We start from the raw sequence: 57671 nt of genomic DNA, 5'->3' as shown, positions 1-57671 counted from the left end.
CCTTTTCAGCGTCATGTTAATCCTGCTGGCAGGATCTTTCACAGTAGCATGGTGGGCGGAGTCGCAGCCTAATCCTGTTACGGCCAACCTCTTACCTCAGTTGGAAGGCAAGGAATTGCGATTCGGGGTCATGAACAGCGTTCTCTTTGCCGCCGCCACCACCGGCACCTCCTGTGGTGCCGTGAACTCCATGCACGACAGCTTCATGCCGCTCGCGGGCCTGATGCCGCTCTGGAATATGATGCTGGGAGGCATCGCCTTTGGCGGTGTCGGCGCCGGACTCTATGGCATGCTGATGCATGTGCTCATCGCCGTGTTCATTGCCGGACTGATGGTGGGACGCACACCGGAATACCTGGGCAAGAAAATCCAGGCCTGGGAAGCCGCCTGGGCGGCTGCAGCCATCCTTCTGCCCAACATCCTGATTCTCCTGGGTTCAGCCCTTGCGGCCAGCGTGTCGGCAGGACTGGCGGGTCCGGCTAATTCGGGACCGCATGGCCTCAGTGAAATCCTCTATGCCTACTCATCCTGCTCGGCCAACAACGGCAGTGCCTTCGCCGGCCTGAGTGGCAACACCGTATTCTACAACCTCACGCTCGGAGCGGCCATGTTCCTGGGCAGGTTCGGATGCATCTTTGCCGTGCTAGCCATCGCAGGGAGCCTGGTTGCGAAGAAGACCGTTCCCGCCTCGCCGGGAACATTTCCAACCAACGGCCTGACGTTCACTCTGGTTCTGCTGGGCATCATCGTGATCGTCGGGGCGTTGACCTTTTTCCCGGCCCTCTGCCTCGGGCCGATGGTCGAGCATGGATTGATGATGTCCGGGCGGGTATTCTAAAGGAGTCAGCACGATGAGCGCGAAAATTGAAATCAAATATCCGGAACTGGTCCGCCTCGCCATGATTGGTGCCTGCCTGAAACTGCATCCCCGTGAGGAGATCAAGAACCCTGTGATGTTGGTCGTCTGGATCGGCTCCATCCTGTCCACCGTGTTCTTGCTCCACCAGTTCTCGGGGTTCAACCTCCAGCTCGCCCTCTGGCTCTGGTTCACCTGCCTGTTTGCCAACTTCGCCGAAGCCCTAGCCGAGGGGCGCGGCAAGGCACATGCCGACGCGTTACGCAAAATGAGAACGACGACGCTGGCCCGTCGCATCGACCATGACACCGAAAACGCGGTGCCCGCCAATGAATTGAAAATAGGTGAATTCTTTGTCTGCGAGGCGGGGGATGTCATCCCTGCCGACGGCGAGATTGTGGAGGGGATTGCTACGGTGGATGAATCGGCCATTACCGGTGAATCCGCGCCAGTCATCCGGGAGAGCGGCGGTGACCGTAGCGCCGTTACCGGAGGTACGCGGGTCATCAGTGACCGCATTGTGGTACGGGTCACGGCGGAACCGGGCCATTCCTTCCTGGACCGGATGATCTCTATGATTGAAGGAGCGCGCCGGCAGAAGACCCCGAATGAAATCGCACTCAATATCGTCCTGATAAGCCTGACCGTCCTGTTCATTCTGGTCGTCCTGACACTGCCAACCTTCGCGGCCTTCAATGAACGCGCGGCCGGCCAGTCCGGCGTGGTTCTGACGTCATTGCCGGTCTTGATGGCCCTGATCGTCTGCCTGATCCCCACCACCATTGGCGGGTTGCTCAGCGCCATCGGAATTGCCGGCATCGACCGGCTCATGCGTCGTAATGTCCTGGCGACCAGCGGACGGGCAGTGGAAGCGGCAGGCGACGTGGATGTATTGCTTCTCGACAAGACGGGGACGATCACACTGGGCAACCGCATGGCCACGGAACTGGTCCCTGCACCCGGCGTCCGGCCCGGAGAACTGGCTGATGCCGCTCATTACGCCTCACTGGCCGACGAGACTCCGGAAGGCCGATCCATTGCCATCCTGGTCAAGGAACAATATGGAATGAGGGGACGGGAGTTAACCGAGGCGCATGGCCACTTCGTCCCCTTCAGCGCACAAACCCGCATGAGTGGCATGGACTTTCCTGACACGTTATCCGGCCATCCCCGCCAAATCCGCAAAGGGGCCGCCGAAGCCGTGAAACAGTTTGTCGAGGTTCAGGGCGGACTCTACCCGAAAGCCGTGGAGGATACGGTGACCGATATTGCCCGCTCGGGCGGCACGCCACTGGTGGTTGCTGACGGCAACCGCATACTGGGAGTGATCCGGCTCAAGGACATCGTCAAAGGAGGCATCCGTGAACGATTTGCCCAGCTCCGGAAGATGGGCGTACGGACCATCATGATCACCGGAGATAACCCCTTGACCGCCGCCGCCATTGCCGCCGAGGCCGGGGTGGACGATTTCATTGCACAGGCCAAACCCGAGGATAAATTACAGCGCATCCGCCAGGAGCAGTCCGATGGCCGCCTGATCGCCATGATCGGTGACGGCACCAATGATGCCCCGGCCCTTGCACAGGCTGACGTCGGGGTGGCCATGAACACCGGCACCCAAGCGGCGCGTGAAGCCGGGAACATGGTGGATCTGGATAGTAACCCGACCAAACTGATTGAGGTGGTTGAAATCGGCAAACAACTCCTTATGACCCGTGGGGCCCTGACCACCTTCAGCATCGCGAATGACGTCGCCAAATATTTCGCCATTCTGCCAGCCATGTTCGGCCTGCTCTATGCCGCACATCCTGGCGGTCACGGCCCTCTCGAAAAGCTGAATATCATGCATCTGCATTCCCCTGAAAGCGCCATTCTGAGTGCCATCATGTTCAACGCCCTGATCATTGTGGCCTTGATTCCGTTAGCCTTGCGCGGCGTCAAGTACGAGGCGATCGGCGCCGCCGCCATCCTCCGGAAGAATATGCTGATCTATGGACTTGGCGGGATCGTGGCGCCGTTCATCGGCATCAAACTGATCGATCGGCTTCTCGTTGCGATTCATTTTGTTTCATGAAAGGACTTACCCCATGACCAAGCTCATTATTCAATCATTAAGACTGACACTCATATTCACCGTGCTGACCGGTCTGGCCTTTCCGCTGCTGGTCACAGGAATCGCCCAGACGTTTTTCCGCGCCCAGGCAAACGGCAGCCTCCTGAGCCGGGGCGGTCAGATCGTGGGCAGCGCCTTGCTATCACAGAAATTCGAATCCGGGCGCTATTTCTGGCCCCGTCCTTCTGCATCGGACTTTGGAACCTTGCCATCCGGCGCCAGTAATCTGGGCCCTACGAGCCAGGTACTCCAGTCGAATGTAGCGGCCCGGCTTAAAGCCTTCCGGAGCGCGCATGCCCTGCCAGCAGATGCTCCTGTTCCTGCCGATATGGTGTTCCAGTCCGGCAGCGGGGTCGATCCTCACATCAGCCCCGAGGCGGCTTTCCTTCAGGTTCATCGGGTAGCCAGTGCCCGGAACCTGCCCGTATCTGTACTGGAGTCCCACGTCGTTCAGTTCACCGAATTACCCCGGTACGGGTTTCTGGGCGAGCCCCGGGTAAATGTTTTGCTGCTCAACCTGTCCCTGGATCAATAATTGAAATCGTCACCAAACAATGAGTTGGCTTTAGGTCCTGTTTGGAACTATCTTGGTGATGGCACCAATTCGTATAACGTTCATCCATTAGCCATTCAGGAGGGTAGCGATTATGATCGTTTCAACAGGGACCGCGAGGTGAGTGCGCCATAAGGGGGCCATCATATGCAGGATCCATCCAGGCCCAATCCAGACGTCCTTCTCGCCGCCATCAAACAGGAGGATGACCGGCACCGGCGCGGGCGGTTGACCGTCTTCCTCGGCATGTGTGCCGGCGTGGGGAAAACCTACGCCATGCTGAAAATGGCCCATCAACGGAAATCCGAGGGTACTGATTTGGTGGTCGCGGTGGTGGAGACGCATCGGCGCACCGAGACCCAAGCCCTCCTGGAGGGGCTCCCGGCCATTCCCCTCCGGTTGGTGGAGTACCGGGGCGCAACCCTCCCTGAAATGGATCTGGACGCCCTCCTTCAACGCCATCCCACCCTCGCGTTGGTCGATGAATTAGCCCATTCCAATGCTCCCACCAGTCGCCATCCCAAACGCTATCAGGATGTCCTGGAACTGCTGGATGCAGGGATTGATGTGTATTCAACCCTGAACATCCAGCACATCGAAAGCCGGGTGGATCTCGTCCGCCAAATCACCGGGGTGACCATCCGGGAAACGGTGCCGGACACGGTTTTGGATCAGGCCACCGACATTCAACTGGTGGATCTGACCCCGGACTCCCTTCGCGAGCGCCTGGCGGAGGGAAAGGTCTACCTGGGCACCATGGCGCAGACCGCCGCATCTAATTTTTTCAAGGAGGAGAATCTTACGGCATTGAGGGAACTTGCCCTTCGCGCTACCGCAGAACATGTCAACCAGGAACTCCGGGATGTCATGACCACCCGGCAGATCACCGGCGCGTGGAAAACCAACGCCAAACTGATGGTGGCCATCGGGCCAAGCCCATATTCCGCGGAACTCATCCGCTGGACACGTCGTGCGGTGTCGGTCATGGGCGCCCAATGGGTTGCCGTCTATGTCGAATCATTACTCCCCCTCTCTGAAGAGGAAACTGCCCGCCTGGCGAAAACCCTTTCACTTGCCCGTCAACTCGGGGCGCAGGTGGTGGCCACGACCGGCGACGATCTGGTGAAAACCCTGCTACGGGTCGCCAGGGAAGAGCGCGTCACCCAACTAGTGATCGGAAAGACGCTCGACTCACCCTTGCGCGAATTTTTCAAGGGAGGATCGCTGGTGGACCGCCTGATCCGGGAAAGCGGCGACCTTGATGTGTGTGTGGTCCAAACCGGTCAATCTCAGGGTCCCCACCTCACTCCCCCGGGGAAGCCATTTGACTTCACCCCCTGGTCGCACGACATCACGCTGGGAACCGTTTCGATCGCCCTTGTTACCGCCATCTGCTGGCTGATTCGCGATGTCACCGGCTATTGGGCCATCGCGCTCGTTTACCTGTTCCTCATCATCCTCCTGGCCACCCAACTGCAACGACGGGCCATCCTGATTACCGCCGCCGCCAGCGCCTTGTTATGGGATTTCCTGTTCATCCCGCCCGTCTTCACCCTGCACATCAATCAGGTCCATGATATCCTCATGTTTGTCATGTACTTCATTGTCGCCCTGGTCATCGGAAACCTGACCGCCCGCCTCCGCCTCCGGGAATGGTCCGAACGGAAGCGCGAACAACGTACGGCCGCGTTATACCGGCTGGCTCAAGGGGTCGCTGAAAGCACCACTCTGGAGGAGGGACTTCGCCGGGCCATCCAGGAGATTCAAAATGTTTCAGGAACCCAATGTGCCGTACTACTGGTCGGACAGGATGGGCGATTGAGTCAGACTCAACATCCCGCCGGAATGTGGACCCTAACCGAGAAAGAACGGGGTGTGGCCTTGTGGTCCCTGGAACATCGCGAACCAGCGGGACGGCATACAGACACCTTGCCTGAGTCCGATTGCCTGCATCTTCCTTTGAAAACGGCGAACAATAAGGTGGGCGTCCTTGCCCTTCATTTCCCGGATCGTAAACCCCTGCTCCTTGATGAACGCGAATTACTGGAAACTTTTGCAGACCAGATCGCCGTGATGATCGAGCGGTACTGGCTCATTCAGGAGGCCGGCCGTACCCAATTGGCGGAGGAATCAGAAAAACTCTACAAAACACTCTTCGATTGCGTCTCTCACGAGATCAAGACGCCACTTGCCGTCATTCAGGCCGCCACCGGGGAATTGGGGTTGGTCTTTGACCTGATCAAGGAAGCAAAAGGGGCGCAACCCTTTCTTAAAGAAATCGAGACCGCCTCCCGGCGACTGGGACGCATCGTGGATAACCTGATCAGCATGACCCGGATTGAGTCCGGACGCTACACCCTTGCACCGGCCTGGTGTGACGTGGACGAGATTATCTCATCCGCACAACAACAGGTGGGTGACCTGTTGTCCCGGCACCAGGTACATGTCCTGATTCCCAGTGACTTTCCCTCCGTCAAAGTGGATTCCGGATTTGTCGAGCAATCCCTGGCAAATCTTACCGCTAATGCAGCCTTATATACTGAACCTGGCTCTGAAATCACGATTTCGGCACAGGTCGATGAGTCCCATCTCGTGCTCAGGGTATCCGATCAGGGGCCCGGCCTCCCGCCGGGCGGAGAAACCCGTGTTTTTGAGAAATTCTTCCGGGGCCCTCAAGCGCCGTCCGGTGGAATCGGACTGGGCTTGTCCATTGTCAAGGGCCTGATGAACGCACTTCAGGGAACGGTGTCCGCCGTAAACAATCCTGATCGGGGCGCCACCTTCACCTTGCGGATTCCCGTTGAAATGAAGAGAATACCGGAAAGTATATGACTGACGCTGCCTCCCAACCTGTCGCTTTGATCATTGACGACGAAGTTCAGATTCGGCGGTTCCTGAAACTTGCCCTGGAGGCAGAAGAATACCGGGTATTCGAGGCCGAGACGGGACAGGAGGGATTGACTGCCGCAGTGTATCGCCGCCCTGACGTCATCATCCTCGACCTCGGCCTGCCCGACATGGACGGATTAGAAGTCCTGAGGCGTTTGCGCGAATGGAGCAAAACCCCGGTTCTGGTATTGTCCGTCCGCCAGGAACTTGAACAGAAAGTGGCAGCACTTGATGCCGGGGCGGACGATTATCTCACCAAGCCGTTTTATGCGGCCGAACTTGCCGCCCGACTGCGCGCCATACGCCGGCATTCTTCAACCGGACCCGCCGAATCCATTTACCAGACAGGGTTTCTTCAGGTGGATTTCAACACCCGTCGGGTCACGAAAAAGGGGGTAGAGATCCACCTTACGGCCACTGAATATGCCCTGCTCCGGATTCTGGCGCTGAATCATGGAAAGGTGGTTACCCACCGGCAGTTATTACGGGACGTGTGGGGACCCCAAGCGGAAGAGCAATCCCAATACCTGCGCGTTTACATGAACCATCTCCGGAAGAAAATCGAGACTACATTGGAATCCTCCAAACTGATTCAAACCGAACCTGGAATCGGGTACCGGTTGATGGAGCAGACAATAACAAAGTCGCCTCATTCTCCGACGTCTGAGTGAAGTACAGAACCACAAAATGGTCGTTTGCACAGTGCGAACGGACCTCTTTCCAGGACGCCCAGCGCAGCCCCCTATTCATTCATTGACAACCGCCATCAAAAAGAGGACACACTTGCCCTCCAAAGGGTTAAGAAGTTCATGGCGACGTTACGTTTTATCCTACTCCCGGTTTGCATGGTCACAACCTTCGGGCTGACGCTGCTCCTTGCCGGTTGCGGGACCCTGGGCACCCCTGATGCCGCCGTGCATGAAGTGATCCGTGATCAAGCCTTCCTGACCCTGCCCCAGGCCAGCAACGCCCTAAAGGCCGCCACGGCTGAAATCGGCGATACCCACAAAGCCCCCTCCTCGCTGGATCTGGATCTGAATGCCGCCCTGCGCCTCGCCACCCAATACAGCCGTGCCCTGCAAACCCGGCGGGAGGAGCTTTATTTAAGCGGACTGGATGTCCTGGCCGCCGTGCGCGAGTTTGAACCCCAGTGCGCCGGCACCCTCGACTATGTGATGGCGGAGAAGAAAACGGGGTCGGACAAAAGCCTGGGGGGCCTCGAACTGTCAACCTCCGTGCCCCTCCCCTTCGGCGGCTCCCTGGCGGCCAAAGGGACCAGCCTGGCCGCCTCTTCCAATGGCCTCAACTCGGCCAACTATGACACGGCCGCCGCGATCGAGGTGCGCCAACCCCTGCTGGCGGGCGCAGGATACGAGAACAGCCATGATGCGCTCATCCAGGCCAACCGGAACCTCGTTTATTCCCTGCGGTCATTCGCCCTCGACCGGCAGGACTTCGCCATCGGCGTGATCCAGAAGTATTACGGCCTCGTGATCCAGAAAGCCGTTCTCGAGAACACCCGCATGAATGTTCAACAATCCACCTACCTGCGCCAGCGCTCGGAAGCCCTCTTTAAAATCCGCCGAGCCCCGTCCATCGATGTCCTGCGCTCCCAGCAACAGGAACTCACCGCCCGCAACACCTTGAGCCTGAACGAATCCGCACTCCAGATCGGACTGAGCCGGTTCCTGGTGGAAGCCGGCCTCCCCGTCGATATTCCCCTGAAAACCGGCGCCGATATCCCCGCCAAAAAACCCTTATCACTTGATCAGACCTCATGCATCCAGCTCGCCCTGACCCAACGGCTTGATTTAAAAACCATGGCGGAAAAACGGGATGATTCCCAGCGCCGCCTGCGGTTGGCCCGCAATCTCCTGCTCCCGGAACTGGACCTCTATGGGAAAGCGGGCACCCGGGCCAAGGACGCCGACTCGCCGGCCTCCGGGGAGTTCACCCCTGACTATGTCGCCGGCGTGACCCTGGAACTCCCCCTCGACAAGCGGGCTGAACGGGATGCCATCCGCCGGTCAACCTTCGAGTGCGACGCCGCCGAGCGCGCGGTTGCGGAAAAAGAGGACCTCATCCGGGTCGAAATCAGCGACAGTTTCAGCAAACTGCTGGCCCTCTCTGAAACCGTGGAGATCAATAAACGGAACATTGAGATCACCAAAAAACGGTCGGATTTCGCAACGTACCGCTTCAAGAATGGCGATCTCTCCAACCGCGATGTCGTGGAAGCTCAAAATGATCTGCTGAGCGCCCGCAACGCCCATGTCCGGGCACTCGCCCAATACGAACAACAACGGCTCCAACTGCTTCGGGATGTCGGCCTCCTGGATGTGGACGCGGATGGGACCCTGATTGAACTACCGCCGCCGGTATTGGAAAATCACAAAGCAACCGCCCGATCGAATTAGCGCACGCTGACAACTCAAGGAGATCTCATGACGATGAAGTACATACCCGTGATACTGGGCCTGATCGTTTCGATCACCCTCTCGAACGGCTGCCGGCAGAAAACGGAAGAGACCCTTCCCCTGACGGCCACGGCCAAACAGGGTCCGCTGGTCATCTCCATCCAGGGCTCCGGGGATATCCGGGCCATGAATGCCGTCAAAATCAGCCCGGAGATCAAACGCCCCTCCGCCATTTCGTCCCTCATCCCGGACGGCTCCCTCGTCAAATCCAATGACGTGATCGCCCTCTTCAACACAGATGATATCGACCAGCGCATCAAGGACCTTGAGGTGGCCCTCAGCGAGGCGGAAACCAAATTGGTATCCGCCAAAACAGGCCTGGACATCCAGTTGATGGATAACAAAAGTTTCCTGACGATCGCGGAACAAGGGGTCGCCTCCTCCACGCTGGAACTTCAAAAATTCCTCAAGGGGGATGAACCCATGGACCGGCGTAACGCCGAGGTCAAAGCCAAGACCGCTGAAAGTGAATACATGCGGAAAAAGCGCGGGTATGAGGAACTGCAGGGGCTCTTGAAAGATGGCTTTGTGACCGAGGATGAGATCGACGAGGAACGGGTTAAACTGGAAACCACCAAGCTCTCCATGGAAACCGCCATCATCGAGAAAAAACTGTTGGAAGACTACACCATTCCGCTCAATAATGCAGCGGCGGAGGCGGCCCTGGCCAAGGCCAAAACCGAACTTGAAAAAGCGCGGAAACAAACGGAAGCCTTCCTGCTCGCCAAGACCCAGGCGGTTGAATCCTCCCAACGGGCCCAGGAACGGGCCGTCAACGACCTGAACGCCAAAATGGAGGAACGGCGCGCCTTCGAGGTCCGTGCCCCCCTCGACGGCATCATCATGTATGGCAATCCCGATGAGGCCTGGCGGAGCAGTGAAATCCAGGTGGGGGCCACCTTCCAGCCTGGACGGGTCCTGATGACCATTCCCAACCGCGCGATCATGGAAGCGGTCATCAATATCCCCGAGGCCGACATCCAGAGCGTCAAGGTGGGGCAACCTGTGGCGGTCACCGTCGAGGCCCTCGCGAACCGGACCTTCCGCGGCGAGGTCTTCAAAGTGGCCGAAGTGGCGAATTCCGGCGGCTGGTGGGCCGGTGATCTCAAGGAATTCAAAGTGGAAATCACCCTGAAATACACCAAGGAATTACGCCCCGGTTTCTCCTGTGATGCGGAAATTATTGTCGACACCATTCCCCGGACCGTCACCCTCCCCGTTCAGGCGGTGTTCAGGGATGGGGACAAGTTTTTTGTATACCCGGCCAGCGGCCTGCAGGGCAAACGCCAGGAAGTCAAAATCGGCAAAGCGTCCGTCCAGTTTGTCGAAATCCTGGACGGGCTCAAGGCGGGTGAAAAGGTGTTACTGAATCCTCCCGAGAAACCGTCTACCCCGTCCCCCTCATGATCGAACTGATTAATGTCTCGAAAATCTTCCCCGCCGGTGCCGGGGTTCGCGCCCTCCAGGAGGTTAACCTCAAGGTGGCCGAGGGGGAATATGTGGGCATCCTGGGGCCGTCCGGCTCGGGCAAATCCACCCTTCTGAATCTGCTGGGGTTGCTGGATGCCCCCACTTCCGGCATCCTGAATTACGGGGGACGCGACACCACCACGTTCACGGACCAGGAACTTTCCAAATTCAGAGGGCAATTCATCGGGTTTGTGTTCCAATCGTTCCACCTCATCAACCACCTGTCGATCATTGAAAACGTTGAGCTTCCTCTTTTCTACCAGGGGGTCCCCGCCCATGAACGACGGCAACGGGCCACGGCCCAACTGGAAGCCGTGAACCTCGGACATCGGCTCACCCATCGTCCCCGGCAACTCTCGGGCGGCGAATGCCAGCGCGTGGCCATTTCCCGGGCCCTGGTCACCAATCCCCCCATGATCCTGGCCGACGAACCCACCGGGAATCTGGACTCCAAAAGCGGCCAGGAAATCCTCGCGATATTCGATAGCCTGCACCGGCAGGGAAAGACCCTGATCGTGATCACCCATGATCTCCATGTCGCCCAACGAATCCCCCGGATTGTCCGGATTGCCGACGGCATCCTGACCGAAGGGGCAGGCACATGAGAAGACGCCCGACCTGGATCCTGGAACTGGGCCTGGATGGGGCCCGGAATTTGTTCCGCCACAAACTCCGCTCCCTCCTGACCCTGCTGGGCGTCATGTTCGGGGTCGGCGCGGTCGTCACGATGATGGCCATCGGGGAAGGTGCCCAACGCACCGTGCTCAAGGAAATCCAAGGCCTCGGCCTGAACAATATCATCATGGATTCCGTACCCGCCACCAGTGCCTCACAGAAGTCCCCGCCCCCCACCTCCAACCAGGGTCTGGCCCTGTATCATTATGGGCTGACGTTCCGGGATGTGCTGCGCATCCAAGCCCTCTTTCCTGACGCCTCGATCACGATGGCACACCTGGTAAAACGGAATGTGTATCAGGAAAGCCAGCGGATCGACACCCGCGTGCTGGGGGTGACCCCGGATTATTTCACCCTGTTCCAGACGACCCTAGTAAAGGGACGGCTGATTTCGGAGATCGACAACCTGCAGGGTCATGCCGTGGCGGTGGTGACGGAGCCGGTCGCCGGTGCCCTCACCGGTTTCGGGGAAGCGGTCGGGAAAAGCGTCCGGATCGGGGGCAAATACGTTAAAATCATCGGAGTGGTCCGGCTCCCGTCCCGTCTGGGCTCCGTCGGGATCTTCATGCCCTACGTCACGGCCCGCCGGCTGTACGGCACCACCAGTGTCAAGCGTGAGAGCGGCAGCGTGGAACTCACCCGCACCGAGGTGGGCCAGGTGGTCATCAACCTGACGGATGAAAAAATTATCATGGATGCCGCCCAGGTCGTTCAGCGCATGATCTCCCAAACCCATTCCTCGTCCGATGTGCTGGTCACTGTTCCACTGGACCTGCTCCTGAGCAAACAACGAACCCAGCGGGTGCTCAACATGGTGCTGCTGGCGATTGCCGGCATCTCCCTCCTGGTCGGCGGCATCGGGATCATGAACATCATGCTGGCGGTGGTCACGGAACGGATCCCTGAAATCGGGGTACGGCGCGCCATCGGGGCCTCCCAACGCGACATCCTGTGGCAATTTCTCGCGGAGACCGTGGTGTTATCCACGACCGGCGGCCTCATCGGCTGCCTGCTTGGCTTTGTGGCCGTGCCGGTGGCCGCCCAATTCACCGGCTGGCCGGGCGTATTCACTCCGGGCGCGGTCCTCACCGCCCTGGGCGTATCCTGGCTGGTTGGGGTCGTATTCGGCCTGGCCCCCGCCGCTCAGGCCGCCAAACTCCGCCCCGTCGAATGCCTGCGGCATGGCTAAGCGTCTGCCTTACCCAAATTTCTTTACAGCCGTCTTCATCCCGCTAGACTCTCTTTCATGAGTAAGCCTGACTTTGGGAAATCAGAGGCCGCGATCGCCCGACAGCTCGGAGGAGAGTACCTTTGGCACGACAACATCTCCATCGGCATGGCGATCCTATCCTCAAAGAAGAACGTGTTTCTTCGGGTCAACCGCGCCCTCTGTCAATTTCTGGGATATTCAAAGAAGGAACTGCTCGGACAGACGGTTCGCGACATCACCCATCCCGACGATTTGGCGACGACGATGATAAAGATCCGCCAGTTACATTCGGGAGGACGCCCCTATAGCCGCTTCGAGAAACGTTACCTTCATAAAAACGGGAAAATCGTGTGGGGCGAGGTCAATTCGTCGCTGGTTGATGATGGCAGTCAGCCGCCCCAATATCGGATCACCCAAGTCGTCGACATCACCCGGCGCAAGGAAACGGAAGAAGCCCTGCAGTTGAGCAACGAGTCGCTACGGATAAGCAATGATCGGTTCCGAATTGCCCTGTCAGGCTCACCCACCGTGGTATTCACCCAGGATCGGGAACTGCGTTACACGTGGATTTGTAATATTGCACCCCATTTCAAGGTTGAGGACTTCCTGGGTAAGCGGGACAGCGATATCTTCACGCCTTCTGAAGCCAGGCGCTTCATGCAGGTCAAAAGGAAGGTGATGAAGACGGGGGTGGGTCATCGTGAAGAGGTCACCATCGATATGCCTGCAGGCAAGACGTTTCATGATACGATCACCGAGCCCTTGCGGGACGGGAGCGGGAAGATCACCGGAGTCATCTGCGCCACGATTGAAGTCACCGCCCGCAAACGTCTGGAAGAAAGACTCAAACAGACAAATGACAGCCTCGAACAGAAGGTGAAGGACCGCACGCTCCGGCTCAGGCAACTGGCCGAGAAATTGACGAGGGCTGAACATACCGAACGCCGGCGGGTCGCCGATATCCTGCACGAACAACTTCAGCAACATCTCTGCGGAATGAAGTTCCGCGTCTCTCACCTCAAGGAGGAAAGCTCGACCCCCACCCTGATCAGCTGGGCGGATCAGCTGGTGAAAGATCTTGATGAATCCATTCAGTTGACCCGCACATTGACCACGGATTTACATCCTCCGGTTCTGAGTCATTTGGGAATCAAAAATGCGCTTGAATGGCTGGCCGCAGACGTCAGAAAGAAGACGGGGTTGTCCGTGATCGTCAGAACCCCAAAACGTGTTCCGCCGATTTCGGGCGAGTTGAAAACATTCGCCTTCGAAGCGGTTCGGGAGTTGCTGCTGAATGTGGTCAAACACACCCAGGCGAAAACGGCTGAACTGAGATTGGGCTCCACACAGAACGATCTGATCAGGATTGAGGTCAAAGATACAGGGGTCGGTTTTGATCCAAAACAAAGCAACGAGGAAGGGAGCCGTTTCGGTCTTTTCAGGATCCAGGAACGGGCAGAATCGTTTGGCGGACGCCTTGAAGTGGCAAGTCAGCCCAAAAAAGGCACTTGCGTCACGTTAATATTGCCTATTTACCGCTAAGGACCGTGTTAACTTTTGCGATAAAGTCTTCCTTGGTGAATGGTTTTTGGATGAGATGAACCCCTCCCGACAATATACCGTGTTGGGCAATCATGCTTGCGGTATAGCCTGACATAAAAAGGTGCTTGAGGCGGGGATTGAGGGCTTTCAGTTGCTCGACCAACTCACTGCCATTCATTTCAGGCATCACCACATCAGTTACAATAAGGTCTATCTTGTCGCCTAATTCCTTGGCCTGGACTAAGGCTCGGCCCGGGGTATCTGCGGCAAACACAAGATGTCCCTGCTGTTCGAGCATCGCTTTGATCAACTTCAGGAGACCCGCCTCATCCTCAACTAACAAAATGGTCTTTGAAAGGGAAAGGGATGGTTTTGTAAAAATTATTGTGTTTTCCTGTCCGTCTTCCCCACCCGTATAACGAGGCAGATAGAGGTCAAAGGTTGAGCCTTTCCCAAGCGTGCTCTCTACATTAATGAACCCGTTATTCTGCTGTAAGGCGCCATATACCATAGCCAGCCCAAGGCCAGTGCCCCTGCCGATTTCCTTGGTCGTATAGAAGGGCTCAAATATACGGGAAAGCGTCTCCTGATCCATACCACATCCGTTATCACTCACGGAAATACGCACAAACTCTCCCTGCACAAAATGCGGATGATGCGCGCAGTAATCTCGGTCAAAGGAGCAATTTTCCGTCTTAATGACAATATTGCCGACATCCGTAATGGCATCCCTCGCGTTGACACACATATTTGCCAGAACGTGTTCCAGTTGGGACGGATCTATCTTGATTTTCCACAAATCAGCAGCGGGCTTCATAATATAGCTGACATTCTCACCAGTGAGCCGCTGCAACATCTTGGCTGCACCCGCCAAAATCAGATTCACGTCGATGGCTTTCGGGGCGATGACCTGCTTGCGGGCAAAGGTCAACAATTGACGGGTAAGATCGGCCGATCGCTGGGCCGCCTTAACAATTTCCCTCAAGTCGTCACAGATCGGCATGGATGGATCGATTTGCTCCATAGCCATTTCAGCATGACCGAGTATCACGCCCAGCATGTTATTGAAATCATGAGCCACCCCCCCGGCCAACCGCCCGACGGCCTCCATCTTGCTGGCTTGCCGGAGTTGGATTTCGAGTGTATTCCGCTCCTCCTCCACCTTCATACGCACGATGGCCGCCCCGATATTTGCCGCAATTCCCTCAATAATCTCTACGATTTCCAGGGTCAAAGAGCCTTTTTGTCGTCGATTTAACTGAAGAAGACCGACTATCCCATCCTTAGTGCGGATGGGCACAAGAACAACGGTGGCATAGCCTTCATGAATACATAGATTACGGGGATGATGCCGTGGATCAGCATCAGAGGGGATCTCCAGGAGTGGAACTGAATTGTTAACCCAGAAACCACCTCCTGGAGTAAAGAATGGCAGGGTCGGGTCGGTTTTCCCGGAAATGACCAAACCACAAGTACACTCTAAAGCGACATTCCCGCTTTTATCCCTACATACACAGCCATTGGCATCACGCTCTACTAACGAATTTTCCGTCAGCAGGAACTCTGCTGAAAACCCATTTTGATCAAAATAGGTGAAGTCATCGTTATGTTTCAGGCGTATTCCCACCGCATCGAATCCTGTTCGCGCTTTCAATACAGATATGGCCCGATGAATACTTTCTTTGACATCGACCGATGCATTAAGTGTTTGCAGAACGTCCCGCCCCGTTTCCCGATAGAGGTCCGCCTTCTTCCGTTCGGTAATATCCTGAATGGTTCCCAACATTTTAAGGGGTCGTTTTTGGGCATCATACTCCACCTTACCGGTTCCGTGAACCCAGCGTGGTGCCTGATCATTCTGCCGAATAATCCGGTATTCCTTATCGAAAGAGTATCCTTTCCCCAACACCTCATTTTGAAAATAATCCCCCATCATCGTGCGGTCATCGGGATGAACCAAGTTGATCCACCCCTCGACAGACCGTTCGTAGGCCTGATCGATCCCAAACACCCGGTCCATAACTACCGAACTTTTCCACATGCCAATAGGAATATTCAGGACATAACTTCCCAAATTGGCAATATCCTGTGACTCCCGGAGCAGTTCTTCGCTCTCACGCAGGAGTTGTCCGGCTTTTTTGCGGTCGGTGATGTCCCGAAGAAAAGCCACCATCTGCCCGCCTGCGATATCCCGATACTGAACGGTGACTTCAACATCGAAAATAGTTCCGTCTTTACGTCGTTGCTGGGACTCGAAACGATCGGCCCCCTGAGACATGATTTTCCGGATGTGCCCGACGGTGTCCGTGGCTATTTCGGCGGCTTCAAGATCGGAAATGCTCATGGCGAGCAGTTCCTGCTTGCTGTATCCAGTCATCAGGCAGTAAGTCTCATTGACTTCCAATAGATGTCCCCGCATATCTAACAGGACGAAGCCATCCATAGCGGTCTGGATGATTGCGGTATACCGCTCATTATTCTCATAACGGATCGTTTCGGTCCGCCTCAGCTCCTCGGCCGCCTTGTCGGCAGCGGCAAGCACTATATCAGCCGCTTGAGTGGTGGCCGCCAATACGACTTCAGCCGCTTTGATAGCGGATTCCTTTGCATTCGTCTGAGCTTTATCGCTGGTTAGCGGGATGTCGGCAAGAACCCTGGCGGCGGCTTCTTGGGCATTGGCAAGGACCTTCGCGGCGGCCTCTTTGGCGTTGGCAAGGACCTTGTCGGCTGCTTGATTTCTCAATTTCAGGTGTCCAGCGTCACTCATTTTTAAGCCCCGTCTATGGTGCCATTCATACGCATCTCTAAAATTGCTTTCCTTTTAGTTTGATCTCCTTGATTCCCGATAGCAAGACTTTGGGTGAAGCGTAGGTGAAATGATCGATCACATTCGCTCACATCCAAAGCCGATTCATACAAGCCTTCGTATCCATAATCATGCCCATAAGAATCCATAAATCCGACATTGACGCTGACGGGTATTTGGATATATATGGATAACAATATGGATACACCTTCATTCACGATCAGCCCTGAAGTCCTACGAATTATCGCAAGTATCGACGAATTCAAGGGGGCGTGGCGAGCGTTTCGGAACATTGCACCGGATAGGCTGAACCTTCTTCGGAAGGTGGCGACGGTTGAGTCTGTCGGATCGTCTACCCGCATTGAAGGGGTAAAGCTGACGGACACTGAGATCGAACGCCTGCTGTCTGGCGTTGGGCTAAAGCACTTCCATTCGAGGGATGAACAGGAGGTGGCGGGATATGCGGACGCCATGAATCTGATTTTTGAGTCCTATGACGATATTCCGGTTACTGAAAACCACATCAAGCAACTGCACCAGATACTGCTGAAGCACTCGACCAAGGATGTGCGGCATCGGGGCGAGTATAAGAAGCTGTCGAACAACGTAGAGGCATTTGACAGTGAAGGGAAGAGTGTAGGCATCATCTTCCAGACTGCCACACCCTTTGACACTCCTCGGAAAATGAGGGAACTCGTTGAGTGGGTTAACACGGAGACCACAGCCAACCGCCACCACAACCTAATTCTCACGGCCATCTTCATTGTAAATTTCCTCGCCATCCATCCCTTTCAGGACGGCAATGGGCGACTCTCCCGAGTCTTGACGACGCTGTTCCTGCTGAAGGCCGGATATCTTTATGTCCCTTACAGCTCACTGGAGCGGATAATCGAGGAGAATAAAGACCGCTATTACCTCGCCCTGCGGCGGGCTCAGGCAAACCTCTACACCGACAATGCCCAACTGGGTGACTGGATCATGTTTTTCCTGCAATCGCTGAAGAAGCAGGTGGACATTCTGGCAAAGAAACTTGAGAGGGAGAAGGAACTGCTGGCAACGCCAAAACTTACTCAAGATATACTCGTCGCCGCCCGTGAGCAGGGGCGTGTGACCGTGCGTGAGCTTCAAAAGATAACAGGGGCAAGTCGCAACACCATCAAGTCCCACCTGAAAAGCCTTGTCGAAAAGCGACTGCTGACACAAGAGGGCAAAGGAAAAGGCACATGGTATCACCCCTGAGTACTTTTGTCTTATAGAAGGGTCGGGTTGTCGCCCCGTTTGACGTCTCCGGAATCCCACCGACGAAGCCGGTGCGGAGGAAAGGCGTGCGTCTGGAGGTCCTGAAGGGTCTGATGCGGCATTCGGACATCAAACAGACGTTGATCTATGCCCCTTATGATATGTCGGAAGGGCGACAGGCGATTGCCCTTCTGGAAGCCGGAATGCCGAGCGGCCAGCAAGCGGGCAAGTCAAAAAAGTGGAGCCGAAAGAACCCGGGATACTTCCATGGCGATGCCTAGAGGTTGGAACCAATTATTTGTCAGTTTGTTTTCTCATAGTGCGGAATTGAACCATGCCACAATCCTGCGCAATGGTGCCACATTTCATGGCCAAGAAATCGGAAATCAGGAAGTGGTTGGTTGTTTATATCAAACTCTCCTGACCATGGGACATATATTGTCTCTGTCTTCCGGACATAATAGGCAGCATAATGTGGCGCCAACGGCAAACCCTCCACTTCTCTTCTGAGAGTATCTGACATTTTAGATCTATCAACGCACACAATTGTTAATCCATCCTCTACTTTGAATCTTTCCGTCTTGGTTGCTGTCAAACACCCAGAGACATATGACATCACGAATACCGATAAGATCAATCTCCATGCTTTCATAAAAGCCTCCTGAATCATGGTGTGATCCCCTACAACGTGTTGCTACGCCTTAATGTGAAATTAAAAGGAAATTTGGATCAGAGGTCAGATTCTGAAAAGGTCACAGGTTTTATCAAAATGAAAGATCAGAAATTACCGCCTTTTAATTAATTTCGCGAAGTAGCATCACTCAAGGAGGGGACTGATTGGTCAAGTAACATCGGGGAACCTGATTCCCCACAACGAGGACAACAATAGTTTTCCAAATTTGGCTTTTTGTCCTTCTCCGTCAACATCATCCCGCACTTACAATTGCCTTTGTGAGGAAGCAGAACAAGCGTTTGAGCTAACTCACGTGCAAGCTCCTTCATCCCTTGCTTGAGATCAGCCTCCCGACGACGAAGAATAGTTTCCTGATTAGTCATAAGACTCCGATTCTGTAATGGTTAAAGATTTGCCCAGACTGACTGGATATCACAAACAAGAGGAACGGGGCGGGTGGTAAACGTCTCTATGAGGTCGGCTGAACCGCACCCCCCAGCTCATGTAATCGTTGGACTAGACCAATAATATATTGTTGAAGGAACCCTCGCCATCAGGAGTCAGGCTGAGGTTAACGGGGTCAATTTGCCAGATTCCATCAACGACGAACTTGTATTCATGAGAACCCGATGGAAGATTCAAAGTTGCGACATATGCTCCAGTCTTACTGTGCGGCTTTAATGACTGCTGGACGGGATTCCAACCATTGAAGCTACCGGCCACGAAAACCTCACGCCCCGGATGTGTTACCAGTTCAAACCGCACTTTTTTACCCGCTGTCTTTATCACTGTCTTTGTAGCTGTTACTGCCTTCTTCATAAGTTATGTCCTCTTCCTATGCATTCGTGAATATTACGGTCATTTCGTTTTTCAACTTAACCGTATGATGGAAACAGAGACATCGCAACGGCGTAGAACCTGAAAATGGAGTAAGGGATACCCTGAGAGGCAGATGGGAAACATTCGGAAGGAAAGGTGACTACACCTCATTGACCCGATACCCCTTACAGCAAAGACACGGGGGCAGTTATAGGATTTGGAGGCTTCAAGAATGAGTTGATCAGAATTATCGCCAAGGGAAAGGATAAGGCTGATTGCCAACGCTTCCCCTCCCCCATGTTTCCAATGCAGGTCATCAATGTCGGATAAAAATAATGCCTCACTTATCGAGAACTATCTTTATCTCATTGCTCCATCCCCGATTCTCTGCCTTGATGTTTCTATGGTCAGCCTGATACTCAAATTTAAATATGACGCTTCCACTGTGTGCACCATCTTCCTGTATGCGGTAATTCTGAATGATACCGCCAAAGAATGAGGGTTCCTTTAGTTTTTTATGGAAGAAGATTGAGCCATTTATGAGTTTTTGGGCATTGGATTCAGAAATCACCCAAAAGCCGCTTTCCCATACCTGACCATCAACCTTTGTAATTCCGGCATCACGCTCTATCAGATGGATACGAATATTATTTATAGTCATGGTCGGCATTCCCCTTCAAAGTCACGTTTACATTTCGGACAGGTATTCATTCCAACAAGATCTGACTCTAAAATCCGCTCACTGAAAGACCAATGCCCCGCAGAGTTCATGGAATCGTCTACCTAACAGATACAATATCAATTATCGGATTCATTTTTTCATGAATATCGTACCCCAAAAGGTTGGCAATTTCGGCATGACAACCATCCCAAACTTTCCCAAAGATTCGGTTTTCTTCCTCTGTAATTGGATTTATACCCGTCTTGTGAAAGTCTTTAATTTTCCGAATAACCTTTACGGCTTTGGCATCATTGAAGGCAATAGTTACATTCAGTTGAATTTCATCTGCAGTAAGACTCCATTCAATTTCGTTAATATTTTTAGGACAAACTTTAGAGATTACCCGCTTCACCTCAAATGAATGATTGTTTGCGGCTTTCTTAGCCGTCTTTTTATTGGTCGCCTTTTTCATTATCAATTTACCTTTTCTGTTTTCGGAACTTTATATTTCAAACATTACCGCCAAACTCTTTATGGACGGGGTAATTCTCTATAGGGGTCTACTGTGCCAGCCTCTTTCAAATTTCTTATATTATTATCAGAGAAATAAACATAATAACGACTGAGGGCTGGATCAGATAAACACAAGGAATGCGGGTTCTTAGATTTTAGTGGGTAACATCCTGCGATAAATCGGCAGATAATCTGTCAAAACCCGTTGCTCAACTTTAACAAGCCAATCATAAAAGTTCTCAAAAGCACGGGATTTTATAAAATATCGTACTCCATATTTCACCACTCGCAATATGTCCGCTTCAGGAATTGCTGTCTCTGAAACTATAGCGAGATGACTACAACGACATCCATTTACCAGTAGCGCCATTCTAATAGTTCCGCCCCATTTACCCCCTTCATACTGTAGTTAGAAATTATGAGGTCTGGGCACCCTTCTTCGTTCATGGAGCAGGGACAACTCTTGCGAATATACATTGGCGACTGTACGGGATCATCATAGGTTTTTACGTCATAACCCCTGCGTTCTAAAATGTGCCTCATCACGTTTAAGGCATTTTGGTCATTATCAATAACCACGGCTTTCAGGGATATTGCAGATTCTTTCCCGTTCTTCTTCGTTGTCGTCGTCTTCTTCGTCTTAGCAGGGTGAATTATGTTCATTTTACTTCACTTACGATTCCCTATGATTTGTAGGGGAACATATGGCTTTCAAAAGAATCTGCCAGCCAGAAATCGTCCACAACTTTTCTCAGGAGGGATTGACTTAGCATATTGTTCACTTGTGATTCTCTCTCTATCTGCTTCCGTTCCGACTGCTTGCGATCTACCTGCTTAATCCCTGTCATTTTGTGGTCGTGATCAACATCATCAACGGCTATGGATATTGGGTTCAAATGGCACAAATAGTTCAAGAGTTTCACAATCATCATGGTCACCTCCCTACATAATCCGTTTTTGGAACAATGGGGAGTTATCACAACAATAGATATAGGGGGAACCCTGATTCTCGTATCAGGGTTCCCCCTATCGGTACATGCCATTAACAGGGTGTACATTCCTAATATTACTATGCGGCGATCATGCCCTCTTCTGATAGAGATTGGAGTCGGGGATGACAAGGGCCGGGGTACCACTCCGTCAGTGAACGATTGAGTGTTCTCCGTTTCGACTCCGTAGGAGCCACGGAACGGTTTTCTCCCCATCTACTGGGAAAAATTGAGATGGGAAATACTGTGCCACTCAACTCTGGACGGACTCTGATTACTGCCAAAATTACTGCCGGGTAGCTCAGTTGGTAGAGCAGCGGTTTGTGTAACTTATTGAATGAGAATGGATTAATGATGGTGGCGAGGGTCGGAATCGAACCGACGACACGCGGATTTTCAGTCCGCTGCTCTACCAACTGAGCTACCACGCCATTTTAACCTCAACCTACTTATTGCAAGCAAGTTATGACTTACTGAAAAGTCAATATTCTCTGCCTGAAAAACGTCCCGTGACGCACCCATGACGCCACAGGGGCAATCTTGGTATCAGAAAGAGAGGGGACAGAATACATTACGCCCCTTCAGAATCAACCTTTTTCTCAAGTTAATCCTGACGTATTTATGTCCAGTGGGGTTCATCTACATTCATCTCCCCGGTCATGGGATTGGTTTGGGATGGGTTTGGGATGGGTTCCTGCACACCCTTACAACGTCTTCCCCTCAGGATAGTATTTCCAAAGAACCTGTGAAAACCTGTTGGAGTTGGATGAGCAATAGCGTTTCACATACTCCCACGGCTCAGGCTCTTCCTTTTCAACCAGCTGGGCATTCAAACTCGCTCTTGCCGCCTTGAGGGTTGGCAGATTGATTGCTCGCTCTTCGTTGATCAGGATTTCAACGGTGAAGGTATTCTCAACGGGCGGGGCAACTCTGGCGACGATGATATTCCTGTCACCAAAGATCAGTTCCATATGTTCAGTGCTTGAGCAAACCGTCCCTCTTCGCCATCGGGTTTTCTGTTTTTGGGATTTTACAGGCACCATTCTATTTCCGCCTCTTCAAAACAGCCTTCTTGCCTTTAACAGCCTTGACCACCTCCAGCCGCTTCCTCGCCTCAGCTTTACCACCTATCCCCCTGACAGCCATAACAGCCTTCTTTGTGGCGTCACGCAGCTTCAGCATCCCCGACTTGCTCTCCCATTGAACCACCGCCCCCTTGGAGACCGATGTCAGTCTCGCCAATTCATCCTGAGTCAGCCCCAGTTTCCTGCGGAGAGCCTTCACCCCTTTACCAGAGATCCAAACTCTTCCCTCATCAGGTTGTTCAACTTTGGGTTGGCTGGCTATGAGGGACGCCACCTGCCTCTGAAGTTCCTTGTTGGATTTCTCAAGGATGGACAGGCGGCTCTTGAGGTCGACCACCGTCTTTTTGAGGATGATGGTGGCTGAACGGGTTGGGGAGGAAAGGGCTTTTGCCTCATGTTTGGAGATGCGTGATATTTCAGCTTTCAGGACTTGAGCGATGTTCATAGAGCTCCTTTGGTTGGTTAAAGATTTATTACTAAAATACGCTTATGGGGCGGGAGTTCAAATGGAATGTGTCCGGGGATGGATGAACAGTGCCCGATAATCGGCAAGTTCCTGTTTCGCCCTGTTCAGTATCTTTCTCACTTTCACCCGCCTGTCATTCCGTCACCGCTGCAGGCTTCCACGCCTTCATCCAGGATCGTGCGGCTTCCTTTTCCGACGGCGATAACAATTTCTCAAGCGACTCGAGAAATACAGGGGCATCCCCATCCCCTCCTGCGGCGGACAAGAGGAACCAGCCATAGGCCGCGCGGATATCCTGATCCACACCTCTCCCTCGGGCATAACAAATGCCAAGGTTATATTGTGCCAGGGCATGTCCTTGATCTGCCGCCTTACGGAACCACTTCACCGCCGCCTCATCATCCTGGGCCACCCCGCGGCCAAGCGTATAGGCGTTGCCCAGATTGTATTGCGCCAGAATATCCCCCTGTTCGACAGACCTACGGAACCACTTCACCGCCTCCACCTCGTTGCTGACAACACCCTGACCCACCATATAGGCCACCCCGAGACTGCATTGCGCCACCGCATGACCCTGGTCCGCCGCCTTACGGAACCACATCGTGGCCTCCACATCGTCCTGCGCCACCCCCCGGCCAAACCGGTAGGCATTCCCCAACTTGAATTCCGCCTGCGCGTCACCTTGTCCGGCGGCTTTGCGAAGCCACGTGATGGACTGCGCCATATCGGCTTCAACCCCCGCCCCTTTGTCATACGCAAGACTCAGCCTATATTGGGCCTTCGCATCACCCCGTTCTGCCCCACGCTTCAATGACTGGATCGTTCTGTCAGCGCCCGTCGTTGAATTGGTCCTTGTGAAATTCCACTTCAGCAGCCCCGTGATCAGAATGACCAAGAGCGCAACGCTGGACCAGCGTACTAAAAACCTGGTTTTCTGACTGCGCTTCTTCATTACCGCTCCTGCCCGTGCCGGAAGATTACAGGACGACCGAACCCTCATAGTTATCCGAAACCTCAATTACCTGCCCGCCCACGCGCAGCATTGCAGAAGCAGCCTTTGGCAAATGCACCTTCAGGCCGTAAGTCGATACTCCTGTTTTCTCCCATTCCATATGCACCTGCCCCTGCGGGATGCAATAGGTGGCGGAAAAATGATCAAAGGCGGCCAGATGCGGCGTCAACCCAATCCGCTGATACCCCGGAGCCAGCGGGACCAACCCCATCACCCCCCGATAGACCAGGTACGGCAAAGGCGCACTCCAGGCATGATTAAAGGAATCATGGTGCTCCCCTCCGAACGCTTCCCACGTCGTCGTGGCACCGCGTTCAAGCATCGGCGTCCAATACTGCTTGATGGTCTGCACGCCCAGTCCGGGCTGCTCCAACCGGCTCAAGGCGTCGGCAATGAAGAAGTAGGAGTAGGGCGATCCCTGCGCCACCCAGGGATTCCGTTCAATATCCACGATCTCCTGCATGGCAAAATTGGCTTCAGCGCCCGACAATACCCCAGTGGTCACGGCCAACGCGTTAACAATCTGGGAACAGCCGAAGAACCCGCGCGCTTCGTTGCGGCCATCCGCAAGAAGTCCTTTGTCGGACATCCAAAAGGTCTCGCGGATGGCCCGTGTAAGGGCTGCAATTTCCCCCTGAAGCGGCCGGGCCCTCCCCTGAACCCCATGAAGGAAGTCCACCGCCTGCAGGGCCTGCAGATAAAACAGGTTGATCCCGGCATTGCAATCCTCACGCTCAATCCCCGTGGTCGTGCGCGGATGCCATCCCAATCCGGGATGATCAAGAAAGAGCAGTCCGTGCCGCCCCACTCCCGCCGGGCTCGACCCGAGCATAATCAGGCCTGCGTTATTTTTGAGCCGCCGGAAATCGGCCACGATCTTTTCACAGGTCCCCAGATGCGCTTTCACCGCCTCCGTATCCGCCGTGAAGAGATAATACCGCTTGAGCATTTCGACCGGGACCAGGCTGTAATCATAAAGCGGCTCGCCCATCCCATAGAGACTCCCGTTAACCATGCCGGTGACGGCATACTCATCCGTCATGGCATCACACAGGCGCCGGAGCTGGGAGAAATTGCCCGTCATGTGCCCCACCGACTCGAGCACCCAGAGGGAATCGCCCCAATACGTGCCGCGCTCCCGGGTATTGCAATCGTAAGGCTCCGCCTGGTTGTTGAGCATGATGCTGCGGCGGGAAATGTCATAAATGCTCATGACCGTGCGATCCCGCACCACCAGGGCATCCTGATAATCCAGATTGGCGCGGGATTCATGGGCGACCACATCGAGAATCTCCAGGTCCCCCTCAAAATCCTTAAGCACCACATAGAGATACTGGTATCCGTTGGAGTTGAAGAGCCTGAACCGGTTGAGCCCGGGCGCGAGCTGCAGCCGGGTGTAGTAGCAGGAGCCGTTCCGGGAGATGCTCGGCCGGCCATCACGCAGATGCTCGGCAAAGGCCACATCCACCGTCGCCTGGCCAGCCGACCGGATGGTAATGGTGAAATCGCCGGTGGTCATGCGCATGAAGTCATACAATACGGCTAACCCTTTTTCTCCCTTGCGGCGGTTCAATCGCACGGTGCCGCCCTTGAACATGGCATATTCGTCGGCGGCATAAACGGGCACGCGGTACTCACTATCCAGTCGCATGGCATTATCCCGCAGGGAATAGATCTCCGGTGTCATCGTGAACACATGCAGTACGCGCAACGGCTTCTCCTGGCTCCACCGCAGAATGGGTACGGTACGCGGACGAATCTCAAGGGGCTCCTCGCGCCAGCTCCGGACCGGCTTCAAGTGTTTAGGAAGCGTGGTCTCATCCCCTTCCCGCGCGCCCGCATGGTAGTCCTGCGAGGCAAAGTCCGACAGGACGCGGAACGAGGCTAAATTCAGATCAACCGACTCGATCCCGCCCAGGGCCCAGGTCATTTTCGGGGTCTCCCGCGCCCAGGCCGGAATGGAAAATCCCTTCCAGGCCTCATCGGTTTTCACGACCATCTCGCGTCCATCCCCGTTGGTGACACACAGCGCCGCCAGCACGCCGGGCTGGCTGACGGTATTGTATTTCACGGTTTCCCCGATATACCGGGCCAGTACAAACAGCGTGTTGCGCCCGGGCCGCAGATAGGCGGTCACGTCATAGTCATCGATCATGATCACCGGCTTGCGGAAGGGCGCGGGCCCGGCATTGACGAACTGACCATTGATATAAAGCTTATAATGAGTGTCCGCAAAAATCCCGATGTGGGCCTGACCGGGCTCCCCGTCCACATCAAAGGTCCGGACAAACCCGGCATAGGTGTCCTTTTCAACCGTTTCAAGCCAGATCCAGTTTGCCTGCTTGCAGGCGTCGATGACATTCATCATATGACCCTCCACTCCCTTTTTGGACTGCGGTGGCTCGACACCGCTTTCCCATGGCCCGGCTTGACGGGCCTCCCTAGCCACTGGCGCGTCAAGCCGCGCCTCTCCAAAGCGGCATCAAGCTGCCGCACTCCAAATTTCCGCTGCCAACGTCAGCCGGGCATCATTTCTGTCCTTGGGCGATGGCGGTAATCGAGAAGATGCTACCATATTTCGGGAACGTTACCTCAACCGGTTGCGGACCGCCCTCCACAACGAACTCCGCCAGATGGGCTTTTTTATCTACGGTCCGGGACTGCGCCCCGGCCGCCGTCTTCAGGATCACTTCCGTGGGGGTCCCGCCTATGGGCTCCGCTGACACCCTCACTGTAAACTGGCCCGCAGGGAGGATGAACTTAAACGCATTATCCGCATTCAGCTTACAGGAATCCCGCTCCAGGGGATCATGCACCCAGCGCCGTTCAAGATCTTGCGTCACCGGCAGCACAAACCCGTACCCGCGTGCCTCGTCCCACACATCCCCCTTGCCAACCGGGGTGTACCAGCGCGGCAGGCCATAGCCCTTGAGCATGCCCAGCCGCTGTCCTGCAGGTCCGAAATCAAACAACCTGGTGGTCACCGCCGTTAAGGCCGCACGTTCACCCCGGTGTTTTTCCCTTGTAGCAGCAGCCTCTTTCAATAACTTTTCATAAGCGGGGGTTGACCCGGCCAACGTGATGTAAACCGGCATTTCACTCAGCACCACGCCGGCCGTTTCCTTCACCTCCGTCACACGACCAAAGGCATCACACACGCTGGCCTTGCCCAGATCAATCCCCAGCGGCTCCGTTCCCTCGTAACGCCAGGCGGTAATCAACTGACGGGTCCCCGTCTTCCACAGGAACATCCAGACTTTCGGGTCGGCAGAGGGCAGACGCAGGGCCTTCCCTTCAAACCCCTGAAGCTGGCGGATCATGGTGGCCACGGTAAACCATTGCGGCCGGACAGTCAGATCATTCCGGAGCAGGCCGGCGCCGGCATGCTGCGTCGGGGTGGAGCCCTTCTCGCGGTAAACGAACACCTTCTCCACGCCTGCGGCCAGGGCCAGCATCACGGCGCGCGGCACCTTGGCCGCCTGATAGCGCTCCGTCCGCCCGATCGGCCCGCCCACATCATTCCCGGTTTCCGTCAGCCAGATTTCGGCTTTGGGCTTCACCTGATCCCGCCAGGCCACCAGATCCTCAATCTCTTCCGGATAGGTGTGCCCGCCCGTCACATGACCGGCACGGTTGACATTCGGATCCCAGCCGCAGATCTCAGGCTCCTCGCGGCCGCTATAGAAATGCACATTGATGATGTCCACAAAATCAAGAGGGGTCTTCCCGTCCTGATATTTGTAGGACGCCAGTTGCCCGACCACCTCAAGGCTGATTCCTGCCAGCCCGCCCGAGCTGACCGGCAAGGCCGGATCCGCCCGGCGCGCCCCTTCGGCCCCGGCGCGCATCACCTCAAAATACTGGGGCATGGTTCCCACAAACGGGCCCCAGCCCGGATCATTCAGGTTGGGCTCATTCCACAACTCAACGGCATTGATCAGTTTCGTGCCGGTCTGCTTGTCGGGGGTGAGCAGTTTTGCGGGGTCCACTTTAGCCGAGCCAGCCCAGGCCACCAATTGGAATACCGCATCCCCGTAATCCGCATTGTTGACGGGCGGATAGCCGGCCCGGTTCTTCGTGATTTCCTTCGGCGCCGAGCTCGCCCAGGCCGGCGGCTGAAAGACATATGGCAACACCTTCATCCCCAGGCCCTGATACGTTGAATAGATCTTATTCTGATCCACATTCCAGGGATCCACGGAGCCGTCAAAGGCATACTTATCCTTGGCGGTGCAGAACATCTGCCATTTGGCATTTTCGAAACGCACCCAGCCGAACCCGCACCGGCGCATCTCGGTGGCCAGCGCCACATCTGAGGCGTTGATGCCGAAGCGCCCGGTTTGCGCGGTATCCGCTTCCGTTGCCGGCCGGACCAGATAAGGCGTCCAGCGGACTTCCTTCCGGCCACCCACTTCCGCGTCAAGCCCCAGCAGATAAGCGCCCGGCGGCACAGGCACTGTCCCAGTCAACATCACTTCCGCAAAATCATGCGGCGGGAGGGTGGCGGACCCGTTTCCTTCCGCGATCTGCTCGCCGGTGTGAGGGACCTCCAGGCGGTCATTGGCGGCACCATCATACACCATCACCGACACCGGCAGCCGGATGCAATTGGTCTCCTTACCGTCATTGTGGAAGCGGAACTTCAACCATCGGGCGGGAACCGGCTGGGCGGGCCAGGGCAGGACCTGCTGGTTCCACTTCTTATGAATGTCAAACCTCTGCAAAACCGCCACCGGCGTAAACGTCACCCCGTCAACCGATGTCAGGACATCGGCCTTCCAGATCCAGTTGGCATCGCCCGCCACATAGTGGACAGCCGAGATATTCCGGCTGACGCCCAGATCAATGAGGGCCGTGGCTTCCTTGTATCCGCTCCCCCAGGGCGCCTCCACACAGGAGTTATCGTCACCATCACAGAGTTTGGCGGGCCCCTTTTCCTCACCGTCCACCGTAAACGTATTCACGCAGCCGAGCGCATGATCAAACCCCAGCACCGGATCCGGCGGGGGGGAATCATTGAACGTGGGATTGGCCTGCAAGGTGTAATGGAGGGAGACCGTACGCGCCACTCCGTCCAGATTCTCGGCCATCAGCCGGGCGGACAAGGGGAGTCCGGGTTCAGCCACCAGACTGCCGGCCTCCAGCAGTTTAACCCCCGCCTCGCCGGGCCGGAGTTCAGTCAGCGCGGTCAGGCCATCGACGCCCACCGAGGTGGGCCCCGCCTCTTTGGTGAACCACACCAGATTCACGGCAGACAGCGGCAGATCAACCTTTCCATCCTGGTCTTTCTGTTCATACGACGGCTTAAAGACGTCCTTGGCAGGATTGATTTCAAGCAACTTCCAGCCCGTCCAATCCGCCGGCACCAGACACGACAACCGCTCCCCTTTGGCATCCTTGATCTGGAGCCCGATCTCGCTGACATTACTTTCAGGCTTGAGATAGAGCCAGACAGACAGCCGCTGACAGCCCGGGAGCGTCCCCTCATAGACCACGGCATCCCCCTTGCCTCCCTTGATCCGGGCAATCCCCGACATCTCCACGACCGCATTCCCTACCTTGGGTTCGATACCGGTCGCAAGCGCCGTTCTTGCCTTGTCAATATTCCAGGCCCCGATTCCGCCCGGCACATCCATGGCGTTCAATAACCTACGTTGCAACGGTGCGGAAGATGAATCTTGGGCGCCTTCTCCGGAACCAAGGCAGGGCAGGGCCACCATCAGTAAAGAAGTTCCAGCGAGGATTGCTGTTTTTTTCATTTTTTTCCTTTAGGGTTATTTCAAACAAAATGATTTTAATTGTCCGGGATAAAGAGAGAGAACTACCCGTTCATCCTCCCGTTTGACAGATTCCCCCGTCACGGCATCCACCAGCACGGCCCCATCCGGAAAGGCCAGGGCGAGATTGGTCTTGGCCCCGAATCCGGTGTTTACCACTGCAAAATACGTGCCCTGGGCTCCGGCAGGAATCGCCCTGACCACAACCTCAGGGTCAGCTGAGGCCGTTTTGAGAATGTGGCTTGGCAGGGCTGGCAACGCCAGAAAAGCGGCATTGAAGGCCCGTACATACTCAGGGAACCCGCGTGCCAGCGAATTCCCAATCAAATAACCCAGATACCGGGGATCCCCATTCGCCATTGCCCGCGCCTCTTCCATCATACAATAGGGGCCGGCACGCTCCATATCTGATGCGAAATAGCCCATGATGTCTTTGCCGTCTTTTCCGGACATCATATTCTCGTTAAGCGTATGGTGGCGAACCATGGCCAACCCCTCCCCGCTTCGGAAGGCCTCAAGCGTCGCAGGATTCGCCACAGTATACAACCGGTTGAATGTATAAGTGATGACGGTCCCATCCTTCGCCTTAAAGTTAGCGGGATCAGACCCCGGTACCGAGTGCTGCCATTCCCATTTCCCCCAGGTGGGACGAAGGGAATTGAGAAGCACCTTGCCATACAAATCATCTTTCACGGCCTGGTCAAAGGACAGCGGATTCCGCTTCTGCAGCTTCCCCGCCATGACCTGATTCCAAAGCGGAACATCATCCGTGACCATCACATTTCCGGAAAGACTGTCTCCCGGCTCACTTGCATCGGTGGTCAACATCACAATGGCTTCCTCCCCAACACCGTGGTCACGCAGATGCTTCGCAAGGGCTGCGAGAAACGCATGACGCTTCGCAAACCACCATTTGTAATAGGCATTGAGGGCAGCGGCGTCGGCCGAGAGTGCGGCCCGGGTCACCGTCACCCCGGATTCCGAGGCATAGCGCGCCAGATCCCGGTCCCCGAAACTCATGGGCATCTGGGAGGGCCGGGTCCTGAACCAGGCGCCGACAAAATTCACCTTGTTCGTGTACGGGATAATGGTGCAATCCAGCAGCCGTTTGGCGTCGACCAGGGCTTCCGGATCCAGAATATTGATGTGGGCATTGTTCTCCAGCCAGCCGATCTGCGTATACGCCTTTTCACCCTTCAAGGTCCTGACGCTTTGATTCCCCCTGAGCCCACCGGGGCCTGTGCTTCCGCCATATTCGAAGTAGGGAAGTACATAGAGATCCTTATAGTCCCGTGCCACAGTTTCCAACATCCGGCTCCAGCGGTCAGAAGTGGAAGCCGGCACAAACCACTGATCATCATGGGCGTTCCATCCTTGATTATGACCGAACTCGAGTAGATCCTTTGAAAACGTATTCATCCCGAGGAACTTCATGTTCTTCATCTTCATCTCGAACCAGTCATTGGGATCATCCATGCCACGGGAGAGCGGTTTATCCTGGCCATGAGGAACCGTCACCACGCCATCCGCCATTTCTTCGCGGCAGAAGATAAAACGACGTGGCAGGGGTGCGGGCGGGTACCTGATGGCCACATCATAGGTTTCGGGGTGCTCCACTTCGTACAAACTTATGGTGGCCACAGCGGCACCTGTGGACAATGGGGCATTATCAGCATCAGGCTGAGCGATGTAGACCCAAAAGCCCTTATCAGGGGTCTGGGCGCGCAGCGTGTCACCATGGCGCAATACCCCGAATTCTGGCGTCCTCTGATGAAGATAGAATAATTGATTCCAGCGTCTGATGGTGCTGGACAGGGGATAGCTTAACGACTCCGGATTGTTGTTCACATACTTGCCGATAACGGTATCCGACGCCACCTTACCGGTGGCAACCCCCCTCCCTGTTTCACAGCCCCAGTTCTGGATAAACATCAGGCGGGGCTGGTCTTCAGGAAAGTCCACAGTCAGCACATACGCTCCACCGGCCTTGAGCCCTTTCGCGGCTCCGATATTAAAGGCCATGAACCGGGCCGAGTCACCCATCTTGAGTACCAGGCATGACCGCCCCAGGATTTCCTTCGCCTCACACGCCTTCTCATCCGGATAGTAACGGACCTGGTGTCGCCCCTGATCCGTCGCACAATTGATTTCATCCACCAGCTTGAGTTTCGAATAATCAAACCCCTGCGGTTCCTGCCCCAACGCGAGGCCTGCGAGCAAAATCACACCCCAAAAGTGAGCGGGACAATGACTGCGGTTCAAACGAAAAGCTCGCAAACTGCGGAATGGTTGAAGCCCGATCATAACACCTCCCGAATGGTTTGGCCCATCTTCACATAATATGATAACGACGTAAGGGAAATATTTCATTAATGCATGAAACTTGTCAAACTTTCTCGCTAGATTAAAATTAAAGTCTTTTGAGAAAATGATAAGTAACTCACAGGATTCCCAGCGACTTGCATTTGAGGTAACGTCAGCATCAACCCTACGGAATGAAACCATTTTAAAGAAACTGCTGGAATTGAATATTCATCCTGATCTTCTGGCCACCCTGGCCATGGTGCCCCTTGTGGAGACGGCCTGGGCCGACGGGAAGATCCAGGAGAACGAGCGCACCGCCACCCTGAACGGGGCCTCCAAAATCGGCATGGGGAAGGAGGGCTCCGTGGATTACACCATTGTATTTGCGCCCCTTGACCATGCCGTTTCGCTCGTGTATCTTTATCCCTTCAATCTCTTGAGATATTCTGCAAGAAGTTGATTTAAAACACGTTGGGCGAGTGGTGAAATTGGCAGACACGCAAGACTTAGGATGATAAGAAGTGTTTTGCCGCGACCTGCACGAAAGCGCAACCATCCGTAATTTAACTGGTTATAAAATCACACCACTGCGCGTAAATGCAAAATAATGCGGGCTATCGCTCAAAAAATGTGGCGCAAACTGGCGCAAACTTTTCGTGATGAAATACAGATGGAGATTGGCTTTAAAGCACCTAGAAGCCGCATAGACAGGCCCGTGTATTAGTCAGCTCAAACTTTCTCACGAACAAGCTGTGTCGGCACCGTCTCACGACGCACCTTTCGAGCAGAAACCTTTCGCTCCTTGGCCCCACCCAAATCTACAGGATCGGCCATCAACTCGGCGCGCTGGGCTTCGTCTATCCATCTGCGATTAACAAGGTGATGGCCCAAAGCATCTAAACTTACATCCGTTTTCTTAGCCAAAGCGATAAGGCCCGAATAATCCAAATGAGTCAGATCCACATTCTCTTCGCGTGCGGCCCGGATAATCAGCGCATCGGGCATCAGCAGCGCAGCAGCAAATGCGTTGGCGCGCTTCTCAATCTCAACTGGAGCCCATTCTCCTGAGACAATCTGTAGTTCCACCCCGTGATGCCGATCATACAAAAGATGGCACAATTCATGGGCCAAAGTAAACTTCCTCCCCGTCGGGTACTTATTGCGAACATTGGCGACGTTAACAGCCACAACAGGCCTCTTGGACGCATGCGCAATGGCCACAGCCCCTATCGAAGTGTCAGCTAGTTCAATGTCGGTGATTTGAACACCATTATCCCGAAGATGTTTCTCAATATCAACGGGGTCACCGTCAACACCCACCCTCGAAGTCTCGGCCCATTCCTGCGCCAATGCATAACCCTGCACCCAAGGTTCCGTAGTCGGTTTGACCGGCTCGCTTCGCACATACTCCTTCAGTTTGTCATGCGTACTCTTTACATTGGTTTGGTTCAGCAAAAGTTCCGCTAACGTGAGCGCATCCTTCGCATCAATCGTCGGACGTACGGAAGCGAACATCAATGCCCCGGCACATTCACCACCTACGAATAAAGTCTCCGCGCCAGCAGGTGCAAAGAGTTCCTTAATCAAATTGGTTTTGTGTCGATACTTTGACCGAAGGTCGCAAACCAACTGTTCCCACTGGGTCCGCCATACAGACGGATCACGCCCCAGACCGGCAAGAATCCCTAAACGGGACAATCGCCGTTCTTTCTTCGTTAGGCGATGAATGAGATTATTAAGATCTCTCACCCTATGGGATTTAGGCAGCGCCAAGCGCAAAGCCGAAACAGCATCACTCAAAACCGAGAAAAGGGGGATTGCCACATCATAAGGGGATAAGCCAACAGCCCCGTCACCGTTACAGAACTGAAACCCTTCTGGTGCCCCAGCAGGTGCATCTGCGGTCCAAGAAACCTCAATACACTCCCCAAGCCGACGAAGCCATATATCAGGGAAGAGACCACCCTCGCGATGCATCAGAATACTGTGTCGCCTCGCCCAGTTATCTACACATGATGCGGCCTCAGAATCCCAGCCGCCAGGTTGATCAAATGTTTCCGGTGAATTCAGTTTACGAAGCGCATCCCCGCCGGAACCAGACACGTTTCTGTAAGGAAATCGCTGTTCATGAAATAAGTAGTCCCATTCCGTAGCTACCCATTCCAGCACCGGCAGCAAATACCAAGTTACATATTCCTGTAGAACGCCGTCCACATAATGAGCACACAGATTCCGTCCGTCAGCCCAAATCTGGAACCGCCCCCAAGTCGCTTGTTCCTCATCCGAAACGCATCCAACTTCTGGATCTGGAACAAACTCAAGATGGAAGAAGAACTTAGACCGGTCACCACGGCCGAATTGCCCGAAAAGATTGGTAGAATCGCCGCTCATGACTATGCCCGCTTCCAATTTCTATTGATATCGTGCCGCTTGACAAGCCCCGTCTTTTGAAAATCGTTACGAACAGTCTCAGGAACCTCACTCCAACCCACCGGGTATCCATGCCAAACCCCTGAACCGTTGTCTTGCCCAGCAAACGGGCGTCCACTGTCCACGGCATAACGCTGTCGGCCATGCGCTATACTGTCTTTAAGCATCTGCTTCGCCCGGTCCAAGCCAATGTCATTAGGACACAAAGAACCCCTCCGCCCGGATTGCCAAGGTTCCTTGTGCTTCCGGCTTGACTCGTACCGCAGTCCCTCATTGTTAGTCGTTGTTGTCATACCCAATAGGTTTTCTCATATAAATATGCCACGACCAACCCTGATACGGCTATCATTTTTTTCGAGTTGGCCTGACTGCTGGAAGCCCCCCCCTTTCGGTATACTCTTACGACACCTCTCAAGGCCCAACTTTCTTAGAGCCAAACCGCCTCAAATAGCCTAGTCGCTTCAACTTCTTCACAACTTCTGAACATTCCGCATTATTGTTGTACGGTCCTTGCCCATCTTTTCAGCCATGTCATCGTATGAAATGGCTGGATCCATGGATATTAGGTGCATCAAATGCACCTGAAGCTGATTTTTAGGTGCATTTTCAGGTGCATTCCATGATTTTTCCACGCCAATAAGGCCTTTTTTTAGGTGCATTTGTCGTTTCTTGATGCACCTTTGTCAGAGATGCCGTTGCTGTAAAGGTGCAGGCATCCCGGTCGTCCTTGAATTCAATTGCCGCCCATTCTGACACAGCCCGTGACCCCGGTAGATCTCAACATTGCTTAATCACGGATCCGGCATCTCAGTAACATCGATCCTGTGCTTCTTCATCAAGACATCAAGATCCTGCGCTTTGAATACAATCAGCCGTCGTCCAAGCCGATGGAAGGGCAAGTCGCCATCATGTTTCAGTGAGTCAATCTGACGGAGGCTACACCCGAGATATTTCGCAGCTTCATGCCGTCTGAGATATGTTTTTTGGGATGATGGATTCTGCCCTGAGGAACTCAAAGAAACCTGATTTCTCTCAAGGAGGTCGCGCAGCGGTGGCCACTGTTTGGGAATGCGCCCATTAAGAATCGCCATGACTGCATCGCACTGATCTGAAGTGACACTCACGTCAGCACCCAGGACCGTTTCGATGACCTTTTCTGTCATGGCATTCATGAACTTCGAGCCTCGTTCTTTTCCCGAGAGCCCTCCGCCGAATGCTGCGTGCTTCCTTATTGTTGGTCTTCAATCCATTCCGGCAGAAAGGGCTCAATCGTTAAAGATAGTGTAGCTACCGGGAGCACCATCGAACAGGGAACAGCGTGGGCTGTACAGGGCGGGAACGGGAACGAATGTTGTTTACACTTCTTCCTGCTACGCTATTATTTTCTCCATCATACATTCAGTAGCGAAAATACACAAATCCGAAGGAGAAGTCGTATGTCCAAGAACAACAGAGTTTTCATAAGTTTCGCGATTGAAGATGCCAATCTGCGCACCCTTCTCGTCGGCCAAGGCAAACACGAGGACACGCCATTCTCATTTGTTGATATGTCCGTGAAGGATCCGTGGGATGATTCATGGAAGACACGGTGCCGAACAAAGATAAAGGGGTGCGACGGTGTCATCGGCATTATCACGAAAAATACGCCTAAAGCTACCGGTCAACTATGGGAGCTCAATTGCGCTTACCAGGAAGGCGTGCCTGTTTTTTTGATGTACGGCACCGAAGACCGCCCCGCAACCCTTCCAGAACCCGTGAAAGGCCGCCGTATTTTGACTTGGTCTTGGGCAAACATTGCATCGTTTCTCGATAACCTTTAGCAGAAATCGTCCCGCGAATATTAAGGTGGGGTATTGAAATGCGAAAAGCTCTTGTTGTCGGAATCAACTACTACAAATACAGCACACCCCTCTTCGGGTGTGTTGACGACGCGCACTCAGTGAAGGCCATTATAGAAAGGCATGGTGACGGCTCCGTCAATTTTGATGTTCGACTGTTTACCGGCACGGGACCGACTGATATGGTTCTGCGGTCTGACTTGAAAGACCATATTGAAGAATTATTCAAAGACGACAGTGATATTGCAATGTTCTATTTTGCCGGACATGGGCACATTGAGGCTACAGGGGGATACCTTCTTACCAGCGATTCCCGTAGAGGCGATGAAGGGCTGTCACTCTCAGATATTCTTATTCTCGCCAATAATTCAAAGGCTAAAAGTAAGATCATAGTGCTCGATAGCTGCCACTCTGGAATCGCGGGAACACCACCTTCCGCTGCTCAAACCGCTGTGCTCTCTGAGGGGCTCACTATTCTCACCGCTTCCACTCAGGATCAGTATGCAACAGAAAAGAACGGACGAGGAGTCTTCACGACTCTCTTAGTAGATGCCTTGAGCGGCGTTGCGGCAAATCTTGTAGGTGATGTCAGCCCAGGCGGCGTGTATGCCTACATAGACCAATCTCTTGGTGCATGGGAACAGCGTCCGGTGTTTAAAACAAACGTGAAAAGTTTTGTGTCATTGCGAAAGGTTCAACCGACCATCCAGTTATCTGACCTTCAACGTATTGTCGAATTTTTTCCGAGTCCTGGTTCTCAGTTTTCCCTCGATCCTTCATTTGAGTCTGAGTTAAAAGGTCGAAGCAATGGAATGCCAGCGCCAAACCCCGAGAACACACGAAAATTTGCGATTCTTCAGAAATATAATCGCGTTAACCTCGTTGTTCCGGTAGATGCATCGCATATGTGGCATGCTGCGATGGAGAGCAAATCATGCAAGTTAACGGTTCTTGGTGAGCATTACCGGCGACTTGTTGAGCGGGGCCGAATATAGACCTCATTACGAGAACAATCCGACGCAAACACTATTATTTAGCTTTGTTGGCAAGTTAAGGAAAGCTCATCACGGGATCCCAGTCGGCCACTGAAAGCCTCGTGCCAATTTCATGTTCTGTGGTGTATCCCGAAATCCATGTTTGCGTCGAGACGATGCTGGCTGTGATGCCAACTACCCCTTCAGAACGCGCGCCTTCATTTCCTTGCCGGGCTTGAATTTTACAACCCGACGCGCGGGAATGACAACGCTGTCCCCTGGCTTCTTGGGATTGCGTCCGATGCGGGACTTCCGGGTGATGACCTCGAATACGCCGAAATCGCGAAATTCGATGTCTTCCCCGTCGACGAGACTCTCGGCAATATAGTCGAGCGTCTTCTGGACAACCGCCATGACTTGCTGTTGGGACAATCCGGTTTCCGTGGCAATACGAACGACCAGTTCACGCTTTGTCATAAGTCTCCTGAAAATTGCATCCACACATGTCGACGGTGACAATCAGATACTCAGTGATGGTCCCGCCGTTCCCTGTCGACTCGGGCACGATAGTACATGCCCCCACACCCGGCAATCATGGATGTCACGACAAGCTGACGACAGGCGATTCAATGAGCGTTGTTCGTCCTTTCCTTCAACGCCTCCAGTTCTTCCTGATAACGGAGCATTCGCTTGAAGGTGTCATCATTGCCTGCCAATTCCCCGGAACGAATAACCTGTTCCAACCCAGAGATGGCTTCAGTCAGCCATGCCGCCCTTACAACATTATCCTTGTTCATAATTTGCTTTTGCAAACTGCAACACGTCATTGCACTCAGCACCATCATTTTGGCAAAAATCAAACGATGTCCCGCCGACCACCCACTACGTCAGGAGGGAAGTGGATCTGTGAAAGCAGGCCACGCAGCAGATACAATCAGGGAGATTGTACCGGCCCTCACCGGAGCCAATAGGTCTCCCGCAGACAGAACACTCCTGCACATCCGCAGTCATCGGGGCGGAGGAATCTTGGCTGGCAGCCTGACCGTTTTCTTCCATACCATTCCTGTTAACAAGTAAGCCGAAACAGAAAAGACAGTAGTGTGGCGCCCACTTTTATCTCATGCGTCGTTTCACGCAAATGCTTAAGTCGCCAGCTCACAGGCCAGATCAGCTGCGGAAGCAGCGTCTGCGGCATAGCCGTCGGCTCGGATTTCATTTGCGAATGCCTTTGTCACGGGGGCTCCCCCAATCATAATCTTCACCCTCCCAGCAAGGTCGGAGGCCTTCAACGCATCCACCACTTCCTTCATGTTCGTCATCGTAGTGGTCAACAGGGCGGAGGCTCCGATTAGTGATGCGTTGTTAGCGCGTGCCACCGAAATAAACTTTTCCGCCTCCACGTTGATCCCGGCGTCAACAACCTTAAACCCGGCGCCCTCGAGCATCATGCCGACCAGATTTTTACCGATGTCATGCAGGTCGCCCTGGACCGTCCCGATCACCACCACCCCACGGGGCTCGACTTTCGCGGCCGCAAGCGCAGGCTTAAGGATTTCCATGCCACACTTCATGGCCCGGGCCGCAATCAACACTTCCGGGACATAGACCTCATTCTTCTTGAACTTTTCACCGATGACGCCCATGCCGCCCAACAACCCCTTGTTTAGGATTTCCGCCGCTCCGATGTTTTCATTCAACGCCTGCTGGACCAATACCTTCACGTCATTGGCTTTGCCTTTCATCAACTGCTCTTTAATCTGTACCAATACTTCACTCATCTGGTTCTCCTTCTGTTTTTTACAGTTTAGCCTGTAAACCTCAACTCGCCCCACTCTTCTTGCCGGTGAAAGTTCAGCACTTGATGCGGCGAAGTGGAGGACAATACCGGCTTTTCCCGCCCGCGCGTGTAGTCGTAGCGGCTGAATGAGAACAGCCACCGGTCACCGGTTCGCGGAAGGAAGACCTCGCAGACCATGGCGAATGGGATCTCGACGGCCACTTCCCACCGCTGGGCGGCGGGATTCACCCGGACGCGGCTTTCAATGACTCGGTCGATAAACCACTCCTGAGGAATGCCGGGCTTGGCACGGGGTTCGGCAAACTCGCGGGCAGAGGGAATGCGTAACTGAAACTTCTGGTTCTCGGGCGTCACATGGATCTCGACGTATGACTCCTGACTACAGGGACGCAGGAATATCTCGAAAACGTCGCCTGACATGAATGATGGCTCATTGAACCGCTTCTCGGGATTGAAGATGTCAGCATCCTCAAGTTCGGCATAAACATACAGTGCCTCGCGGGTCCACCCTGTTTTCACGCGCAACGGGCGAAAACCGGGTTCTGGTTCAACCAGCCACGCTTGTTGCGACTCAACCGCCGGTGCGTTGGCAAAGACGGCATCGATCCAATGCCATGAGTCGAAGGCCACCGCGTCCAGCGGTTTCACAGACAGACGAGGAGGTGTACTCACAATGCTTTTTCCTCCAAACAATGGCGATCCCCCACCAAATCCGAACTGATCAACTGTCGTATTTGGGCCGCTTGAATGACATCACGGTCTTTCCATAAAGCGTCCAACAGTTCTGCCGGAGTCGAATTTTCCTCCACGGCAAGCAGCCGGACTGCCGCTGCAGCGCCACGCACATACCGCTCCGGCTGTATCCCTTGCCCGAGCGCCAACCGCATGGTCCCGATGAGTCGGTCATCCCACCCCAGTTTTCGGCGGGTGTCCCGGGTGACCCGCTCCACGGCATCTTTCAGGAACGGATTCGTCATCCTGACCAGTAAATCATTCACATAGGCCTTGAACCCATCCGGCGTAAACAGGGGGTCCAACCCGTGATACTTGCGGCATAGAGCTTTTCCGGATTCCAACAGAAAGGCCTCTCGCGCCAATTGTATCAACGCTGGATGCCGGGCGGCTTCCGACATGAACACCCCTCCGCTCTCACGCAGCAGGTATCCAATCAGAGCATGAGTGGCGTTGTGCCCGTACAACTTGGCTTCCTCGAATGGCAGTAAATCGGCCTTTTCCTCGAACACTTCAATGCCACGCCGGAAACCGGACAATTCGATCCGGGTGATCAGGATCCGGTTGAACTCCTCAACCAGGAAGGCTCGGGCCATGCCAGGAACAACCGGCCTCAGGCCCTGTTCGGCGATCTGACCTGAATCGTTCACCACTCCGCTCATCTTTCCGATCACCGTGTTGAGCACCTGGGTCCGGGCTGAGGCAAATCCACCGTCCAAACGAGAGGCCAAGGCCTCAGCCAGGATTTCGGCGGCATGATTATGGTTCTCCGCCGTGTACACCACCGACGCAGGCAAGTGCTCATCAGAGGCCTTTGCGCACAACCCGGCAGACAGGATATCCAGCACATCGCCGGGCTTGCCTGTCCCATAAAACTCCACGCTTGGCAAAGCGGTAGCAATTTCATCGGCATCTGCAACGGCTTCGATCAAAACCAGCCGATCCTGTTCATCATGGGGATTGAGAATTTCAACGGGTCCGATCTCATGCACTTCGATCCCCGACGGGGTCGCCACATTGAGCGCATAGTAGCCATTATTCCGGCGCACGGCATCTACCATGGACGGAACCACTTCCGCCACAACCAGCCTGTCAAAGTTCCCGGATCGCCAAGCCTCATAGACAAATAGTCCCGCCTGAATTGCGCCGAACCCGAACCCCACAAAAGTATGCGTACGCTTCATCCGATTTCCTTACACTGACACTGGGGTCTTTCTCTCGCCAAACCGTTTCACCAGGCCAAGCGTCTCTTCCAGGGGCAAAACCCCTTCAGAGGCCCCCGGGCTCGATAAACTGGCCGCAGCACAGCAACTCCCTAATTCGGCAGCTTCCAACGCATCCCACCCCTCATGGAGCCCATAGAGCATCCCTGCGCAGAATGCATCCCCCGCCCCGACCGCACCGGCGATATACCCTTCGGGTAACACCAAGGATCCCCGCGAATAGCGCCGACCTTCCCGGTCGCGCATGTAGACCCCTTCGGGCATGTGAACTGCCACCAGCCGCATGTTTCCGAATTGATATAACTTCTCCACCGCTTCCATCAACGCGGCCCCATCAAGATTCCTATGCTCATCCCTCACCTTGAGCCCCACCGCCCGGGCTGTCTCGATCTCGTTCAGGATCAGGTAATCCACATACTTCAGGGACGGGGGAACCAGCCGCGCAAACCGGTCGCTTTCTTCACTCACAACATCCAGACTGGTCAGAATCCCGGCCGCTTGAACCTGTGCGAGTAGCCCTGCGGCCACTGTGCCGTATTCACGATCGGGCTTGTCCATTTCATCCAGAAGCAAGAGATACCCTAAGTGAAAGATCTGGCAATTCAAGCGGGTGACATCCACATGCCGGGGGCTGAACAGGGCGTTCGCCCCGCGATGATGGAAAAACACACGATCCCCCGTGGTTTCATCATTCATCACATCCGTGAAAGATGTCGGAGCCAAATTCGATGTTTGAAGCCCCTGGATATCCACACCCAATCCCGAAAAGACATCCCTAAGGTAGCGGCCGTCAGCGTCATCGCCAACTACCCCCAGTCCCGCCAGCGGAAACAGCGCCCCCATGCGTGCCAAATCGTTCAGGACATTAGCAGGCGCCCCACCGGGACTAAAAGTCTGATCTTTGATATTGGCCAGCATACCGCGCCCAGGCAGGCAATCCACCCGCTTCACGCGGTCAACAATCCAGTTTCCTGCCGCTGTAATCCCTTTCCTTGGTTTCATTATGGATTGCTCCTTCAGTCACTCACCAGTTTCACAATGGCGGGCACATCCTCATCAATTTTACTGAAACGCCCCACCAGTTTGTCCTCGAAATAGTTGTCATGGGCGTCATCGTTCGCGGTGGACACTTCCCCCACGATGGCATACTCGGAATCCGACCAGAAGGCATGCAGAACTCCCCTGGTCAGGGTAACGCGCTCACCGGATGAAAGCATCAAAGGGGTACACGGCGGAATATCACGCCATTCCCCATTCACTTGCAATCGAACCAGGCTCGATGAAGGCAGCTCGATCGCCAGCCTCCCCCACCTGCAGATGATGTCCTCTTTCTTGGCTGCATGGTAGTGGCGCGGCGTAACCTGCATGTGCCGCACATACATCAGTTTCTCGCAATACTCCGGCTGCTCGGCAAGGTTTACGAGGGTTAAGCCAATCTTATTAAAATCGCCTAGCCCGAAGTCGGTGACATCCCACCGGGGATTGGGCGGCAACGTCCACCCATGCCGATCAAAGGCCATACCAGCCTCATTCACTACCGCATTGATTTCTGATCGTTTCATCTGATCCTCACCGTTACTATTTGATACGAATTCGCACTGACTGTAATCTCTTTTCCCACCAGGCGGGGCGCTCCCTTACCCTTAACTGGTGTCTCGCTCAGGTCAATGTACTCGGCACTCTTCACTTTCCGCCAGAGTCGGATCGAGTCTACCTGTATTTTCCCTGTTGGGTTCCAGAGTCGGATGACGAGTCCACCCCCACGCTCTTCGGGTTTCATGGCGGACACTATCAACCGACCAGACAGAACCTCCACAAAACCACGTGTGGCCGCTTCCGTTCCCGCCATGGGGGGATACCCGGACGGCCGGACACCTGTCTGGCGACTCATGATGCCCGCCTGAAGATTAGCCAATTCCCGCAGGGCCTCACCTCTTGGCAAAACACCCGCGAATGGCATGAGAGCGTAGCGATGGACTATCGTCCCACGTTCCAACCCGTCCACCTCCCCTCCCGTGCCAACGGTCTTGCGGAAGGAACGAAGTAATGTGATGTGCATGGTCCGCCGCCGGTCATCCATCACACCGCCCTCATGCAAGCCGCCTGCCGAGAGAAAGGCCAAGCCGCGCCGTCCGGCGGCCACCGACTGCATGCCCAGAAACGGCTTCTCGGCCTGCTCCATCTCCTGCCAAGTCGACGTCTTCGCATCAATGCGTATTGCCCGCTCAACGAAATCGAACGGATGGTGAGCCAAGTAGGTCTTTGCCCTCGTGCAATCCGAAGGCAATAGCACCCTCAGTCTGTGATCCTCTGCCGTATTCTCGATACGGGTCTCCACATCCACCACGCGAGCGCCACGCCGCAAGGAAATCAAACTGGAAACCTTCAACGAGACCTCTTCATTCACCGACCGCTCACCGGCGTGATCATAACGGGCCGGAACTTTCAGGGACACGGTCACTCGAAACGAAACCATTTCGGGGCCATCATGGACCACTGCAACCTGCGCCGCGCTCGCGATTGAGAGTCGCTGGTCGTCATTAAGGGAGTGCCCATGAAACCAGCCATCCCCCACCTCACTTCGATCCTCGAACGTCAGAAGATCCGTAAAACTCTGCCCCGTTCCCTTGTCGGTAAGCGACAGGGTCCCGTTAGACGCGATCGCTATGGCTAGATTCTCGTTTTCAGCGGAAGCTGGCCCCGTTCGCAAAGTCCCCACACTCCGTACCGGCATTAGGGATGGCCTGACACGGAGTGAAACAAAGCCACAGGCCGGCAGCTTTACTCGCACCGCAAGCGTGTAGCGCGTGAAATCGCCGTCGCTGACAAAACAGAATTTAGCAAACCGTGAGCGCTCACTGGCTTTGGGGTCAAAGGCCAGCCGCTGGTAAGCAACGGGCTTGCCTGCGGCATCCTCCAGAATGAACGTCTTAAGCCGCTGGGTGTTGAAGCCATCGGCATAGTCAGTCGGCCAATCCAACGGCAGATCAACATCCACCGTCACGACTTCATCCCTGACATAGGGCAAGGCATTGACAAGGGTGAGCGTGAATTCATCTTTACTCCGGGCCAGATCCCGGCATCGCGCGGTCAGCGCGCCAACGGCTTGCGCACGCAGTTGCTCACCCAGAATGCGAGCCTGGTCGTAGCGGTACATCATGTCACGATGCACCTGATCGATTGAACATCCACAGATCGAGTCATGCGCATGATTCATCAATACATTGCGCCAAGCCACCTGGAGGTGCTTTTCGGGAATATCCGCACCGTTTAGATTGGCCACCGCAACGAGCGGTTCCACCCATTTCTCAAGCAGGTTCTGGCAGACATCGTTGGCCTGTTTCATCCGCACCCGCGCCGAGACGCAGTTTGGAATCAGCCACAGGTAAGGAGCCTTCTTCTGACTCGGTTCGCGCAATTCCCCCTGACGAACGGGGACCGAGCGAGCCGTCCTTCGTGCTTCAGCGAAGAATTTCGGCAAGGTTGAATGATGCGGAGAGACCACGGGACAGGCCTCGCGTATCAACTTAAGGTAACGGTTGACCTCTGAAGCGGGAGCAATATGATCCATGGCATCCATCAGACAGAGCGTACGGCCATTGGCACGACCCATCTCGTGGTTCACATAGTTGGACAGCTCCTTGCGGCAATGTTTTTCCCGCACGGCGGCAACAGCATCAGCATCATCCCCCGCCGCCATCAGATCTGCGGTAAACTCCTTCATTCCGGCAGTTAAGAAGGTATTCACCTCCATCACCGTCCGCGGAACGGCCAACGCGCCATACCCTTGCAAATCCTGCAATTTGAAGGCAAAGCTTTGAGAACCATCCGGCGCCTCCCACTTGAAGAACATGGGGGTGGTGGCTTCGTTGGTGCCGCGTCCGAGAAGTACATCCTGAATATTAAAACCAGCAAAGAGCTGCGGCAACTGTGAGGGATGACCAAACATGTCGCACACGAAGCCTACCGGCATAGGCTCCACGCCCCACTCCCCGGCGATTCGCCTCCCGAGCAACAGGTTCCGGATGAGGGCCTCATCCCCGGTGCAGAAAAGGTCCGGCATGGTGAACCAAGGCCCGATGAGGATGCGACCCTTACGAATGAGGGTCGCGAGCCGCCCCCTGTTTTCGGGACGGATCTCAAGATAGTCATCCAACACACATGTCTGGCCATCAAGGTGAAAGTAACGGAATTCCGAATTCTTCTCCATCAGGTCAAGCAGTCCATCCACAAGAGTGACGAGCAGATACCGGTATTCCTGGAAAGGGCGGTACCACTCGCGATCCCAATGGGTTCCGGAAATGTAGTGAGCATCAACTTTCATTTTTGTATTCATGGTGCGCCTATGTCCTGCAGTCATAACTCCCAAATTCCCGAGCACTATCAATCAAGGCACTAATATTTTCCGGAGGCGTGCATTCCGGAATGGCACAACCGGCGTTGAGAATGAAACGCCCCCCAGGCTTCCATTGCCGGATCAGCGTTGCGGAAGCCTCTCTGACGTGCTGCACCGTCCCCCGCCCGATCACTCCGCTCGGGTCGATATTGCCAAACAGGACATGTCTTGAACCCACCCGTGATTTCGCCTGGGCCGCATCGGTCTTGTAGTCCAACTCGAAGCCGCATTCAGGGTAGGCTGCAAACTGGTTCAGGATAGCCGATGTATTGCCGCAAATATGGATCACCGTGAAAATACCATCCTGAGAAAGTTCCCGCACCAACCGCTCGTGATACGGCCGCGCGAAGGTTTCAAACATCTGTGGCGAGACTACATCCGGACCCGATGGGCTATCGCCAAGCGAGGTGAAATGGGCACCTGCCTTAATCAGCGCACGATGGACCGCAAGATGGCTTTGATGACACACCTCCAACAACTCCCTAATCGCGGGATTGTCCGGATCACCGGCAAGATCGAGCAGGAAATCCTCCGTACCACGCAGCAGGCCGGCCAATGAGAATGCGGCTTGGTCCGCGTTGCCCCTGATCGAAACTTCGCCGCCCACTTCGCGATTAAGGATGCGGATTGTCTCCAGAAGCATCGGAATACGCCCATCTCGGTCCGGATCGACCACGTGCAATTTTCCAACTTCGCCGAGGTCATTGATGGCGGGTCCGGCGATATGCCCAGGAGCGCCGGGGGCGTGATCACGGACCGCCCCCATCGCCTCCGCCAACAGGGTGGTATCATAATCAATCAGGATGCAGTCATGCCGGTATTTCTCATAGGCCTGCAGATGCGCCTTCGCCATCACCACCGGATCCGTCAGCATCTGATCCAAAGAAATACCAGCCTCTTTGGCCACCAGCAGGAAATTATGCAGACACACCGGCACCCGATCCGGTATGGCTCCCTGGATGACCCGTTCAACACGTTGTTTTGAATTCATGCGAGCTCCTTATCACGCGACTGGACACAAACACTCTTCCTGGTTTCAAGAACACGAATCAGATGGTAGGCCGCCACATTGGCGAGACTGCCCAGGACGCTGGCCAACCCGAAAATAATCAGTTCACGTTGCATGTCGATATGGATGAGCCAGGCAAATTGCATCCACGTGATTGGCAGTGTGATCAAGCCCTGAATTCCCAAAACCACCAGAACGCCATGATGCGGGAGCCCGTAACGGGGGATTCCACCCGTGGCGACGGTTTTCAGGTCGATCCGAATGGCCCGTACCAGACGCAGCCAGAGAATTAGAATCAGTGCCGTGGCAGGCAGGTAGAAGAGAAATGTGCAAAACACCGCCTGGGGCATGGCATGCATCTGGTACGTGAAGGCAAATCGCCACAGCCCGACGGAGAAGGTCCCTGTATGCTGCATCAGATACAGAAACCCAGGAATGACCAGGATTGTCATGGCATAGGCCGCCGTACCAAGATGCATGGCCAGCATCAGCAGTTTGGAACTGGTCGGCACCGAAGGGGTGTTATCACTGACCGGTTCATATCCCGACGGCTCCCACGGCGCCGGGGCACGGTAATCCGTATCGCCGCCAAGCTGTTGCCACTTGCGGTAGGCCAGAACATAACACACACATGACAAGACATTGAACAACCAGAACCAGATAAAGAGATAGCGGTACGCAAACGAGGAGCCATGATGCAGCCAGAGGAAAAGATCCATAAACACCCCGGCCAGGATGCCCGCCAAAATCGTGGCCACCGAACGCACCATGGCATAGGCGGAGCTCAACTGACCATACCTTGACTTTGGCATCAGGCGCATGAAGGCGGGCAACAGGCAACACCCGTTCAAAGCCCCGGCAAAAACTCCGGCAAAGGTTCCCGCAATGCTCATCCAGAAGAACAGCGATGACGGGAAGGTCATGGTCAGCCAGATCCAACTCCCGAAACCTCCCACTGCGGCAAATACGGCCATATAGGTCAGGATGCGCATAGGATGCCAGCGATCCACGTAAATGGCGGCAAAATAGACCGCGACCATCCCGATGACCTGGCCCACCATACCAATCTTGCCCATCTGCTCGAGGCTAAGCCCCATCTCGAGTTGGTTGAACATGCCGAATACCCCGCCGGCACAGGCCATGGCAAAAAACGCCTGGGACAAATAGAAGTACCAGTAAAACCGGGTGCTGAAGGACTCCTTCATGTAAATCTTGAAGTTGCTGATGAACTCCTTCAGGGGGCCCTGATGCGGCTTGTCGTCCACGGGCGGCGAGGGATACTCCCCCTCCTTGACGAACAGGCACATCAGACCAAACCCGACAAAGTAGAGCAAGGCCGCCGCCGTCATAATCAGGCGCATGTGACTCAGTCCGTATTGGAACACAAAGCCGCTATAGAGGGCACCCGCCCCCGTCCCGACAATCCGGAACAGCCCGGTAAAGCGCCCCAGCATATGGCCCGGCACCACATCGTTGAACAGATACCAATAGACCGAGTTCACGAACATGTTGAAAAACTGGAAAATCACCATGACGAACCCGATCAAGCCGATCATCACGCTGGTGGGCGCCACCTTCCGCAACGGGGGGATCCAGGTCGTCAGCAGGGTGGCGATTTCCTGGCTCCACCCCATCATGACCAGGCTCACGCAAAGAAAGGGCATGGTATAGAGGATGAAGGGAATACGCCGCCCCCAACGGCTTCGGTGCCGGTCACTCTTGTAACTCACCCAGGGACACACCGTCAGATTCAAGATGGCCGGGAGCGTTGTGAGAATAGTCGATAGTAGCATGCTCGAGGCGCCCAGGTTCTGCAGCTTCAGCGGCACGATGGAGGGAACCACGGCCTCCATCAGGGTAAAACAGAAGTCGCCCCACAACAGCCATGAAAACAGAATGGTTAGGGACGCTGTTGTATATCTCAAACTGCCACAGGTGTATTCGCGCGACTTCATTGGATAATATGCTTTCCGGTTTGCTCTTGCATTGAACAAACAACTATTTCCTAGTTGTTGAAATGAATCAAGAATCAAGACGATGGATGGCCGTTGCGGCCATGGCTTTTCTTATCACCTGCCCGGTTATCGCGGATGACCAGGGTCCCGGCACGCTGAACGGACGCAGTTGCTTCTACGACTTTGAATCCATTCCCCTCTTTGACCCGGTGAGTGGAGTCAATCCGCCCGAGATACAGTCGCCATCCGGTCGCCGCACTCCCTTGAAGACAGAAGCCGGCCTCGATGGTTATCACCTCACTCTCTCCCCTAATACACTGTCACCCGGAAAATGGATTTATAAAAATGGCGCCCGCTCATTCCCGTTTGAAGTTGTCTCCAGTATCCGCAATACGCCCTTTACGATCTGCAACTACCAGGCCAATCCCAATACCCTCGACCGGGCACTACGCTGGCAGGCGGATTACGGCTTCAATACCTATATGCTCCAGAAGGCCAGCTTCTACGAGATGCTATGCGTGGATCCCACCCTGGTGGATCGCTGCGTCAAGGCTCAGGCCCGCTGGAGTTCCGTCTATACCCTTGCGGCCACGCACCAGCCGGTCGACATCCGTAATGATTGGTCGGAACCTGCCGTAATCAACAGCCTGCGCTACCGAACCCGGCAGGCTGCCCAATTTGGCCGTTTTCTCGGGGGCGGATTTATCGGCCTGCACTACGCCGACGAGCCGGGATTGACCTGGGGTTGTGATAACGGGCAAGGCGACCTCCGCAGCATGCACCCCGATGAACCTTTTACCGCTGGGCCTGGCGGCTATATTGGCCCCCTGGCTGTTCCTTCACAACGACTCACCTATACATCTCAAACCGGAAAGGCTACACCCAACTGGCGGAAGCCGGGCGAGAATATGCCGGCCTGGCTCGACTGGATGCGCTGGCGTACCACCCTCCTCGGCTCAGCCTTCAGCCAATTCACCCGCGACATCCATGCCGTCGATCCAACGCTGATCGGATACAGCCAGCTTTATTCCTGGAAATGGATCCAGGACGGAAACTATATGCCTGACACAGGAAAAGGTGTCGATGTCCTCTCAACACACGGTTACAACCTTTATCACTTCGGGCTCTGGTATCAGGCCGGCGAAGTGGATGCCATGCGCAGTGGCGCCTGGGACAAACCTCTCTGGATGCTGGCGCCCTGGCAAGGGATTACCCCGGACAACGCCATCCGCGCCGTGGTGTACAGCTCACTGGCGCGCAAAGTGGAAGGGTTGACCTGGCCATTGGACTGGGCCGACACGTGGCCCCAGGCAAAGGAGATATCAGACAAGATCCTCCCCCTTTCAGCAGTGCTGGGAACCCTGAAAAAACAGCGCGACGCTGTCGGCCTTTTCCACAGCCGTGATCAGCATCTGGTTGATTTCGCGCGGGAGGTGGACATCACCCAAGCCGGCCTGATCTATCCGGGCAAGCTATCCACGGCCTGGTTGACCGCCATGGCCTGTGGCTATCCCTCCAGTTGGGTGGTGGAGGAGGAGTTGCTCGACAAAAAGGCCTTTGTACACAAAGTTATCCTGTGTCCCGGGTTGACCACGCTCCGGCCAGAGCTTAAGGCCGCCTTTGAAGCCTACATTTCCGGTGGCGGCTGTGTCATGCTCGACGCCGGATCCACAGCCGATATCAAGGGCGCCCGAAAACTCCCCTTCGCCTTTGCCGACTGGGAATCGGCGGCGAGAAACGGATTGGTTGGTCAACCCTATACGGTTTCTGACCGCCGCCTTTTCGACACCCTGGTCCGACCCAACATGGAGGCCTTTAGCACAGCACTCGGCGCGGTTGCGCCCCCTCTTGTTACCTGTGACAATCCAATGTTCCTTCCCTCCGAACTGGCGGCGGGAGGCGGTCGTTACCTCTGGTTAGTCAACATGACCCAGAATGACGTCGCCGGAGCCCGCCATTCCCTCGTACCGGCCTCGGCTAAAGTCACCCTGCCTGCAGGCCAGTATGTGGTCTACAACGTGTTCACAAGCCAACTGGTCAAGGAACGTGTGTTGAACCTAAACCTGCCGGAAGGCGATGCCGTCCTACTGGCCCTCGCTCCCGCCGCCATCACAGGGGTGGTGCTGGACTCGCCCAATGCCAGCGCCGGACAAATCAGGATCAAGGCGAGCGTGCAGGCTGGCAAAACGCCTTTAGCCATGACCGTTCCGATTGAAGTCGAGCTGACGTCTCCCGACGGAGCGGTGTTCTGCAAAGTATGGCGGGCGGCCGTTGATGGCCGCTACGAGGAATCGTTCCATATCGGCTCCACGGCCGCATCAGGTGGCTGGAAAGTTCGGGTCCGCGACCGGTTAAGCGGTCACACCGCGATGGCGGAGTGCAAAGTGAAAGAACAAGTATTACCCCTGTTCACCAATACCGCCGTAGATTGCTTTGATGCCGACCGCATCGCCGAGTCGCTCCAACCCAAACACGGTCCGATTCTTGTATTATATGGAGTGGAATCCGAAAAGGCTCAGGCGGAAGATCTGGCGGCAACACTACGAAAATCCGGAAACGCTGTCGAGGTGGCGACCGCTTCCTGTTATCTGCAACGTAGGCCAAGAGACGTCATTAAATCCGTCTATCTCTCCACGCCCCTGGCCATTGATCGCCAGGTGATTCTGCTCGGCTCGCGCCAGACCAACCCCCTGATCAAGATCGTGGTGGAAGAGTTCAAACTGTCGCCCTACCTACCCAACCTGCCCTGGCCCAGCACCGGTCGAGCCGTGGTGTACTGGGTCAGCGGCATGGCAGGGATCGACAACGACATCGTGATCGTCTGCGCCACCGACAAAACCGGGCTGACCCGCGGTTGCTCGAAGGTCGCAGTCTTACCCGCCGCCCCAACCCGGTAATAAGTCGATTGATGAGAAGATCCGCAAGGACCCCATTGCCATGATGGCCTTATTGTGGTATAAATATGCCACACATAAGGAGAATCGATTATGCCACAAATCATACCCATCCGAGATTTAAAGAACACGGTGGACATTTCAGAAAAATGCCGTTTGGCGGATGCTCCAATTTTCATCACCAAGAACGGTTATGGCGACATGGTCATCATGAGCATCAAACGCTATGAAGACAGTCTGGCAAAACTGGACGTCTATGCCAGGATCGAGGAGGCGGAATCCCACATTTCTCGAGGCAGGGTTGTTGATGCGGAAACGTCCCTGAAGAAACTCCGGACCAAGCGCCATGTATAAGCTTCTCATAACCAGAAGCGCTGAACAGGACTTGGACGGCATTGTGGATTACATCGCCGTTAAGCTTATGAATCCTTCAGCCGCTTCTGCGCTATTGGACATAATCGGAGAGTGCTATGGATCACTCAAGAGCACGCCCCGAATGTTCAGCGAATGTGGGGATACTTACCTCAAGAACAAAAGATATCGCAAAGCCCTGATTGACAATTACCTATTGATATTCCGTATCGACGAGAATTCCAACACCGTTTACGTCCTTCGCTTCTTTTACGGGGCACAAGACTACATTAAACAACTATAAACCGGGAACAGCGCGTTCTCAGCAACGTTCACCTGAACGGCGATCACCTGGATGTATTCATCCCTTTGTTGTAGAAGTTTTCAACAGCCTAAAGCAAATATATCACCATAGGTGCAACATGTTAAGCGGTGGTCTATCGAATTACCGTAGTGAACCGGAAACGATCTCCGGGAAGGGTGGTCGTTTCCCAATAGACCTGTTGGAGCGTCAACTCTCCCGCAGGGCTTTGACACCGTGCGCCGTCCGGCCACGGCAGGTGGATCCGGAGTGGCTGACCGGCCTCGCTTAAAACCTCAATCCATTCCACCGCCCCGTGGTTGCAGGCGGCGCTGACCAGGAACGCCCCTTTTGCGCGAAGCGTCGTAAATTCCGCCCGCACCGCATGGGGCCAGTTGGGAAAGACCCGAAGCGTTTCATCGTGGCTCTGCAGCAGGCATTCATTAATGACGCCCGGTACCGCAAAGTTTTCGTACCAGACCCCCACGGTGTCCATAAACTCAAACGGCGTACGATCCGAATAGCGCCCCCCCACCTGGAGCACCATGTCGGTGTAGGAGCCATTGGGCATCCGACAATACTCCAACTGGCGCTTGAATCTTTCCAGATCAAGTAGGCCGAGGCGGGCGGCCTGCATATTCAGGAAGACCAACTCGTTTCCCCCCTCGTTCCGTTGGTTGCGGTAGGTGTTGGCAGCAATCTCATACAGCCGTGGATTCGTTTCACGCGTGGCCAGACCAATCGCCTCGCCGGGGAAAACCGGCATCAGACTCACGGGACAGTTCTGCACAATCTCGGGATTCTCCGATGGCACGGTTACAAAAACAGTTCCGCGCGGGGAATCGGCCGTGGGATAGGCGGGAAAGTGCTCCAGAATCTCACGTACCTCGCCCAACAGTTCAGCCTCGGTCTGCTCGCACTCCAACGCCTTGCAGGCTTCGCCATAGGCCCGGAATAGGAACGTGATGAGCGTCAGGTCGGCAATGCAATCCCGGTTCTTGCTGAGGTCGGCCTTGAGGCAATACAACTCGGGCGGCACCGTAGGGAACACATGATAGGCCTCATCGCCCCACTGTGGGCCGTGGGCGTCCTGCCGCTTCAGGTAGTCCACCAGGAACAGCACCGCCTCACGGATCGGCACAAATGCCCGCTGCGCGAGAAACTCCCGGTCCAGAGTGTACCGGTAGTGCCACCAGAGACTCTGAACGGTCCAGGGTGTTTCGCACATCATCCACCCCATGTCGGGCACCGGCAGGCTCGGAGGGATGGTCATCTCGACCCCGAACGCCGTGTGGGGGTAGGCCGCGCCACGGAGCTGGTAATACTCACGGGCATTCCGGCGGGCCAGCGGAACCAGTTTTTCCACCAGATCCACGTAGGGCAGATGCTTGTCTGCATGGTTACTGGTGAACAGGCCCCAGTTCGGCTGCTGGGCATTGTAATCCATGTGATAATCACCATGCCAGCAACTCCCGATGGTGCCATAACTCCAGTTGGCGTAGAGACCGGGACAGGTGACACCGGGCCGCACCGCACAGTGCATAAAATAGAGGTTGCGATACCAGGCCGCTTCCAGCGCCTCATCGTCAAGCGACACCGCCGACTTTGACCAATAGGAATCCCAATTCTCCACCGCATGCTGCCGGGTGGCGGCAAACGCCCCCGAACTGACCTCAGGCAATGACTCAGGCGCCACCTGCCGCGTGGCCAGCCCTTCATCGAGTTGCACGCACGCGACAAAGGGATACGTCCCCGGCAAGGCACGTTCCAGCGCATCCATCGATGGTTGCGAGCCCATGTTATCGATCCAGGGACGATCCGTGCGTTGGAGCTGACCGTTAAAACAAGCCGTCACCTGCACCATTTTATCACGGGGATCGGCATTTTCAGTCACCTCGGAATCCGCCAGATCCTTGGTGGCCACACCACTACCCGGAAAGCCATCCATACTATGCAGAGCGGCATGCCCCTCCTCCAAGCCGGGTCGTAAGCGGCAGAGTCGCTGGCGGAAGGCCATGCTGGACATAGGCAATCCCTGAACCGCAAGCGGAGCGGGCAATTTGCCGCGGGAAAGGACTTCAGGGATCAGATTCACCCGGTTAAACGGCGCGGCCATTGGTTGACCCCGCTCATTGAGAAACCGCAGCCAGACGCGGTCTTGCTCCATATCGGTAAAGATTTCCAACCGGGCCAGGCAACCGCCGACGAGGAAGAACACCTCGCACAATCCAGTTGCCGGATCGAGTCGATGCCCCAGTAATTCGGCCTCGCGCCGATCAAAGCCCAATACCAGCGAACCGCAGGGATAGGGTCGCGGATACGGGAAGCGCATGTTGGCCAACATCGCCGTGTAGTATTGATCCCAGTCCGCCGTCTCACGGGGAACCCCGGTTTTAGCCGCCTCCCTGGCGAGCCCGAAAATCTCTTCAAAGGTGCGAACTTTATCCCAATTCTCCTCGGCGATGCGGATATCCCAGACATTATTGTGGCCGAACCGCAACACCACCGCATCCGGCCTCGTACAGACCACGACCCCAAGCGCTCCGTTCCCCAGGAGCGCCCCTTCCATGAACCGGGGACAGGGTTTCCCCATATGAATAGCGTGCCTCGAAGGTCGATTTTCTGAATTGCCTGTCATCTGTGCGACTCCTATTGCCCCTTCACCTCAATCGCAATGGAAGACCTCCTCCATCGCCGCCCACCATTCATTCTCTGCGCGATCCGGAAGTGGATTCTGGCAGGGCATACAGAATGACCACCATCTCTGGGTAGTGGGATCGGCTGCCATCCGGGCACTGTCCGCCGCAAAATCCAAGCCGGTATATTCGAAATAGCTGAACAAATATTGATTCCCGTCAGACATTCTTCGCAGATAGATGGAGTAATTCCGGATGTTGCACTCGGCAATCATTTTCAGCACCTCAGGCCAGACAGCCGTGTGTAGCGTTTTATATTCCCCAAGCTTCTCACCCTTCAACCCAATCACCGCCCCATATCGTGTCATGCCCACCTCCCCATGCTCTCGTCATACTCTCCGAGATTGAGCGGATAACGGCCATATTTGCGGACCAATTTTATAATCATGTCATAGGTCCGGCCCGACACATTACTGGCCACCGAGTGGTCTGACTGGAATATATACCCACCGCCCTTCGCTGCGTTTAACTTGCGAAGAATCTCCTTTTTAATGGCCTCAGGATCACCCTTCTCCCAAACCTGAATATCGCTATTGCCGCAGAACCCCAGGGAGTGTTCGAGTTCCTTCCTTAAAACCACCACATCCATACCGGCTTTGACTTCAAGCGGATTGTAGGCATCGATGGCCATTTCGGCAAAATCCCGGATGACGGCGTTGACATTTCCACACCCATGATAGATCACCATCAGGCCCTTTGAATGTGCGTGGTCGGAAATTGCCTTCACCCAGGGCTTGTAGTGCTTGCGCCAGAATTCGGGCTGCATAAAGGTGCCGCATTTATAGGCAAAGTCCCCCCAGATCACAAACCCGTCAAGTTTACCCGAAGCGGCGTCAATTTGCGCCTTGGCACAATCCAGATAGAATTGCCCGATCCGTGCCACGGCCTCCGCCATTCGTTCGGGCTCCAGACCCAACCAAAGCATGTGGTTTTCCGGACCAATCAGACGTGTCAGGCATTCATTGACCTCGATGATACTCCCAAATACTGGAAAATCAGGCCATAGGGAGGCGACCGTGTCCACCCAAGGAGGACTATTGCGCTCAAAGCCGTCGCCTACCCCTGCGATCTGATTGTCACCTGCGTTAAAATATCGGCGCAGATCGTAGGGGGAATCAAAAGTCTTAACTGCGGCCTCGAGTTTTTCAAGGGAGTCTATTTCCCAGCCCACAAACTCGGGCATGGGAAAGTCGAACACCTTGCGCATAATCGCGCCGAAACCGGTTTTCACCGTGACTTCGCGGGGTGTTTCCTGCAATACCTCAAACGGCCGAATCCAAGGGTCCATGTTCGGAACCGTGACAATCCAGTCCAGATCATAGTAATAGTAAGGATTGGCATCTGGAGGTAGTCCCAACTCCTCACGCCAGCGCCGGATAAATCCACCCCAAAAGAAATCGCTGACAGGCACCCTATCCGGCTCCTGATGCCGCAGTGCTGTGCGCATGCGCTCTAACTTTATCAGTGCACCGGGCTTGCGAATTGATCCACAGGTTTTACCAAAGGTCTCAAACATGCTCATAATTACCCTCCCCTCATCGCGTCAAATTGTTCAGGCCTCGTTCGCCTCTTCCCAGGCAATGCGTTCCCATTGGGTCAGACGTTGAGGTTGATGCTTGATGGTGCTGACATCCTTGAGAATGAGTTCGCAGGGGGTGTTGTATTTCCGGCATGTCAACACGATATGCCGTAATTCCTGGCGCACGAGCGCCTCATCAAAGGTCTCCATGGCGACAAAGGAGGGATTTGGCTTGGCCGAGAACACAAAATCACCCCCCATTTCGGCGGCCCCGCGCTCGGTGTCCGCCCAGGGACTCATCGATATTTTGCGCACATTCTTGAGTTTGCGCACGATATCGATCTTCCGGTCCATCGGATCACAACAACCGTAGTAGACTAACCCGAACCGATCCAGCAACGGTTTAATCAGGTCGATCTCAAACTCCTCATGCATCGCAGGCGAGACCGTCGAGAAAATTTGTGCCAGTCCGAATGCCCAGACATCCCCCGCCCGCGCTTTCTTCCCGTCATATCCCGGGGCAGGCAAGGCGTCGGTGTAGGCACCGGTACAATGAACCGAGGGGGCACCCACATCAAAAAGCCCTAGCGCCTCATATTGATCCACCACACTGAGCGACATCCGGACAAACTTAGCCATCACCTGTTGAGAGAATTCCGGCCGGTCAACTAAATCGTAGAGCACCCGCTCCGGGCCGCGCAACATGGTGATCTGATCCCACAGGCCGGCATAGAAACTAAAACCCCAGGTGGGTCCGACCAGTCTGACTGGCAGAATCCCGTCAAAAACACTGGTCGCGATCTCCAGGTGCTTGCAATCGGCGGCCTCGTCTACCGACACCACCGGCATGGCCATGCGCTCCAGCGCCTCCTCGTCGGGGATCACATCCGAATAGGCATGCGAGACCACATCGTTATCCGCCTGGGTTGCCAGGGTTTCCTCGGCGGGACGGAAGGTCGGCACGGTTTGAACGGACTTGGGAATACAGACTGCACCGGGCATGACCATATCGCCGCGGAAATGGGTAAACTTGTAGAGTTGCTGGCGCAGGTCGCACTCGACAGAGCGCAGGAAGGAGTCCTCGCACTGAAGCGTCAGCTCACCGGTATCATTCAGTTCATGCCAGGGAAGCTGGTCCAGCATGATCAGGGGCCGCACGGGCTGGAGCGCGTTCAAACGCTTCCACATCGTGATCGTTTGCCCATTGATCTCCAATGCCGCCGCCTCGGCCACTTTCTTCCCCAGCTCCCGCAATAGACTGATATCATTGTCCTTCATGATTACGATCTCCCTCGTTCAACCCCTTCAATCGCGCACCCGTCTTTCAAACTCATTCTCTCAATAAAACAACTATCACATAGTTGTTTAATCACACCCGCGCGCAACCAGCTAATGCAACACCTGTTGTATGAAAAGGTCACGCGGT

At 54.9% G+C, this 57671-nt stretch carries 47 protein-coding genes and 1 tRNA gene (1 of these 48 running past the window's edge); 18 read left to right on the top strand and 30 right to left on the bottom strand.

Features of this window, described 5'->3' with window-relative positions; all coding sequences use genetic code 11:
* The 10 genes from kdpA to WCS52_07985 form a co-directional block, all read left to right on the top strand.
* On the top strand, positions 1-838 hold the end of the coding sequence (gene kdpA / locus WCS52_08030) for a potassium-transporting ATPase subunit KdpA (GenBank protein MEI6167128.1). It extends 857 nt beyond the left edge of the window; the window shows 838 of its 1695 coding nt (coding positions 858-1695); the start codon falls outside the window, past its left edge; the stop codon is at positions 836-838.
* 13 nt (positions 839-851) lie between these two features.
* The gene (gene kdpB / locus WCS52_08025) at positions 852-2930 is read left to right on the top strand and encodes a potassium-transporting ATPase subunit KdpB (GenBank protein MEI6167127.1); all 2079 of its coding nucleotides are present in this window, start codon (positions 852-854) and stop codon (positions 2928-2930) included.
* A gap of 13 nt (positions 2931-2943) precedes the next feature.
* Positions 2944-3504 (top strand): potassium-transporting ATPase subunit KdpC, encoded by a 561-nt coding sequence (gene kdpC, locus WCS52_08020; GenBank protein MEI6167126.1) that lies wholly within the window; start codon positions 2944-2946, stop codon positions 3502-3504.
* 165 nt (positions 3505-3669) lie between these two features.
* On the top strand, positions 3670-6354 hold the full coding sequence (locus tag WCS52_08015; protein ID MEI6167125.1) for a sensor histidine kinase KdpD: 2685 nt from the start codon (positions 3670-3672) through the stop codon (positions 6352-6354).
* Positions 6351-7082, top strand: coding sequence for a response regulator (locus WCS52_08010; GenBank protein MEI6167124.1), 732 nt, complete (start codon positions 6351-6353; stop codon positions 7080-7082). Before WCS52_08015 ends, WCS52_08010 begins: the two co-directional genes overlap by 4 nt.
* Positions 7083-7220: 138 nt before the next feature.
* On the top strand, positions 7221-8828 hold the full coding sequence (locus WCS52_08005) for a TolC family protein (GenBank protein MEI6167123.1): 1608 nt from the start codon (positions 7221-7223) through the stop codon (positions 8826-8828).
* Between the two features lie 33 nt (positions 8829-8861).
* Complete coding sequence (locus tag WCS52_08000) at positions 8862-10295, top strand: efflux RND transporter periplasmic adaptor subunit (protein MEI6167122.1); 1434 nt, start codon at positions 8862-8864, stop codon at positions 10293-10295.
* Entirely contained in the window at positions 10292-10963 is a 672-nt protein-coding gene (locus WCS52_07995; GenBank protein MEI6167121.1) for an ABC transporter ATP-binding protein, read from the top strand. The genes WCS52_08000 and WCS52_07995 overlap by 4 nt, the downstream gene beginning before the upstream one ends.
* Positions 10960-12222 carry an ABC transporter permease gene (locus WCS52_07990; protein MEI6167120.1) on the top strand — a complete coding sequence of 421 codons (1263 nt, stop codon included), beginning with the start codon at positions 10960-10962 and terminating at the stop codon, positions 12220-12222. The genes WCS52_07995 and WCS52_07990 overlap by 4 nt, the downstream gene beginning before the upstream one ends.
* A 57-nt stretch (positions 12223-12279) precedes the next feature.
* A complete protein-coding gene (locus tag WCS52_07985; GenBank protein MEI6167119.1) occupies positions 12280-13785 on the top strand; it encodes a PAS domain S-box protein in 1506 nt (501 codons plus the stop codon).
* Here the strand turns inward: WCS52_07985 and WCS52_07980 are convergent.
* Positions 13772-16552, bottom strand: coding sequence for a PAS domain S-box protein (locus tag WCS52_07980; protein ID MEI6167118.1), 2781 nt, complete (start codon positions 16550-16552; stop codon positions 13772-13774). The genes WCS52_07985 and WCS52_07980 overlap by 14 nt on opposite strands.
* 225 nt (positions 16553-16777) lie before the next feature.
* On the opposite strand from WCS52_07980, the gene WCS52_07975 reads away from it, so the two are divergent.
* Together WCS52_07975 and WCS52_07970 are read left to right on the top strand one after the other, a co-directional pair.
* Positions 16778-17830: a Fic family protein gene (locus WCS52_07975; protein MEI6167117.1), complete on the top strand. Its 1053-nt coding sequence runs from the start codon at positions 16778-16780 to the stop codon at positions 17828-17830.
* An 86-nt stretch (positions 17831-17916) separates the two neighbouring features.
* Entirely contained in the window at positions 17917-18111 is a 195-nt protein-coding gene (locus WCS52_07970) for a hypothetical protein (GenBank protein ID MEI6167116.1), read from the top strand.
* Between the two features lie 908 nt (positions 18112-19019).
* On the opposite strand, the gene WCS52_07965 is transcribed toward WCS52_07970, so the two are convergent.
* The 12 genes from WCS52_07965 to WCS52_07910 all read right to left on the bottom strand — a co-directional run bounded on the left by WCS52_07965 (position 19020) and on the right by WCS52_07910 (position 32129).
* A complete protein-coding gene (locus WCS52_07965) occupies positions 19020-19322 on the bottom strand; it encodes a glycogen-binding domain-containing protein (protein ID MEI6167115.1) in 303 nt (100 codons plus the stop codon).
* A gap of 340 nt (positions 19323-19662) precedes the next feature.
* Positions 19663-19983 (bottom strand): hypothetical protein, encoded by a 321-nt coding sequence (locus WCS52_07960; protein MEI6167114.1) that lies wholly within the window; start codon positions 19981-19983, stop codon positions 19663-19665.
* Between the two features lie 118 nt (positions 19984-20101).
* Positions 20102-20455, bottom strand: a complete 354-nt coding sequence (locus WCS52_07955; GenBank protein MEI6167113.1) for a hypothetical protein — start codon at positions 20453-20455, stop codon at positions 20102-20104.
* A gap of 395 nt (positions 20456-20850) precedes the next feature.
* Complete coding sequence (locus tag WCS52_07950) at positions 20851-21159, bottom strand: response regulator (protein MEI6167112.1); 309 nt, start codon at positions 21157-21159, stop codon at positions 20851-20853.
* Positions 21160-21179: 20 nt separating this feature from the next.
* Positions 21180-21428 carry a hypothetical protein gene (locus WCS52_07945; GenBank protein ID MEI6167111.1) on the bottom strand — a complete coding sequence of 83 codons (249 nt, stop codon included), beginning with the start codon at positions 21426-21428 and terminating at the stop codon, positions 21180-21182.
* A gap of 412 nt (positions 21429-21840) precedes the next feature.
* Positions 21841-21916: transfer RNA gene (locus tag WCS52_07940), tRNA-Phe, on the bottom strand.
* A gap of 273 nt (positions 21917-22189) precedes the next feature.
* Positions 22190-22456 (bottom strand): hypothetical protein, encoded by a 267-nt coding sequence (locus WCS52_07935; GenBank protein MEI6167110.1) that lies wholly within the window; start codon positions 22454-22456, stop codon positions 22190-22192.
* 73 nt (positions 22457-22529) lie between these two features.
* Positions 22530-23015, bottom strand: coding sequence for a helix-turn-helix domain-containing protein (locus WCS52_07930; protein MEI6167109.1), 486 nt, complete (start codon positions 23013-23015; stop codon positions 22530-22532).
* A 154-nt stretch (positions 23016-23169) separates the two neighbouring features.
* Positions 23170-23988, bottom strand: coding sequence for a tetratricopeptide repeat protein (locus tag WCS52_07925; protein ID MEI6167108.1), 819 nt, complete (start codon positions 23986-23988; stop codon positions 23170-23172).
* Positions 23989-24013: 25 nt separating this feature from the next.
* Positions 24014-26416 carry an alpha-L-rhamnosidase N-terminal domain-containing protein gene (locus WCS52_07920; GenBank protein ID MEI6167107.1) on the bottom strand — a complete coding sequence of 801 codons (2403 nt, stop codon included), beginning with the start codon at positions 26414-26416 and terminating at the stop codon, positions 24014-24016.
* 160 nt (positions 26417-26576) lie between these two features.
* The gene (locus WCS52_07915; GenBank protein ID MEI6167106.1) at positions 26577-29807 is read right to left on the bottom strand and encodes a hypothetical protein; all 3231 of its coding nucleotides are present in this window, start codon (positions 29805-29807) and stop codon (positions 26577-26579) included.
* Between the two features lie 15 nt (positions 29808-29822).
* Positions 29823-32129, bottom strand: a complete 2307-nt coding sequence (locus tag WCS52_07910; GenBank protein MEI6167105.1) for a hypothetical protein — start codon at positions 32127-32129, stop codon at positions 29823-29825.
* Positions 32130-32253: 124 nt separating this feature from the next.
* Here WCS52_07910 and WCS52_07905 point away from each other — a divergent pair, with 124 nt between their 5' ends.
* A complete protein-coding gene (locus WCS52_07905; protein ID MEI6167104.1) occupies positions 32254-32589 on the top strand; it encodes a hypothetical protein in 336 nt (111 codons plus the stop codon).
* A gap of 269 nt (positions 32590-32858) precedes the next feature.
* Here the strand turns inward: WCS52_07905 and WCS52_07900 are convergent, their stop codons facing one another.
* The 3 genes from WCS52_07900 to WCS52_07890 all read right to left on the bottom strand — a co-directional run bounded on the left by WCS52_07900 (position 32859) and on the right by WCS52_07890 (position 35731).
* On the bottom strand, positions 32859-34520 hold the full coding sequence (locus WCS52_07900; protein MEI6167103.1) for an ImmA/IrrE family metallo-endopeptidase: 1662 nt from the start codon (positions 34518-34520) through the stop codon (positions 32859-32861).
* Positions 34521-35029: 509 nt separating this feature from the next.
* Entirely contained in the window at positions 35030-35218 is a 189-nt protein-coding gene (locus WCS52_07895; GenBank protein ID MEI6167102.1) for a hypothetical protein, read from the bottom strand.
* Positions 35219-35350: 132 nt separating this feature from the next.
* Positions 35351-35731, bottom strand: coding sequence for an excisionase family DNA-binding protein (locus WCS52_07890; protein MEI6167101.1), 381 nt, complete (start codon positions 35729-35731; stop codon positions 35351-35353).
* Positions 35732-35995: 264 nt separating this feature from the next.
* Here WCS52_07890 and WCS52_07885 point away from each other — a divergent pair, with 264 nt between their 5' ends.
* Together WCS52_07885 and WCS52_07880 are read left to right on the top strand one after the other, a co-directional pair.
* On the top strand, positions 35996-36379 hold the full coding sequence (locus WCS52_07885; GenBank protein ID MEI6167100.1) for a hypothetical protein: 384 nt from the start codon (positions 35996-35998) through the stop codon (positions 36377-36379).
* Positions 36380-36417: 38 nt separating this feature from the next.
* Positions 36418-37392, top strand: coding sequence for a caspase family protein (locus tag WCS52_07880; GenBank protein ID MEI6167099.1), 975 nt, complete (start codon positions 36418-36420; stop codon positions 37390-37392).
* Between the two features lie 174 nt (positions 37393-37566).
* Here the strand turns inward: WCS52_07880 and WCS52_07875 are convergent, their stop codons facing one another.
* The 10 genes from WCS52_07875 to WCS52_07830 form a co-directional block, all read right to left on the bottom strand.
* The gene (locus tag WCS52_07875) at positions 37567-37872 is read right to left on the bottom strand and encodes an HU family DNA-binding protein (protein MEI6167098.1); all 306 of its coding nucleotides are present in this window, start codon (positions 37870-37872) and stop codon (positions 37567-37569) included.
* A 125-nt stretch (positions 37873-37997) separates the two neighbouring features.
* Entirely contained in the window at positions 37998-38168 is a 171-nt protein-coding gene (locus WCS52_07870) for a hypothetical protein (GenBank protein MEI6167097.1), read from the bottom strand.
* Between the two features lie 345 nt (positions 38169-38513).
* Positions 38514-39149, bottom strand: coding sequence for a cobalamin-dependent protein (locus WCS52_07865; GenBank protein ID MEI6167096.1), 636 nt, complete (start codon positions 39147-39149; stop codon positions 38514-38516).
* Between the two features lie 26 nt (positions 39150-39175).
* On the bottom strand, positions 39176-39841 hold the full coding sequence (locus WCS52_07860; protein MEI6167095.1) for a carbohydrate-binding family 9-like protein: 666 nt from the start codon (positions 39839-39841) through the stop codon (positions 39176-39178).
* On the bottom strand, positions 39838-41085 hold the full coding sequence (locus WCS52_07855; protein MEI6167094.1) for a hypothetical protein: 1248 nt from the start codon (positions 41083-41085) through the stop codon (positions 39838-39840). Before WCS52_07855 ends, WCS52_07860 begins: the two co-directional genes overlap by 4 nt.
* Positions 41086-41094: 9 nt before the next feature.
* On the bottom strand, positions 41095-42126 hold the full coding sequence (locus WCS52_07850) for a carbohydrate kinase family protein (protein MEI6167093.1): 1032 nt from the start codon (positions 42124-42126) through the stop codon (positions 41095-41097).
* A gap of 14 nt (positions 42127-42140) precedes the next feature.
* Positions 42141-42686, bottom strand: a complete 546-nt coding sequence (locus WCS52_07845) for a D-lyxose/D-mannose family sugar isomerase (protein MEI6167092.1) — start codon at positions 42684-42686, stop codon at positions 42141-42143.
* Entirely contained in the window at positions 42683-45448 is a 2766-nt protein-coding gene (locus WCS52_07840) for a glycoside hydrolase family 38 C-terminal domain-containing protein (protein MEI6167091.1), read from the bottom strand. Before WCS52_07840 ends, WCS52_07845 begins: the two co-directional genes overlap by 4 nt.
* 19 nt (positions 45449-45467) lie before the next feature.
* Positions 45468-46511, bottom strand: coding sequence for a uroporphyrinogen decarboxylase family protein (locus WCS52_07835; GenBank protein ID MEI6167090.1), 1044 nt, complete (start codon positions 46509-46511; stop codon positions 45468-45470).
* Positions 46508-48484: an MFS transporter gene (locus WCS52_07830; protein MEI6167089.1), complete on the bottom strand. Its 1977-nt coding sequence runs from the start codon at positions 48482-48484 to the stop codon at positions 46508-46510. The genes WCS52_07835 and WCS52_07830 overlap by 4 nt, the downstream gene beginning before the upstream one ends.
* Positions 48485-48546: 62 nt before the next feature.
* Here WCS52_07830 and WCS52_07825 point away from each other — a divergent pair, with 62 nt between their 5' ends.
* The 3 genes from WCS52_07825 (at position 48547) to WCS52_07815 (ending at position 52033) form a co-directional block, all read left to right on the top strand.
* Positions 48547-51381 (top strand): hypothetical protein, encoded by a 2835-nt coding sequence (locus WCS52_07825; protein MEI6167088.1) that lies wholly within the window; start codon positions 48547-48549, stop codon positions 51379-51381.
* A gap of 90 nt (positions 51382-51471) precedes the next feature.
* The gene (locus tag WCS52_07820) at positions 51472-51732 is read left to right on the top strand and encodes a type II toxin-antitoxin system Phd/YefM family antitoxin (GenBank protein ID MEI6167087.1); all 261 of its coding nucleotides are present in this window, start codon (positions 51472-51474) and stop codon (positions 51730-51732) included.
* On the top strand, positions 51725-52033 hold the full coding sequence (locus WCS52_07815; GenBank protein MEI6167086.1) for a type II toxin-antitoxin system RelE/ParE family toxin: 309 nt from the start codon (positions 51725-51727) through the stop codon (positions 52031-52033). Before WCS52_07820 ends, WCS52_07815 begins: the two co-directional genes overlap by 8 nt.
* 133 nt (positions 52034-52166) lie before the next feature.
* Here the strand turns inward: WCS52_07815 and WCS52_07810 are convergent, their stop codons facing one another.
* From WCS52_07810 to WCS52_07795, 4 genes are all read right to left on the bottom strand, one after another.
* Positions 52167-54623 (bottom strand): hypothetical protein, encoded by a 2457-nt coding sequence (locus WCS52_07810; GenBank protein ID MEI6167085.1) that lies wholly within the window; start codon positions 54621-54623, stop codon positions 52167-52169.
* Between the two features lie 72 nt (positions 54624-54695).
* A complete protein-coding gene (locus WCS52_07805) occupies positions 54696-55034 on the bottom strand; it encodes an L-rhamnose mutarotase (protein MEI6167084.1) in 339 nt (112 codons plus the stop codon).
* Positions 55031-56173 carry a uroporphyrinogen decarboxylase family protein gene (locus tag WCS52_07800; protein ID MEI6167083.1) on the bottom strand — a complete coding sequence of 381 codons (1143 nt, stop codon included), beginning with the start codon at positions 56171-56173 and terminating at the stop codon, positions 55031-55033. The genes WCS52_07805 and WCS52_07800 overlap by 4 nt, the downstream gene beginning before the upstream one ends.
* Before the next feature lie 105 nt (positions 56174-56278).
* Positions 56279-57523: a hypothetical protein gene (locus WCS52_07795; GenBank protein ID MEI6167082.1), complete on the bottom strand. Its 1245-nt coding sequence runs from the start codon at positions 57521-57523 to the stop codon at positions 56279-56281.
* Positions 57524-57671: the final 148 nt, after the last annotated feature.

It is taken from the genome of bacterium (assembly GCA_037128595.1).
Taxonomy (GTDB): domain Bacteria; phylum Verrucomicrobiota; class Kiritimatiellia; order CAIKKV01; family CAITUY01; genus JAABPW01.
Note: the sequence above shows the minus strand (reverse complement) of the source record. Positions and strands in the feature narration are given on the sequence as shown.

Bases quoted from the DNA above. Each gene is read 5' to 3' on its own strand.
- kdpB (MEI6167127.1), top strand. From the start codon at position 852: ATGAGCGCGAAAATTGAAATCAAATATCCGGAACTGGTCCGCCTCGCC.
- kdpC (MEI6167126.1), top strand. From the start codon at position 2,944: ATGACCAAGCTCATTATTCAATCATTAAGACTGACACTCATATTCACC.
- WCS52_08015 (MEI6167125.1), top strand. From the start codon at position 3,670: ATGCAGGATCCATCCAGGCCCAATCCAGACGTCCTTCTCGCCGCCATC.
- WCS52_08010 (MEI6167124.1), top strand. From the start codon at position 6,351: ATGACTGACGCTGCCTCCCAACCTGTCGCTTTGATCATTGACGACGAA.
- WCS52_08005 (MEI6167123.1), top strand. From the start codon at position 7,221: ATGGCGACGTTACGTTTTATCCTACTCCCGGTTTGCATGGTCACAACC.
- WCS52_08000 (MEI6167122.1), top strand. From the start codon at position 8,862: ATGAAGTACATACCCGTGATACTGGGCCTGATCGTTTCGATCACCCTC.
- WCS52_07995 (MEI6167121.1), top strand. From the start codon at position 10,292: ATGATCGAACTGATTAATGTCTCGAAAATCTTCCCCGCCGGTGCCGGG.
- WCS52_07990 (MEI6167120.1), top strand. From the start codon at position 10,960: ATGAGAAGACGCCCGACCTGGATCCTGGAACTGGGCCTGGATGGGGCC.
- WCS52_07985 (MEI6167119.1), top strand. From the start codon at position 12,280: ATGAGTAAGCCTGACTTTGGGAAATCAGAGGCCGCGATCGCCCGACAG.
- WCS52_07980 (MEI6167118.1), bottom strand. From the start codon at position 16,552: ATGAGTGACGCTGGACACCTGAAATTGAGAAATCAAGCAGCCGACAAG.
- WCS52_07975 (MEI6167117.1), top strand. From the start codon at position 16,778: ATGGATAACAATATGGATACACCTTCATTCACGATCAGCCCTGAAGTC.
- WCS52_07965 (MEI6167115.1), bottom strand. From the start codon at position 19,322: ATGAAGAAGGCAGTAACAGCTACAAAGACAGTGATAAAGACAGCGGGT.
- WCS52_07960 (MEI6167114.1), bottom strand. From the start codon at position 19,983: ATGACTATAAATAATATTCGTATCCATCTGATAGAGCGTGATGCCGGA.
- WCS52_07955 (MEI6167113.1), bottom strand. From the start codon at position 20,455: ATGAAAAAGGCGACCAATAAAAAGACGGCTAAGAAAGCCGCAAACAAT.
- WCS52_07950 (MEI6167112.1), bottom strand. From the start codon at position 21,159: ATGAACATAATTCACCCTGCTAAGACGAAGAAGACGACGACAACGAAG.
- WCS52_07945 (MEI6167111.1), bottom strand. From the start codon at position 21,428: ATGATGATTGTGAAACTCTTGAACTATTTGTGCCATTTGAACCCAATA.
- WCS52_07935 (MEI6167110.1), bottom strand. From the start codon at position 22,456: ATGGAACTGATCTTTGGTGACAGGAATATCATCGTCGCCAGAGTTGCC.
- WCS52_07930 (MEI6167109.1), bottom strand. From the start codon at position 23,015: ATGAACATCGCTCAAGTCCTGAAAGCTGAAATATCACGCATCTCCAAA.
- WCS52_07925 (MEI6167108.1), bottom strand. From the start codon at position 23,988: ATGAAGAAGCGCAGTCAGAAAACCAGGTTTTTAGTACGCTGGTCCAGC.
- WCS52_07920 (MEI6167107.1), bottom strand. From the start codon at position 26,416: ATGATGAATGTCATCGACGCCTGCAAGCAGGCAAACTGGATCTGGCTT.
- WCS52_07915 (MEI6167106.1), bottom strand. From the start codon at position 29,807: ATGAAAAAAACAGCAATCCTCGCTGGAACTTCTTTACTGATGGTGGCC.
- WCS52_07910 (MEI6167105.1), bottom strand. From the start codon at position 32,129: ATGATCGGGCTTCAACCATTCCGCAGTTTGCGAGCTTTTCGTTTGAAC.
- WCS52_07905 (MEI6167104.1), top strand. From the start codon at position 32,254: ATGATAAGTAACTCACAGGATTCCCAGCGACTTGCATTTGAGGTAACG.
- WCS52_07900 (MEI6167103.1), bottom strand. From the start codon at position 34,520: ATGAGCGGCGATTCTACCAATCTTTTCGGGCAATTCGGCCGTGGTGAC.
- WCS52_07895 (MEI6167102.1), bottom strand. From the start codon at position 35,218: ATGCACCTAAAAAAAGGCCTTATTGGCGTGGAAAAATCATGGAATGCA.
- WCS52_07890 (MEI6167101.1), bottom strand. From the start codon at position 35,731: ATGAATGCCATGACAGAAAAGGTCATCGAAACGGTCCTGGGTGCTGAC.
- WCS52_07885 (MEI6167100.1), top strand. From the start codon at position 35,996: ATGTCCAAGAACAACAGAGTTTTCATAAGTTTCGCGATTGAAGATGCC.
- WCS52_07880 (MEI6167099.1), top strand. From the start codon at position 36,418: ATGCGAAAAGCTCTTGTTGTCGGAATCAACTACTACAAATACAGCACA.
- WCS52_07870 (MEI6167097.1), bottom strand. From the start codon at position 38,168: ATGAACAAGGATAATGTTGTAAGGGCGGCATGGCTGACTGAAGCCATC.
- WCS52_07865 (MEI6167096.1), bottom strand. From the start codon at position 39,149: ATGAGTGAAGTATTGGTACAGATTAAAGAGCAGTTGATGAAAGGCAAA.
- WCS52_07855 (MEI6167094.1), bottom strand. From the start codon at position 41,085: ATGAAGCGTACGCATACTTTTGTGGGGTTCGGGTTCGGCGCAATTCAG.
- WCS52_07850 (MEI6167093.1), bottom strand. From the start codon at position 42,126: ATGAAACCAAGGAAAGGGATTACAGCGGCAGGAAACTGGATTGTTGAC.
- WCS52_07845 (MEI6167092.1), bottom strand. From the start codon at position 42,686: ATGAAACGATCAGAAATCAATGCGGTAGTGAATGAGGCTGGTATGGCC.
- WCS52_07840 (MEI6167091.1), bottom strand. From the start codon at position 45,448: ATGAAAGTTGATGCTCACTACATTTCCGGAACCCATTGGGATCGCGAG.
- WCS52_07835 (MEI6167090.1), bottom strand. From the start codon at position 46,511: ATGAATTCAAAACAACGTGTTGAACGGGTCATCCAGGGAGCCATACCG.
- WCS52_07830 (MEI6167089.1), bottom strand. From the start codon at position 48,484: ATGAAGTCGCGCGAATACACCTGTGGCAGTTTGAGATATACAACAGCG.
- WCS52_07825 (MEI6167088.1), top strand. From the start codon at position 48,547: ATGAATCAAGAATCAAGACGATGGATGGCCGTTGCGGCCATGGCTTTT.
- WCS52_07820 (MEI6167087.1), top strand. From the start codon at position 51,472: ATGCCACAAATCATACCCATCCGAGATTTAAAGAACACGGTGGACATT.
- WCS52_07815 (MEI6167086.1), top strand. From the start codon at position 51,725: ATGTATAAGCTTCTCATAACCAGAAGCGCTGAACAGGACTTGGACGGC.
- WCS52_07810 (MEI6167085.1), bottom strand. From the start codon at position 54,623: ATGGGGAAACCCTGTCCCCGGTTCATGGAAGGGGCGCTCCTGGGGAAC.
- WCS52_07805 (MEI6167084.1), bottom strand. From the start codon at position 55,034: ATGACACGATATGGGGCGGTGATTGGGTTGAAGGGTGAGAAGCTTGGG.
- WCS52_07800 (MEI6167083.1), bottom strand. From the start codon at position 56,173: ATGCGCACAGCACTGCGGCATCAGGAGCCGGATAGGGTGCCTGTCAGC.
- WCS52_07795 (MEI6167082.1), bottom strand. From the start codon at position 57,523: ATGAAGGACAATGATATCAGTCTATTGCGGGAGCTGGGGAAGAAAGTG.